The organism is Nocardioides ureilyticus (assembly GCF_051280745.1).
Lineage (GTDB): Bacteria > Actinomycetota > Actinomycetes > Propionibacteriales > Nocardioidaceae > Nocardioides.
Genome location: NZ_JBNCOG010000016.1, coordinates 1 through 56536, shown reverse-complemented (window position 1 = coordinate 56536; position 56536 = coordinate 1). Strand labels below are relative to the sequence as shown.

Annotated in this window: 53 protein-coding genes and 1 pseudogene (1 of these 54 cut by a window edge); 8 read left to right on the top strand and 46 right to left on the bottom strand. The window is 73.2% G+C overall.

What is annotated here, in order from left to right:
- The 3 genes from pyrH to rpsB all read right to left on the bottom strand — a co-directional run.
- On the bottom strand, nucleotides 1-572 hold the 5' portion of the coding sequence (gene pyrH, locus ACSMHG_RS10800; RefSeq protein WP_435744683.1) for a UMP kinase. The gene continues 142 nt to the left of window position 1, outside the view; the window shows 572 of its 714 coding nt (coding positions 1-572); its start codon is at nucleotides 570-572; the stop codon falls past the left edge of the window.
- Nucleotides 573-690: 118 nt separating this feature from the next.
- Nucleotides 691-1503, bottom strand: a complete 813-nt coding sequence (tsf, locus tag ACSMHG_RS10795; protein ID WP_435744680.1) for a translation elongation factor Ts — start codon at nucleotides 1501-1503, stop codon at nucleotides 691-693.
- A gap of 39 nt (nucleotides 1504-1542) precedes the next feature.
- Nucleotides 1543-2511, bottom strand: a complete 969-nt coding sequence (rpsB, locus tag ACSMHG_RS10790) for a 30S ribosomal protein S2 (RefSeq protein WP_435744677.1) — start codon at nucleotides 2509-2511, stop codon at nucleotides 1543-1545.
- Between the two features lie 413 nt (nucleotides 2512-2924).
- Here rpsB and ACSMHG_RS10785 point away from each other — a divergent pair, with 413 nt between their 5' ends.
- Nucleotides 2925-3488, top strand: a complete 564-nt coding sequence (locus tag ACSMHG_RS10785; protein ID WP_435744674.1) for a peptidoglycan DD-metalloendopeptidase family protein — start codon at nucleotides 2925-2927, stop codon at nucleotides 3486-3488.
- A gap of 5 nt (nucleotides 3489-3493) precedes the next feature.
- On the opposite strand, the gene ACSMHG_RS10780 is transcribed toward ACSMHG_RS10785, so the two are convergent.
- The 17 genes and pseudogenes from ACSMHG_RS10780 to rpsP form a co-directional block, all read right to left on the bottom strand.
- Nucleotides 3494-4450: a tyrosine recombinase XerC gene (locus ACSMHG_RS10780; RefSeq protein WP_435744671.1), complete on the bottom strand. Its 957-nt coding sequence runs from the start codon at nucleotides 4448-4450 to the stop codon at nucleotides 3494-3496.
- A 28-nt stretch (nucleotides 4451-4478) separates the two neighbouring features.
- Nucleotides 4479-5606 (bottom strand): DNA-processing protein DprA, encoded by a 1128-nt coding sequence (gene dprA, locus ACSMHG_RS10775; RefSeq protein ID WP_435744669.1) that lies wholly within the window; start codon nucleotides 5604-5606, stop codon nucleotides 4479-4481.
- Nucleotides 5603-7189, bottom strand: a complete 1587-nt coding sequence (locus ACSMHG_RS10770; RefSeq protein WP_435744667.1) for a YifB family Mg chelatase-like AAA ATPase — start codon at nucleotides 7187-7189, stop codon at nucleotides 5603-5605. The genes dprA and ACSMHG_RS10770 overlap by 4 nt, the downstream gene beginning before the upstream one ends.
- A complete protein-coding gene (locus tag ACSMHG_RS10765; RefSeq protein ID WP_435744665.1) occupies nucleotides 7189-7557 on the bottom strand; it encodes a YraN family protein in 369 nt (122 codons plus the stop codon). The genes ACSMHG_RS10770 and ACSMHG_RS10765 overlap by 1 nt, the downstream gene beginning before the upstream one ends.
- Nucleotides 7558-7670: 113 nt before the next feature.
- Entirely contained in the window at nucleotides 7671-9578 is a 1908-nt protein-coding gene (locus ACSMHG_RS10760) for a TadE/TadG family type IV pilus assembly protein (protein WP_435744663.1), read from the bottom strand.
- A complete protein-coding gene (locus ACSMHG_RS10755) occupies nucleotides 9575-10033 on the bottom strand; it encodes a TadE/TadG family type IV pilus assembly protein (RefSeq protein WP_435744661.1) in 459 nt (152 codons plus the stop codon). The genes ACSMHG_RS10760 and ACSMHG_RS10755 overlap by 4 nt, the downstream gene beginning before the upstream one ends.
- Nucleotides 10034-10177: 144 nt before the next feature.
- Complete coding sequence (locus ACSMHG_RS10750) at nucleotides 10178-11797, bottom strand: pilus assembly protein TadG-related protein (protein ID WP_435744659.1); 1620 nt, start codon at nucleotides 11795-11797, stop codon at nucleotides 10178-10180.
- Nucleotides 11794-12213 (bottom strand): TadE/TadG family type IV pilus assembly protein, encoded by a 420-nt coding sequence (locus tag ACSMHG_RS10745; protein WP_435744657.1) that lies wholly within the window; start codon nucleotides 12211-12213, stop codon nucleotides 11794-11796. Before ACSMHG_RS10745 ends, ACSMHG_RS10750 begins: the two co-directional genes overlap by 4 nt.
- A gap of 128 nt (nucleotides 12214-12341) precedes the next feature.
- Nucleotides 12342-12650 (bottom strand): DUF2469 domain-containing protein, encoded by a 309-nt coding sequence (locus tag ACSMHG_RS10740; RefSeq protein ID WP_435744655.1) that lies wholly within the window; start codon nucleotides 12648-12650, stop codon nucleotides 12342-12344.
- Entirely contained in the window at nucleotides 12647-13438 is a 792-nt protein-coding gene (locus ACSMHG_RS10735) for a ribonuclease HII (protein WP_435744653.1), read from the bottom strand. Before ACSMHG_RS10735 ends, ACSMHG_RS10740 begins: the two co-directional genes overlap by 4 nt.
- A gap of 13 nt (nucleotides 13439-13451) precedes the next feature.
- Complete coding sequence (gene lepB, locus ACSMHG_RS10730) at nucleotides 13452-14246, bottom strand: signal peptidase I (RefSeq protein ID WP_435744651.1); 795 nt, start codon at nucleotides 14244-14246, stop codon at nucleotides 13452-13454.
- Nucleotides 14247-14282: 36 nt separating this feature from the next.
- The gene (gene rplS / locus ACSMHG_RS10725; protein WP_435744649.1) at nucleotides 14283-14636 is read right to left on the bottom strand and encodes a 50S ribosomal protein L19; all 354 of its coding nucleotides are present in this window, start codon (nucleotides 14634-14636) and stop codon (nucleotides 14283-14285) included.
- Nucleotides 14637-14835: 199 nt separating this feature from the next.
- On the bottom strand, nucleotides 14836-15195 hold the full coding sequence (locus tag ACSMHG_RS10720; protein WP_494338340.1) for a GNAT family N-acetyltransferase: 360 nt from the start codon (nucleotides 15193-15195) through the stop codon (nucleotides 14836-14838).
- A 120-nt stretch (nucleotides 15196-15315) separates the two neighbouring features.
- Nucleotides 15316-15984 (bottom strand): annotated as a pseudogene (trmD, locus tag ACSMHG_RS10715) (tRNA (guanosine(37)-N1)-methyltransferase TrmD); the annotation flags it as partial.
- Nucleotides 15985-16000: 16 nt separating this feature from the next.
- A complete protein-coding gene (rimM, locus tag ACSMHG_RS10710; protein ID WP_435744647.1) occupies nucleotides 16001-16549 on the bottom strand; it encodes a ribosome maturation factor RimM in 549 nt (182 codons plus the stop codon).
- 83 nt (nucleotides 16550-16632) lie between these two features.
- Nucleotides 16633-16872, bottom strand: a complete 240-nt coding sequence (locus ACSMHG_RS10705; protein WP_435744644.1) for an RNA-binding protein — start codon at nucleotides 16870-16872, stop codon at nucleotides 16633-16635.
- 2 nt (nucleotides 16873-16874) lie between these two features.
- Complete coding sequence (gene rpsP, locus ACSMHG_RS10700; protein WP_435744642.1) at nucleotides 16875-17423, bottom strand: 30S ribosomal protein S16; 549 nt, start codon at nucleotides 17421-17423, stop codon at nucleotides 16875-16877.
- 307 nt (nucleotides 17424-17730) lie between these two features.
- Between rpsP and ACSMHG_RS10695 the strand changes: the two genes are divergently transcribed.
- A complete protein-coding gene (locus tag ACSMHG_RS10695) occupies nucleotides 17731-19251 on the top strand; it encodes an ABC transporter substrate-binding protein (RefSeq protein WP_435744640.1) in 1521 nt (506 codons plus the stop codon).
- Nucleotides 19252-19277: 26 nt separating this feature from the next.
- Here the strand turns inward: ACSMHG_RS10695 and ACSMHG_RS10690 are convergent, their stop codons facing one another.
- From ACSMHG_RS10690 to ACSMHG_RS10600, 19 genes are all read right to left on the bottom strand, one after another.
- Nucleotides 19278-20348 carry an amidohydrolase family protein gene (locus tag ACSMHG_RS10690; RefSeq protein ID WP_435744638.1) on the bottom strand — a complete coding sequence of 357 codons (1071 nt, stop codon included), beginning with the start codon at nucleotides 20346-20348 and terminating at the stop codon, nucleotides 19278-19280.
- A 20-nt stretch (nucleotides 20349-20368) separates the two neighbouring features.
- Nucleotides 20369-20740 carry an NYN domain-containing protein gene (locus ACSMHG_RS10685; RefSeq protein WP_435744635.1) on the bottom strand — a complete coding sequence of 124 codons (372 nt, stop codon included), beginning with the start codon at nucleotides 20738-20740 and terminating at the stop codon, nucleotides 20369-20371.
- A 64-nt stretch (nucleotides 20741-20804) separates the two neighbouring features.
- Nucleotides 20805-22394: a signal recognition particle protein gene (gene ffh / locus ACSMHG_RS10680; protein ID WP_435744633.1), complete on the bottom strand. Its 1590-nt coding sequence runs from the start codon at nucleotides 22392-22394 to the stop codon at nucleotides 20805-20807.
- A 65-nt stretch (nucleotides 22395-22459) separates the two neighbouring features.
- Nucleotides 22460-24706, bottom strand: a complete 2247-nt coding sequence (locus ACSMHG_RS10675; protein ID WP_435744631.1) for a [protein-PII] uridylyltransferase — start codon at nucleotides 24704-24706, stop codon at nucleotides 22460-22462.
- A gap of 28 nt (nucleotides 24707-24734) precedes the next feature.
- Complete coding sequence (locus ACSMHG_RS10670; protein ID WP_435744629.1) at nucleotides 24735-25073, bottom strand: P-II family nitrogen regulator; 339 nt, start codon at nucleotides 25071-25073, stop codon at nucleotides 24735-24737.
- Nucleotides 25070-26389 carry an ammonium transporter gene (locus tag ACSMHG_RS10665; protein ID WP_435744627.1) on the bottom strand — a complete coding sequence of 440 codons (1320 nt, stop codon included), beginning with the start codon at nucleotides 26387-26389 and terminating at the stop codon, nucleotides 25070-25072. Before ACSMHG_RS10665 ends, ACSMHG_RS10670 begins: the two co-directional genes overlap by 4 nt.
- 239 nt (nucleotides 26390-26628) lie before the next feature.
- Entirely contained in the window at nucleotides 26629-27756 is a 1128-nt protein-coding gene (ftsY, locus tag ACSMHG_RS10660) for a signal recognition particle-docking protein FtsY (protein WP_435744625.1), read from the bottom strand.
- A gap of 52 nt (nucleotides 27757-27808) precedes the next feature.
- A complete protein-coding gene (locus tag ACSMHG_RS10655) occupies nucleotides 27809-27997 on the bottom strand; it encodes a hypothetical protein (protein WP_435744623.1) in 189 nt (62 codons plus the stop codon).
- Between the two features lie 61 nt (nucleotides 27998-28058).
- On the bottom strand, nucleotides 28059-28523 hold the full coding sequence (locus ACSMHG_RS10650; protein WP_435744621.1) for an acyl-CoA thioesterase: 465 nt from the start codon (nucleotides 28521-28523) through the stop codon (nucleotides 28059-28061).
- Nucleotides 28520-32092: a chromosome segregation protein SMC gene (gene smc / locus ACSMHG_RS10645; RefSeq protein WP_435744619.1), complete on the bottom strand. Its 3573-nt coding sequence runs from the start codon at nucleotides 32090-32092 to the stop codon at nucleotides 28520-28522. Before smc ends, ACSMHG_RS10650 begins: the two co-directional genes overlap by 4 nt.
- 63 nt (nucleotides 32093-32155) lie before the next feature.
- Nucleotides 32156-32359 (bottom strand): hypothetical protein, encoded by a 204-nt coding sequence (locus ACSMHG_RS10640; protein WP_435744617.1) that lies wholly within the window; start codon nucleotides 32357-32359, stop codon nucleotides 32156-32158.
- A 114-nt stretch (nucleotides 32360-32473) separates the two neighbouring features.
- On the bottom strand, nucleotides 32474-33373 hold the full coding sequence (gene mutM / locus ACSMHG_RS10635) for a bifunctional DNA-formamidopyrimidine glycosylase/DNA-(apurinic or apyrimidinic site) lyase (RefSeq protein WP_435744614.1): 900 nt from the start codon (nucleotides 33371-33373) through the stop codon (nucleotides 32474-32476).
- Between the two features lie 21 nt (nucleotides 33374-33394).
- Complete coding sequence (rnc, locus tag ACSMHG_RS10630; protein WP_435744612.1) at nucleotides 33395-34264, bottom strand: ribonuclease III; 870 nt, start codon at nucleotides 34262-34264, stop codon at nucleotides 33395-33397.
- Nucleotides 34185-34370 carry a 50S ribosomal protein L32 gene (gene rpmF, locus ACSMHG_RS10625; RefSeq protein ID WP_166189999.1) on the bottom strand — a complete coding sequence of 62 codons (186 nt, stop codon included), beginning with the start codon at nucleotides 34368-34370 and terminating at the stop codon, nucleotides 34185-34187. Before rpmF ends, rnc begins: the two co-directional genes overlap by 80 nt.
- A gap of 45 nt (nucleotides 34371-34415) precedes the next feature.
- A complete protein-coding gene (locus ACSMHG_RS10620; RefSeq protein WP_435744609.1) occupies nucleotides 34416-34958 on the bottom strand; it encodes a YceD family protein in 543 nt (180 codons plus the stop codon).
- A 120-nt stretch (nucleotides 34959-35078) separates the two neighbouring features.
- Entirely contained in the window at nucleotides 35079-35573 is a 495-nt protein-coding gene (gene coaD / locus ACSMHG_RS10615) for a pantetheine-phosphate adenylyltransferase (protein WP_435744606.1), read from the bottom strand.
- Between the two features lie 14 nt (nucleotides 35574-35587).
- Nucleotides 35588-36172, bottom strand: a complete 585-nt coding sequence (rsmD, locus tag ACSMHG_RS10610; RefSeq protein WP_435744603.1) for a 16S rRNA (guanine(966)-N(2))-methyltransferase RsmD — start codon at nucleotides 36170-36172, stop codon at nucleotides 35588-35590.
- Complete coding sequence (locus ACSMHG_RS10605) at nucleotides 36169-38415, bottom strand: ATP-dependent DNA helicase RecG (protein WP_435744600.1); 2247 nt, start codon at nucleotides 38413-38415, stop codon at nucleotides 36169-36171. Before ACSMHG_RS10605 ends, rsmD begins: the two co-directional genes overlap by 4 nt.
- Complete coding sequence (locus tag ACSMHG_RS10600; RefSeq protein WP_435744598.1) at nucleotides 38412-40085, bottom strand: DAK2 domain-containing protein; 1674 nt, start codon at nucleotides 40083-40085, stop codon at nucleotides 38412-38414. Before ACSMHG_RS10600 ends, ACSMHG_RS10605 begins: the two co-directional genes overlap by 4 nt.
- 158 nt (nucleotides 40086-40243) lie before the next feature.
- Here ACSMHG_RS10600 and rpmB point away from each other — a divergent pair, with 158 nt between their 5' ends.
- Nucleotides 40244-40429 (top strand): 50S ribosomal protein L28, encoded by a 186-nt coding sequence (rpmB, locus tag ACSMHG_RS10595; protein WP_028645381.1) that lies wholly within the window; start codon nucleotides 40244-40246, stop codon nucleotides 40427-40429.
- A 181-nt stretch (nucleotides 40430-40610) separates the two neighbouring features.
- Nucleotides 40611-46352 carry a lamin tail domain-containing protein gene (locus ACSMHG_RS10590; protein WP_435744595.1) on the top strand — a complete coding sequence of 1914 codons (5742 nt, stop codon included), beginning with the start codon at nucleotides 40611-40613 and terminating at the stop codon, nucleotides 46350-46352.
- Nucleotides 46353-46370: 18 nt separating this feature from the next.
- Here ACSMHG_RS10590 and ACSMHG_RS10585 read toward each other — a convergent pair whose 3' ends face one another.
- Nucleotides 46371-47330: a thiamine-phosphate kinase gene (locus ACSMHG_RS10585; RefSeq protein ID WP_435744592.1), complete on the bottom strand. Its 960-nt coding sequence runs from the start codon at nucleotides 47328-47330 to the stop codon at nucleotides 46371-46373.
- Between the two features lie 128 nt (nucleotides 47331-47458).
- Between ACSMHG_RS10585 and ACSMHG_RS10580 the strand changes: the two genes are divergently transcribed.
- Complete coding sequence (locus tag ACSMHG_RS10580; RefSeq protein WP_378593056.1) at nucleotides 47459-47695, top strand: Lrp/AsnC family transcriptional regulator; 237 nt, start codon at nucleotides 47459-47461, stop codon at nucleotides 47693-47695.
- A gap of 9 nt (nucleotides 47696-47704) precedes the next feature.
- On the opposite strand, the gene ACSMHG_RS10575 is transcribed toward ACSMHG_RS10580, so the two are convergent.
- Nucleotides 47705-48826: a D-alanine--D-alanine ligase family protein gene (locus ACSMHG_RS10575; protein WP_435744589.1), complete on the bottom strand. Its 1122-nt coding sequence runs from the start codon at nucleotides 48824-48826 to the stop codon at nucleotides 47705-47707.
- A gap of 30 nt (nucleotides 48827-48856) precedes the next feature.
- Here ACSMHG_RS10575 and ACSMHG_RS10570 point away from each other — a divergent pair, with 30 nt between their 5' ends.
- Nucleotides 48857-49966, top strand: a complete 1110-nt coding sequence (locus ACSMHG_RS10570) for a trans-sulfuration enzyme family protein (protein WP_435744586.1) — start codon at nucleotides 48857-48859, stop codon at nucleotides 49964-49966.
- Between the two features lie 177 nt (nucleotides 49967-50143).
- On the opposite strand, the gene ACSMHG_RS10565 is transcribed toward ACSMHG_RS10570, so the two are convergent.
- Both ACSMHG_RS10565 and ACSMHG_RS10560 read right to left on the bottom strand, forming a co-directional pair.
- The gene (locus ACSMHG_RS10565; protein ID WP_435744583.1) at nucleotides 50144-51160 is read right to left on the bottom strand and encodes an NAD(P)H-dependent glycerol-3-phosphate dehydrogenase; all 1017 of its coding nucleotides are present in this window, start codon (nucleotides 51158-51160) and stop codon (nucleotides 50144-50146) included.
- Nucleotides 51157-51960, bottom strand: coding sequence for a lysophospholipid acyltransferase family protein (locus ACSMHG_RS10560; protein ID WP_435744580.1), 804 nt, complete (start codon nucleotides 51958-51960; stop codon nucleotides 51157-51159). The genes ACSMHG_RS10565 and ACSMHG_RS10560 overlap by 4 nt, the downstream gene beginning before the upstream one ends.
- A gap of 50 nt (nucleotides 51961-52010) precedes the next feature.
- Between ACSMHG_RS10560 and cofC the strand changes: the two genes are divergently transcribed.
- Nucleotides 52011-52667 carry a 2-phospho-L-lactate guanylyltransferase gene (gene cofC / locus ACSMHG_RS10555; RefSeq protein WP_435744578.1) on the top strand — a complete coding sequence of 219 codons (657 nt, stop codon included), beginning with the start codon at nucleotides 52011-52013 and terminating at the stop codon, nucleotides 52665-52667.
- Between the two features lie 2 nt (nucleotides 52668-52669).
- Here cofC and ACSMHG_RS10550 read toward each other — a convergent pair whose 3' ends face one another.
- The 3 genes from ACSMHG_RS10550 to leuC all read right to left on the bottom strand — a co-directional run bounded on the left by ACSMHG_RS10550 (nucleotide 52670) and on the right by leuC (nucleotide 55604).
- The gene (locus ACSMHG_RS10550) at nucleotides 52670-53410 is read right to left on the bottom strand and encodes an HU family DNA-binding protein (RefSeq protein ID WP_435744576.1); all 741 of its coding nucleotides are present in this window, start codon (nucleotides 53408-53410) and stop codon (nucleotides 52670-52672) included.
- Between the two features lie 114 nt (nucleotides 53411-53524).
- A complete protein-coding gene (gene leuD / locus ACSMHG_RS10545) occupies nucleotides 53525-54130 on the bottom strand; it encodes a 3-isopropylmalate dehydratase small subunit (RefSeq protein ID WP_435744574.1) in 606 nt (201 codons plus the stop codon).
- A gap of 55 nt (nucleotides 54131-54185) precedes the next feature.
- Nucleotides 54186-55604 carry a 3-isopropylmalate dehydratase large subunit gene (gene leuC, locus ACSMHG_RS10540; protein ID WP_435744572.1) on the bottom strand — a complete coding sequence of 473 codons (1419 nt, stop codon included), beginning with the start codon at nucleotides 55602-55604 and terminating at the stop codon, nucleotides 54186-54188.
- A 96-nt stretch (nucleotides 55605-55700) separates the two neighbouring features.
- On the opposite strand from leuC, the gene ACSMHG_RS10535 reads away from it, so the two are divergent.
- Complete coding sequence (locus tag ACSMHG_RS10535) at nucleotides 55701-56423, top strand: IclR family transcriptional regulator (RefSeq protein ID WP_435744570.1); 723 nt, start codon at nucleotides 55701-55703, stop codon at nucleotides 56421-56423.
- The last annotated feature ends 113 nt before the right edge of the window (nucleotides 56424-56536 follow it).

Here is a 56536-nt window from a genome sequence, read left to right as displayed (position 1 = left end):
CCGCGGCTGATCGCCTCGTCGTAGGTGAGGTCGTCGTACTTGACCGCGTCGGGGTCGACCTTCGGGTCGGCGCTGTAGACGCCGTCGACGCCGCTCTTGGCGACGAGCACGGCGTCGCACTTGCTCTCCAGCGCCCGCTGCACGGCGACGGTGTCGGTGGAGAAGAACGGCATGCCCATGCCCGCGCCGAAGATGACGACGCGACCCTTCTCCATGTGCCGGATCGCGCGGCGCGGGATGTACGGCTCGGCCACCTGCCCCATGGTGATGGCCGTCTGGACGCGGGTCTCCACGTCCTCCTTCTCCAAGAAGTCCTGCAGCGCCAGGCAGTTCATGACGATGCCCAGCATGCCCATGTAGTCCGCGCGGACGCGGTCCATGCCGCGCTGCTGCAGCTCGGCACCGCGGAAGAAGTTGCCGCCACCGGTGACCACGGCGATCTGGACGCCGGCACGGGACACGGCCGCGACCTCGTTCGCGATCTTCTGCACGACGTCGGGGTCGACCCCGACCTTCCCGCCACCGAAGACTTCGCCCGACAGCTTGAGCAGGACGCGCTTGTACGCCGTCACTCCGCTCCCCTTTCGTTCATGGGCCCAGCCCCGGTGGGTACGACGAAGGCCGGTCCGATGGGCAGTGCGTGCTCCATCGAACCGGCCTCCTCGAGATGTCTGGCGAGACCCTAGTGCCTCAGGCGCCGACCTCGAAACGGGCGAAGCGCTTGAGGGTGGTGCCCTGCTCGTCGAGGACCGCCTTGACCGACTTCTTGCTCTCGGTCACCGACGGCTGCTCGAGCAGCACGACCTCCTTGAAGAAGCCGTTGAGGCGACCCTCGGTGATCTTGGCGATCGCCTGCTCGGGCTTGCCCTCCTCGCGCGACTTCTGCTCGGCGATGCTGCGCTCGTGCTCGACGACGTCCGCGGGGACCTCGTCGCGGGTGAGGAACTGCGGGCGCATCGCCGCGACCTGCATCGCGGCGCCCCGGGCGGCCTCCTCGTTGCCGTCGTACTCGACGAGCACGCCGACGGCCGGCGGGAGGTCGGCGGCACGCTTGTGCATGTAGACGACGACCGGGCCGTCGAAGTACGCCACCCGGCCGAGCTCGATCTTCTCACCGATGGAGATCGCCAGGTCACCGACGACCTCGCCGACGGTCTTGTCGCCGAGCTGCACGCCCTTGAGCGTCTCGGCGTCGCCGGCCTTGGCCTCGGCGGCCGCGTCGGCGATCTTCTGGGCGGTGGCGACGAACTCGTCGCCCTTCGCCACGAAGTCGGTCTCGCAGCGCAGCTCGACCAGGGCGCCACCGGAGGTGGCGACCAGGCCGGCCGTGGCCTCGCGCTCGGCGCCGCGGGCCTCGGCCTTGGCCGCGCCCTTGACCCGGAGGATCTCGACGGCCTTGTCGAAGTCGCCGTCGGCCTCGGTGAGGGCCTTCTTGCAGTCCATCATGCCGGCGCCGGTGAGCTCACGGAGCTTCTTGACGTCGGCGGCGGAGATGTTCGCCATGTTCGTGTCCCGTCTGTTCGTAACCGAAAGGGGCAGCCGTCAGGCCTGGGCCTGGTCGGCCGGCTCGGCGGCCTGGTCGGCCGGCTCGTCGGTCGCCGCAGCGGCCGGCTCGTCGGTCGCCGCAGCGGCGGCCTCGTCGGCGACAGCGCCCTCGGAGGAGGCACCGGTCGCCTCGGAGGCGGGGGCCTCACCGGCAGCGGCGTCGCCGCCGGTCGCCTGGACGGCGGCCTGCTCGGCGTCACCGCCGAGGAGCTCGCGCTCCCACTCGGCCAGCGGCTCGGCCGCGGTGCCGGTGCCCTCCGCCGTCGCCTTGCCGCCGGAGCGGGCGATGAGGCCCTCGGCGACGGCGTCGGCGACCACGCGGGTCAGCAGGCCGACGGCGCGGATCGCGTCGTCGTTGCCCGGGATCGGGAAGTCGACGACGTCGGGGTCGCAGTTGGAGTCCAGGATGCCGATGATCGGGATGCGCAGCTTGCGCGCCTCCTCGACGGCGAGGTGCTCCTTGTTGGTGTCGACGATCCAGACGGCGGCCGGGGGCCGGCTCATCTCGCGGATGCCGCCGAGCGACTTGTTGAGCTTGTCGCGCTCGCGGCGCATCTGCAGCAGCTCCTTCTTGGTGCGGCTGCTGCCCGCCACGTCGTCGAAGTCGATCTCGTCGAGCTCCTTGAGGCGGTTGATCCGCTGGTGCACGGTCTGGAAGTTGGTGAGCATGCCGCCCAGCCAGCGCTGGTTGACGTAGGGCATCCCGACGCGCATCGCCTGCTCGGCGATCGCCTCCTGCGCCTGCTTCTTGGTGCCGACGAACATGATCGTCCCGCCCTTGGCCACCGTCTCCTTGACGAAGGCGTAGGAGCGGTCGATGTAGGCCAGCGACTGCTGCAGGTCGATGATGTAGATGCCGTTGCGCTCGGTCATGATGAAGCGCTTCATCTTCGGGTTCCAGCGACGGGTCTGGTGCCCGAAGTGCACGCCGCTCTCGAGGAGCTGGCGCATGGTCACGACTGCCATGATGGTGTTCTCCTGTGTGTGGACCGCACCGCCGTACGTCCACCCTTGCGAGCGAGGGCGCACCGGCGAGCGATCCGGTCGTTTTCAGTTGCCGCGAGCCGACGGGTGCCGGTCGCCCTGACGCCTGCGCGCGACCCGACCCGGCTCTCACCGGGACCGAGGGTCGTCGCCCGCGGGTGGTCGGCCCTCCCAAGGATGGGACCCGGGGTGGACCGTCCGCGGTCTGCAGACGTGCGAAGTCAGTACGCGTGGTGACGTGCGGACTGCACCCGCAAGCCTACGCTGCGCTCGCCGCGGGCCGCCAATCGCCGGCCCTCACCAACTGTTGTGCACCGCCGCCCAACCGGCACCCTCGTCCACAGCCCCGTCCCGCACCGGTCGCGCCACTGCCCGAGCTCCGCGACCGTCGACGCATGAGCCCCGCCGTGCTGACCCTGCTCGTCGCGCTCCTCCCCGGCCCCACCGGGACCGGACCGGCGAGCGCCGACCCGGTCGGCGAGTGGCCCTTGCGCCCGGAGCCGACGGTCGTCGAGCACTTCGACCCGCCGCCGACGCCCTACGCCGCCGGGCACCGGGGCGTCGACCTGCTCGGCCGCCCGGGCCAGGGGGTCCACACCGCCCTCGCGGGCCGGGTGACGTACGCCGGCATGCTGGCCGGCCGCGGGGTGGTCGTGGTCGACCACGGCACGACCCGGACGACGTACCAACCGGTGGCCGCGTCCGTCGCCGTCGGCGACCTGGTGAGGGCCGGCTCCGCGCTCGGCCGGCTGGAGCTCGCGGGCTCCCACTGCTTCCCGCGCGCGTGCCTGCACTGGGGGTGGATCGACGGTGAGACCTACCTCGACCCCCTCGACCTCGTCGGCGCCGGACCCGTCCGGCTGCTTCCCCTGTGGCGCGCGGCGCCGGCGGCCGGTCGGGCAGCACGGCCGGTTCCGCACCCGTACGCGCGGCTCGCCGCTCCCGGGCTGCTCCCGTAGCCGGCTCAGGCGCGCGGGTGGGCCTGCTGGTAGGCCCGCCGCAGGCGGTCGGTGGTCACGTGGGTGTAGCGCTGGGTCGTCGCCAGGGAGGCGTGGCCGAGGAGCTCCTGGACCGAGCGCAGGTCGGCGCCGCCCTCGAGCAGGTGCGTGGCCGCACTGTGGCGCAGCCCGTGGGGGCCGATGTCCGGGGCGCCCGGGACCTCGGCGATCCGCCGGTGGACGAGGGTCCGCACCGCCCGCTGGTCGATCCGCTTCCCGCGGACGCCGAGGAAGAGGGCCGGCCCGGAGCCGTCGACCGCCAACCCGGGTCGCCCCCGCCGGACCCAGTCGTCGAGCGCCCGTGCGGCCGGCCTGCCGAACGGCACCGAGCGCTCCTTGCGTCCCTTGCCGAAGACCCGGACCAGGTCCCGGTCGCGGTCGACGTCGTCGACGTCCAGACCGACGAGCTCCCCGACCCGGATGCCGGTCGCGTAGAGCAGCTCGAGCATCGCGACGTCCCGCAGGCCCACCGGGCTCCCGTCGTCGGCGAGCGTGGCAGCCGCCCGGACGAGGTCGGCGGCCTCGTCGGCGCGGAGCACGGACGGGAGCGTCTGGTGCGGCTTCGGGGACCCGAGGGAGGCTCCGGCGTCGATCGGCGCCCGGCCGGTGCGCTGCAGCCAGGCCGTGAAGACGCGCGCGGCCGTGGCCCGCCGGGCGATGGTCGTGCGCGACCGTCCCAGGGTCTGCTGCTGGGCCAGCCAGCTGCGCAGGGCGCGCAGGTCGAGGGTGGCGACCTGCTCGTGGCCGAGGCGCCGGGCGTGCTCGAGGAGGCCGGCGACGTCGGTGGTGTAGGCCCGGACGGTGTGCGGCGCGAGGTCGCGCTCGGAGACCAGGTGGCGCTCGTAGTCGGCCAGGACCCGGACGAGCGGCTCCGGGAGGTCGTCGTGCTGCGCCCGGTCGCTCGCTCCGTCCTCCCCATCCACGGCACCACCCTACGAACCGCGGCCGGCCTCACCGGAGAGCCAGCGCGGCGAGCCGCCAGCCGGTGTCCCCCTGCTCGACGAGCCCGAGGTCACGCAGCCGGTCCAGGCTCGACCGGACGTCGAGCAGGGCCAGGCCCGCCGTCCGCGCGATCGAGTCGGCACGTGCTCCCGTGGCCACCGGCACCGCATCGAGGACCTGCTGGTGCCGGAGCGTGAGCCGGTCCCGCGCCCGCTCGGGACCCTGCGGCCGCGGCAGCAGGTGCTCGCCCACCTCGCCCACGAGCTCGAGCACCTCCTCCCCCGAGGTGACCAGGGTGGCGGCGCCCGTGCGGACGAGCTGGTGCACGCCCTGGGACGGCGCGCTCGTCACCGGGCCGGGCACACCCATCACGGCGCGGTTGAGCCGCGCCGCCCAGTTCGCGGTGTTGAGGGCGCCGCTGCGCACCGCCGCCTCCACCACGACCGTGCCGCGGGTGAGGGCCGCGATCACCCGGTTGCGGGCGAGGAAGCGCAGCCGGGTGGGTGCCGACCCGGGCGCCAGCTCGGAGACGACCGCCCCCTCCGCGGCCAGGTGCTGGAGCAGGTTCCGGTGCGCCGCCGGGTAGGCGCGGTCGACGCCGCACGCGAGGACCGCGACGGTCGGCCCGTCCGCGGCCAGGGCCCCTCGGTGCGCGGCCTGGTCGATCCCGAAGGCCGCACCGGAGACGACGGGCGCGGACGCCGCCGCGAGAGTCGCCGACAGCGTCGCGGCCACCTCGGCGCCGTACGTCGTCGCGGACCGCGACCCGACCACGGCCACGGAGGCCCCCAGCGCGTCCAGCGGCAGCGGGCCCCGGACCCACAGGCCCAGCGGTGGTCCGCCCCTCCCCTGGACCTGGCCGGCCCTACCGAGGTCGTCGACCTGCTCGGGCCACTCGTCGTCGCCGGGGATGACGAAGCGGATGCCGAGCCGCTCGGCCACCTCGAGGTCGCGGACCGGGTCGGTCTCGTCGAGCCGGAGGGCGAGGTCGCTGCGGAGGCCGGCGAGGTCGAGCTCGGCCAGCAGCCGCTCGTGCAGGAGGGTCGCCCCGAGCTCGGCCACGAGGCCACCGATGCGCGGGTCGCCGGGCTCGCCGAGCCGTCCGAGGGCGACGCGGGCCAGGCGCTCGTCGCTCATCCGGCACGCTGCCCGAGGTCGGTGAGGAGCAGCGGCTCCCCGGTCCGGAGCCGCAGCGCAGTCTGCAGCTCGCTCTCCCCGGGTCCGGCCCCGCCTGCCAGGTCGGCCACCGTCCAGGCCAGCCGGTGGACCCGGACCGCACCACGACGGGTGAGCACCCCCTTGCCGATCGCCTCGTCGAGGAGCTGCTGCGCCGGGGTCGTCAGCGGCCACAGCTCGCGGAGGGCGGGCCCGGGCACGTGTCCGTTCAGCCGCCAGCCGCATCCGTCGTACCGCTCCTGCTGACGACGACGCACGGCCTCCACCCGGCTGCGGATGTCGGCCGACGACTCCGGCGGGCCGAACGCCGCGGCACCGGGGCCCCTGACCGGCGCCACCTCCCGGGTGATGTCGATGCGGTCGCTGAGCGGGCCGGTGATCCGGCTGCGGTAGTCGCGGCGCACGCGCTCGCCGCAGGTGCACCGGTTGTCCCGGGCGGTCGGGGCGTAGTCACCGCACGGGCAGGGGTTGCACGCCACGACGACGATGGCGCGGGCCGGGAAGGTCGCCGACTCCTCGCCGCGCGCGATCGTCACGTCGCCGCTCTCGAGGGGCTGGCGCAGCGCCTCGATCACGTCGGTCCGGAAGAGGGGGAACTCGTCGAGGAAGAGCACCCCGTGGTGGGCGCGGCTGATCTCCCCGGGCCGGACCCGGCCGGTGCCACCCCCGATCAGGCTGGCCTTGCTGGCGTCGTGGTGCGGCGCGGCGAACGGCGGTCGGGTCAGCATGCCTCGCGCCGGGTCGAGGACCCCGGCCAGGGAGTGCAGCGCGGTCAGCTCGAGCGACTGCTCGTGGTCGAGGTCGGGGAGGAGCCCCGGAAGACGCTCGGCCAGGGTGGTCTTCCCCGCGCCCTTGGGGCCGGTGAGCATCAGGTGGTGGCCGCCCGCGGCCGCGACCTCGAGGGCGTACCGGGCGTCCGGCAGGCCCAGCACGTCGACCATGTCGGTGTCGTCGAGCCGGTCGTCGCCGCGCCAGGTCAGCAGCTGGCTGCCGGACTGCTCCGCCACCGGCGGAGCGTCGGGCACCTCCTCGCCGGCGAGCTGAGCCGCGACCTGGGCGAGCGAACGCATGCCGTAGACGGCGACCCCGGGGACCATGCAGGCCTCGGCGGCCTGCGGCTCGGGGACGTAGACCTCGGTGATCCCCCGACGGGCGGCGGCCAGCACCATCGGCAGGACGCCGGGGACCGACCGCAGCCCCCCGGCGAGGGTGAGCTCACCGAGGAAGAGGCAGCCCACCAGGCTGGAGCACGGCACCGTGCCGTTGGCCGCCATCACCGCGACCGCCATCGCCAGGTCGAAGTGGGTGCCTCGCTTGGCGAGGTCCGCGGGGCTGAGCAGGATCGTCACCCGCTTCGTCGACGGCCAGTCGAGCTCGCTGTTCATGATCGCCATCCGGCAGCGGTCGCGCGCCTCGTTGAGCGACACGTCCGGACGTCCGACGACCGTGGTGCCGACCAGCCCGGGCGAGACGTCGGCCTGCACCTCGATCAGGTGGCCGACCGCGCCCTGCACCGAGACGGTGTGGGCGGTTGCGAACGGCATCAGCCGATCCCCCGGACGTGCTCGATCTCGGCGGCGCCCCGGCGTGGCAGCTGGACGCACACCATGTCGATCCGCGCCTCCAGGTGGGGGACACCGTGCTCCTCGAGCCACCGGACCGCCAGCCGGCGCAGCCTCCGGACCTTCAGGTCGGTCACCGCCTCGTGCGGGGTCCCGCCGATCCGACCGGTGCGGGTCTTCACCTCGCACACCACGACCGTCCGCCCGTCCCTCAGGACCAGGTCGATCTCGCCCTGCGCGCAGCGCCAGTTCCGGTCGAGGACCGCCATGCCTCCGGCGACCAGGTGCCGAGCCGCGAGCGTCTCGCCGTACTGCCCCACTGCGTGGTTGCGTGCTGCCGTCGTCGTCATCTGTCGACCTCCTGAGCAGGAGGGTGCCGTCGCGGACCGGGCCCCGCCGACCGCTGCGCTCGCCACTGTGGACGGGCGCCGCCCGCGCCGCCCTGTGGACGACAGCCGGGCCGTCAGCGCACGAGCCGAGCCACCTTCATCCCCACCACGGGGTCGTAGCGCACGGTCGGTGCCGTCGCGTCGATCGGGAGCGCGTCCTTGTGGAAGACGAAGACCTGGATGCCGGCGACCTGCTGCCCGCCGCCGTTGAGCACGACGCCGTTGGAGGACGACGCGTCCGTCAGGTCGCGGGTGCTCGTGGAGCTCTCGTCGGTGATGAAGGCGGGGACGAACTCGCGGATGGGCTGGAACCCCTTCTGCACCCGGTCGGCGGCCTGGACCACCGGGAGCCACACGAACCGCGGTGAGCTCACGACCGACGGGTCGAGCATCGCGGGCGTCACGCCGGAGGGCTGGCTGATGTCGTCGAGGGAGGCACCGTTGCGCAGGAAGCAGGAGAGCACGTCGTTGTTCACGCTGGCGCCGCCGTGCCAGACGTCGACGCGGCCCGGGCAGGTGGTCCCGCCACGCGCCGCGGCGATGCGACCGGGAAGAGCACCCACACCGGTCAGGAAGCCCGGTCCGAGCGGCGAGACCCGGTTGCCTGGGAGCCCGGCGATGCAGTTGCGGCCGTCCTCGGGCACGTCGTCGAGCCGGGCGTCCGCGAGTGCCTGACCGCCGACGACGCACTCCTTGCTCGGCGCCACCCCCACCGGGAACCGGTAGGGCTCGAGCAGGTGGTCGAGGCCCGCTGCGATGTTGAGCGCCAGGGCCTCACCCGTGCCCTCGCCGGTCTTGCGGGGGCTGTCGAGCTGGCCGAAGTTCCCACGCTGCTGCCCCACGCATCCCACCGCAGCGGGGTCGTCCACCACGACCTCCGAGTCCATGCCGCTCCCGGGCACCGGCACGGGCTCCGCCTCCGGCTCGGTGACCACGGCGGGCTCCTCGGGGGCCGTGCCGGTGACGGTGAACGTCTCGTACCCGACCGAGATCTGCGGTGCCTTGCTGTCGTTCTTCTGCTGCACGATGCCGTACACCCGCCAGGTCCCGGGCTTGGAGGTGACCTCGTCACCGATCTCGAACGGCGGGACGATCAACGGGTCGGTCTTCCCGACGTCCATGGCCGCGTAGTCGTGCCACGACCCGTCCGGGGCGACGAACCGGATGGACGCCCGGTCGATGTTGCTCGGGATCATCGTGAGCCGGAGGTTCCCGACCTCCAGCGTCTGCCCCACTCCGGCCGTCGACGGCGCGACCGGCCCGACGATCTCGTGGGATCCCTGGACGACGTCGGCCGGCAACGTCGTGGTCGACGTCTCGGACGCGGTCGGCTCCGCCGTCGTGGACGTGTCGGTGGACGTGTCCGTGGTGGTGTCCGTGGTGGTGTCCGTGGTGGTGTCCGTGGTGGTGGTGTCCATCGCGTCGAACTTGCCCGGCCCGCCGCCCGGCGCGACGTCCAGCATCGCGGGGCCGAGGGCGCAGCCGCTCGGCAGCCAGAACGGGAGCACGCTCTCACCGCGCGGTATCGCCGAGAAGGCCTGCACCGAGGCGCTGCGCTGGACGTCGGTGCCGGAGAAGCCCATCACCCCGGCGAGCCCGAAGTCGACGCGCGCTGTGGGCGCCACGACGGTGAGCTGCGCGCAGTCGGTGAAGCACGCTAGGCCGTCCGCGTCCTGGAAGGTCACCTCCCCGTCGGCGGTGACGCCGTTCAGGAGTGCGGTGGGCTCCACCGTCGTCTGCCCGGACGCGGCGTTGCTGGTGAGGTACGCCGCGACCTGGGCGGCGATGAGCCCCTTGGTGGCGTCCGTGGCCGGGAGCAGGTGGCCGACGCTCAGGGCGGTGATGTCGACCTGCTTCTGCACCGAACGCTCGCGCGCCCAGGCGTTGCCCAGGTCGACCGCCATGGCGGCGACGGAGAAGAGCACGACCGCGAGGAAGCCGACCATCAGCGCCACCGAGCCGCCCTCGTCGCGGCGCCTCACACGCACGCCTGCGGGATGACCGGGACGAACTCGACGCGTGCCTCGGCGCTGGTGGAGACGAGCCCGCCGTCCACGAAGGGGAGGAACGGCAGCTGCAGGTCGGCAGCGGGGAACTCGACGCGCACCTGGACGGTGTCGCCGACGTTGATGGTTCCGAGCGGAGCGGCGTCGACGTAGGAGCGGGTGATCAGGGCGGCGCCACCGGCGCCGTTCAGCGACTGGACGGCCGCGCGGACCCGCGAGTCGAACTCCGCGCAGGTCGCCGGCGTGCCGACGGCGGACATCCGTGCGGCGTCCCGCGCGATGTCACTTCCGCCCTGCATGGTCCAGAAGTACAGGCCGTACTGGATGGTCCCGAAGACCAGCAGCAGCAAGAACGGCAGCACGAGCGCGAACTCGAGCGCAGCCGCTCCCCCCTCATCACCGCGGCGCTTCTTGTGCCGACGGCAGAACAAAGTCCCGCTCCTCCCTGCGACCCCCGAATGGTCCGAGGTCTCGAGCGTAGACAGGTCCGGCACCGCTGCGGGGGCTGATGGCCCGAGGTGACTAGAAGGTCTGTCCGCTCGGCGTATGCCACGTCCGGGCGCAGGGCGAGCCACTCAGCCGACGAGCCGGGGCTCTCCGCAGGACGGGGTGGGCTTGGCGTAGATCTTGGCTCCCGCCAGGTCCGAGCCGAGCGCTCGCAGCACCGGCGTGAGCAGAGCGGCGTCCAGGCCCTGGATGAGCGGGTTCACCACCACCGAGAGCAGGGGCGAGATGAGGCCGTCGGTGAGGATCCCGAGCGGGATGCCGAGCAGCGTCAAGCCCGAGGTGTCCACCTTGAGCCAGGGCAGGCCGCTGTTGCCGGTGCCCACGGTGCCGGGCACCTCGTAGCCGTTCGTCGCGATGTCGATGTCGACGGTCTGGGTGTTGGCAGGCGGGGCCGTACCGGTGATCTTGACCGGTACGTTGGCGATCGGGATCGAGAACAGGCCCAGGTCGAGCGACACGGAGACCTTCAGGGTCAGGTCCACGCTCACGATGCTCGTCGTGGCGTCGATCGTCACCTTCTTCGGGTCACAGCTCACGTCGCTGAGCAGGCCGGAGGTGCTGGCGACGTGGATGGAACCGCTCAGGCCCACCTTCGCGACGCCCGGGACGTTCACCTGGGCCTTCTGCAGGTCCAACCGCACCTGGGCGTCGTGGGCCTCTGCCTCACCACGCCGGCCGCAGCCGATCTGCGGGGCCTCGATGACGGTGAGCTTCGCCGCGACGCCGGCCAGGGGCCCGAGGTTCACGTTGAGGCCGGGGATCGCCACGGCGTGGTCACCGTTCGCGACCAACGCGCCCGCCGTGACGAGGTCGAGCACGTTGAGGGTGGCGTCGAGGCCGGCGTGCGCGCCCCCGGCTCCCAGGTCGATCAGCTCGCCCAGGCGGACCTGCCCGACGTCCAGCCCGGCAGCGATCTGCTCGAGGAGGAGGACCTGCGCGGTCGACCCCGAGTCCTTCGTGATCGCCTTCGCGAGAGCGAGGTAGAAGTCACCGATGCTGACCAGCTCGCCGCCGTCGATGAGCTCCTGCATGGTGCCGGCTCCGAGGTCGACGCCGAGGAAGGTGAGGAGCGAGACCTCGGCGTTGGCGAGGCCCTGGTGGTCGGCCACCGTCAACGAGAGGTCGCTGCCGAGCGCACCGAGCAGCGGCCCGAGGATCGGCGAGGCCCCTGCTTCCAGGGAAGCGGCGTAGGAACCGACCGAGAAGCACGCACCCTCCTCGGCCATCGCGATCGCCGACCGACATGCGCTTCCCCCGCCGGGCGCGAACGCGAAGTCGACGCTTCCGACGACCACGACCAGGACCGCGTTGGCGGGCTCCCCGGCTGAGGCCGGGTCGCGGAAGTAGGAGTTGTACGGCGAGCCCGAGCAGCCGAGGGACTGGTCGGCGATGTACGTCGCCGACGGGCCGATGTAGCCCTCGTGGACCTCCACGCCGGGCTGGTCGTCCAGCATCCCGCGGGTGCGCCAGGCTGCCGTCCTCCCGATCGCGTCGCTCACCGGTTCGCCGTTCCCGAGGAGCCGCACCATGTCCATCGCCGTGGTGTCCGCCACCGCCTGGGCATCGCGGCGCACGACGCGCTGCTTGCCCAGGTCGACGGCGAAGGCAGCCATGACCAGCAGCACCGTGAGCACGACCGCGGTGAGTACTGCCACCGCGCCGCGCTCGTTCCTCGTCCGGCGGCTCATGGGCTGGTCGGTTGGGTGATGCGGGCGACGGAGGTGTAGCTGAGCGTGTCAGGCAGCGCGAAGTCGTAGAACAGCTTCGGCTTGCTCCCGTCGGCCGCGTAGTTCCACGTCACCGTGACCTCGAGGCAGTCGCTGCAGGCAGCACCGATCGTCGCGGCGCACGAGAGGTAGTCGGAGTCGCCGGCCGGACAGGCCGCGTCCAGCACGTCCTCGACCGCCGTGAAGGCGATTTGCTCGTGGTCGGCGTTGGCGGGTGCCGTGGCAGCCGCCCGCGCCCCCTCAGCCGCCGCCTGGCTGATGCTCTGCCGGAAGCTCAGGAGGTAGCCGTAGCTGATGATGCCGAACAGCAGCATGATGAGGATGGGCGCGACGAAGGCGAACTCGACGGCGGCCGCACCGCGATCGGCACGTCGCACCGCCCTCTTGCTCCCGGTCACCCGAAGCTCCCTCGCCTTGTCCACGGCAGGCCCCAGGACCGCCTTGACACCCGGCCACGACCCTAGGACCGATGGCCGCGGCTGTGGGGCGGAATAGCCCGTTCGGACTACGGTTTCGGCGGATCGATGTCCGAAGGTTGGAGCTCCTCGACGTTCACGTCCTTGAACGTCAGCACCTTGACGTTCTTGGCGAACCGGGCAGGGCGGTACATGTCCCAGACCCACGCATCGGACATGGAGACCTCGAAGAAGACGTCGCCGTTCTCGGTGCGGGCCTTCACGTCCACCTGGTTGCACAGGTAGAAGCGCCGGTCGGTCTCGACGACGTACTTGAAGATGCCGACGACGTCGCGGTACTCGCGGTAGAGCGTCAGCTCCATCTCGGCCTCGTACTTCTCGAGGTCCTCGGCACTCATCGCGCCTCCCGGTCGCTGCCGCTGCATCCCATCGACCTGACAGTAGTGGTCTCGACAAGCTCGACCACCGAGGGATCGACCGACTCGACCACCGAGGGATCGACCGGCTCGACCACCGAGGGATCGGTCGACTCCTCGAGGCCGGCGGCGCGCCGGACGTTGACGAACCGCATCCGGTGCACCGGGGAGGGACCGTGCGCCAGCAGGGCCGCGGTGTGGGTCTCGGTGATGTAGCCCTTGTGCGTGGCGAAGTCGTACGCCGGCCAGTCGGCGTCCAGCTGCCGCATGATCCGGTCCCGGGTCACCTTGGCCAGCACGGAGGCGGCCGCGATGCAGGCTGCGACCCGGTCCCCCTTCCACACCGCCAGCCCCGGCACACCGAGCCCGTCGACGGGGAACCCGTCGGTCAGCACGTACGCCGGGGGCACGTCGAGCAGCGCGACGGCCCGGCGCAGCGCCTGCACGTTCGCGACGTGCATGCCCAGCCGGTCGCACTCGTCGTGGGGCACGACCACCACCGACCACGCCACGGCCCGGCGGACCACCTGCTCGTAGCACCGCTCGCGGGCCTTCTCGGTCAGCAGCTTGCTGTCGGCGAGGCCGGGGACGACGCCCGCCCTGCCGGACGGGAGGATGCAGGCGCCGGCGACGAGGGGCCCGGCGCACGCCCCGCGGCCCGCCTCGTCGACGCCGGCGATCGGGTCGATGCCGTGACGGCGCAGCGCCCGCTCGTAGCCGTAGAGCCCGGCGTCGCGGCGGACGGCGGAGCCTCGGGGCAGGACGCTCACGGTCGCGCGGGGGTCAGGAGGGGTCGGGCACGTCCGCGAAGGCGTCGGGACGTCCCACCCACTCGAAACGGTCGGCCGGCCACAGCAGCAGGAAGACCTTGCCCACGACCGAGTCCACCGGGACGTAGGGGTTCTCGGTGCAGTCGGTCGCCTCGGGCAGGCAGAGCTTCTGGCTGGAGTCGGCCGAGTGCCCCCGGTTGTCGCCCATCACGAAGAGGTGGCCCTCCGGCACCGGCCCGGCGGACCAGCTGCAGTTGCCGGTCATCGGCCCGCGACAGTCGATGCCCTTCTCGGACTTGACGTAGGCGTCCTCGTTGAGCGGCTTGCCGTTCACCGAGATCCGGCCCCGGTCGTCGCAGCAGGTGATCGTGTCGCCCTCGACACCGACGACGCGCTTCACGAGGTGCCCGCCGGAGGGGTAGAGCCCGATCTTGGCCATCACGGAGGTGACCGCGTTCGTCGGGTCGCCCTGCTCGCCCGGTCCCAGCCAGCCGCCCGGGTCCTCGAAGACGACGACGTCCCCGCGCTCCGGCTCGCCGCCGAACCAGTAGGACATCTTCTGGACGAGGATCCGGTCGTTCTCGACCAGGCCGGGCTCCATGGACTCCGACGGGATGTAGAACGCCTGGACGAAGAAGGCCTTGATGACCACCGCGAGCACCAGCGCGATCCCCAGCAGCAGGATCGTCTCCTGCCAGACCGGCAGGTGCCGGCGCTTCTTCTCCTCCGGAGACGACGAAGACCGCGACCCCTCCGACGTGCCGGCGCTTGCGTCGGCGGGATGGAGGTCGCGGTCTTCGGAGGTCACGCGCAGAGTCTAGGGAGGTGGTCCGCTCGGGGCGGATCAGGCCTCGCGACGCTCCTTGATCTTGGCGGCCTTGCCGCGGAGGTTGCGCAGGTAGTAGAGCTTCGCCCGGCGCACGTCACCGCGGGTCACGACCTCGATCTGCTCGAAGATCGGGGAGTTCAGCGGGAAGGTGCGCTCCACACCGACGCCGAAGGAGACCTTGCGGACGGTGAACGTGCGGCCGATGCCCGAGCCCTGCACGCGGATGACGACGCCCTGGAAGACCTGCACACGGGAGCGGTTGCCCTCGACGACCTTCACGTGGACCTTGATGGTGTCACCGGCGCGGAAGTCGGGGACGTCGGAACGCTTGGCGGCATCGCCGAGCTCGGCGACCAGCTTGTTGCTCATGGGTGCTCCTCGCGAGTGCCACAGGTCAGCCGCGGTGTCGGAAGGTTTCGAAGGTGCGGGCCCAGCACGGGTGGCCGGCGGCGCAGGACTCCCCCTGTGGCAGGAGCCCGGCACAGACCCCCCGCGTGTTCCTCGGGGCGGTCCTTCGGCCGACTGGGCCGGTGGACGAGTCTGCCACAGGCCCGCGACGGCCCGGAAATCAGCCGCCGGAGCGGCGCTTGGTCATCCGGACCACGCCCGGCTCCACCTCGCCGGCGTGGCGGTAGCCAGCCTTCTTGTACATCCGCTGGTTGCGCAGGCTGCCCGCCCCGGTCACCAGCTGGTACGACGCCGCGCCCGGCGGCGCCGCGGCCTCCACCGCCGCGAGCAGCGCCCGGCCGAGCCCGCGGCCGGCCACGTCGGGTGCCACCATCAGCCGGCCGACGTGCCAGACGTCGCCGTCGAGCGAGCCGCGCACCGCGCCGACCAGCCGACCGGCCGCCCGGGCGACGAGCACGTGGTCCCGCTCCACCCAGGCGCGCACCTCGTCGTACGTCTCGTGCAGGGCGGGGATCCGCACGTCGGGGTTGTCGTGCTGCTCCGCCACCCAGCACGCGCGCTGCAGCACCAGCACCTCGGCCGCGTCGGCGGGCCGCGCCGGCCGCAGCTCGACGCCGTCGAGCACCTGCGAGGGCGGCCACAGGTCGGGCCGACGCTCGGCCGTCCGCCGCACCGCCTCCCCGTGCCGCCACGCCGCGATCGCCCCGTGGTCGCCCGACAGCAGCACCGGCGGCACCTCGTGGCCCCGCCACGACGCCGGCTTGGTGTAGACGGGGTACTCCAGGAGGCCGTCCTCGTGGGACTCCTCCACCAGCGACGCGGCGTTGCCCATGAAGCCGGGCAGCAGCCGCACCACGGCCTCGGTGATCGCCAGGGCGGCCACCTCTCCCCCGTTGAGCACGTAGTCGCCGATCGACACCTCGTGGACCTCGGCGACCGTGCGCGCGTGGTCGAGCACCCGCTGGTCGATGCCCTCGTACCGGCCGCACGCGAAGACCAGCCGATCCCGGGTCGCCAGCTCCCGGGCCAGGGCCTGGCTGAACGGCACACCCGAGGGCGTGGGCACCACCAGGGTCGCGCCGGCCACGGACAGCTCGTCGAACGCCTCGCCGAACGGCTCGGGCTTCAAGACCATGCCGGCCCCACCGCCGTACGGCGTGTCGTCGACCGTGCGGTGCCGGTCGTGGGTCCAGCGGCGCAGGTCGTGGACGTGGACCTCGAGCAGCCCGGAGGCGACGGCCCGGCCGGGCAGCGACAGCTGCAGGGGCGTCAGGTAGTCGGGGAAGATCGTCAGGTAGTCCAGCCGCACCGGGCCATCTCCTCGCTCAGGCGTCCTCGGGGAGCGGCGTCACGAGCCCCGGGCGGTCGGCGACGACCACCCGTCGGGCCGCGAGGTCGACCTCGGGCACGAGCGCCTTGACGAACGGCACGAGCGCCTCCCGGCCCGACGGCGTGCGGATGGTGAGCAGGTCCTGGGCACCCCCGTGCACGAGCGCCGAGACGGTGCCGAGCTCCGTGCCGTCGAGGTCGTACGCCGACAGCCCGACCAGCTGGTGGTCGTAGAACTCGTCGGGGTCCTCGGGCGTCTCGTCGGCGGGCACGGTGGCGTGCAGGACGAGGCCGCGGGCGGCCTCGGCGGCGGTGCGGTCCGCGATCTCCTCGAAGGCCACCAGGAGCCTCGTCTGGTGCCAGCGGGCGCCCTCGACGGTCAGCTCGCGCAGCGGGTACGCCGAGCCGCGCGGCGCCTCCACCCGCAGCCGGGCCCCCACGGCGTACCGCCGCTCGGGCTCGTCGGTGCGCACGTCGACCGTCACCTCGCCCCGGATGCCGTGCGGCTTGCCGATCCGGCCGACCACCAGCTCGATCGTGTCCACTGCTGCTCCCTCTCGACGGGTCCAGGAAGGGCGAACGGGTGCCACCCCGGAGGGCGGCACCCGTTCATGGTCTCGACCAGCGATCAGCGTCGGTCGACGTCCACGAAGTCGACCCGCGCCCCGTCACGACCCGCGAGGGCCGAGACGACGGTGCGGAACGCCGAGGCGGTGCGGCCGCCGCGCCCGATCACCTTCCCGAGGTCGTCGGGGTGCACCCGGACCTCGAGGATCGACCCGCGGCGCAGCTGCTTGTCGCGCACGGTCACGTCGTCGGGGTGGTCGACCACCCCACGGACGAGGTGCTCGAGCGCGTCGGCGAGCACGATCAGGCCTGCTTGTCCGCGTCAGGACGGTCCGGGTCGGCGTCCGACTTGGTCTCGGCGGTCTCGACCGCCTCAGCCTCCTCGGTGGCGCCCTCGGGCGTCTCGACGGCCGGGACGGGGGCCGGCTCGGCCGGCGCCTCGGCGGCCGGCTCCGCGGTCTCCGCCTTCTTCGAGGCCTTCTTCGTCACGGCGTCGCTGGAGTCGCCGCTGTGGGCCTCCTTGAGCGCCTCGTTGAAGATCTCGAGCTTGTCGCGCTTCGGCTCGGCGTGGCGCAGCGTGCCCTCGGCACCCGGCTCACCCTTGAACTTCTGCCAGTCGCCGGTGACCTTGAGGATCGCCGCCACGGCCTCGGAGGGCTGCGCGCCGACGCCCAGCCAGTACTGCGCCCGCTCGGAGACGACGTCGATGTACGACGGGTCCTCCTTGGGGTGGTACTTGCCGATCTCCTCGATCACCCTGCCGTCGCGCTTCTTGCGGGAGTCGACGACGACGATGCGGTACTGCGGCACCCGGACCTTGCCCAGGCGCTTCAAACGGATCTTGACGGCCACAGCTGTGGTGTCTCCTCAGATGTCGTGTGTGGTGAGGCGCACCGTCACCAGGTGGGGACCGGGCCGGGCTCCTCGATGGGCCATGTCGCGTCCGGGTGAGAGGGTCCGGGCGCGCAGGACTCAGCGGGGAAGTCTGCCAGACCCCGCGGACCCGGAGAAATCGGCCCCGCGGCCGCCGCGCCCGATCGGGCGACGGAGGACCACGTCATCGACGCCCAACTTACCTTCAGCAATGCCGATAAGTAGTGACACGGCTCACAGGCGTTGTTACGGTGCCGGACGTACGCACCCGCGAGAGGAGCCGTCCGTGGTCAGCAGCCGGAGCGTCCGTTCCCGCCTCGAGCGACCCCACCGCCTCCGCCGGGCCGCCGCTCTCGCCGTGCTGGCGGCGTGCCCCGCGGTCCTCGCCGGGTGCGGGTCCCAGGTCGACCCGGCCACGGTCGCGCAGGTCAGCGCGCTCGGCGCGGAGCCGGGCCTCGAGGGCACGGTCGGCGGCGCCCCGGCCACGGGCGCCGACGGGACCACGACCACCACCGGGGGCGCGGTGGCCGGCACCGGCAGCAGCGGCGCCGGCGGACCGGCCGGGTCGACGGTGCCGGGCAGCGACCCGGGAGCGGGGACGCCCGGTGGCTCTCCCTCGGCCGGCGGCGGATCGGCGGGGAGCCCACCGGCCGCCGACCCGGCGAAGCAGGGGGACTGTCGCGGGTTCGAGAACCAGGTCGGCGTCACCGACAAGACGATCACCGTCGCGAACGTCTCCGACATCTCCGGACCCGTCCCCGGGGTGTTCCAGGCCGCGCACGACGGGTCCCAAGCCTTCGCCGCGTACTTCAACGCCACCTCGGACCTCTGTGGCCGCTCGCTGGAGGTGCTCACGCTCGACAGCCGCGCCGACTCCGGTGCGAACCAGGTCGCCTACGCCCGCGCCTGCGACGAGGCGTTCGCGTCGGTCGGCTCGATGTCGGTCTTCGACGACGGCGGTGCGGCGACCTCGGAGGGATGCGGTCTGCCGGACCTCCACGCCCTCTCGGTCTCGCAGGACGTCTACGAGTGCTCCACCTGCTTCGGCACCGCGGCGGTCACCCCGACCCTGCAGCCCGCGGCGATGCCGCAGTACCTGCGCAAGACCCACGGCGGCGCAGCCGACGCGGTCGGTGTCCTCTACATCAACGTGGGCACCGTCCCCCTGGCCGCGCAGCGTCTGGCCGAGGCCTGGGGGAAGGCCGGCCTCGGGGTCGACTACGTCAAGCCGATCGACGTGGCGGAGTTCAACTACGCGCCGTACGTCCAACAGCTGAAGGACCAGGGCATCGAGCTGGTGACCTACGTCGGGCCCTACCAGCACACCATCCGGCTGCAGGAGGCCATGCGGCAGCAGGGCTACGAGCCGAAGGCCTTCATCCAGGACCAGACGATCTACGACCAGACCTACGTCGAGGAGGCCGGCGAGGTCGGCGAGGGCACCACCGTCTACACCACCACGGCGTTGCTCGACGACATGGACAACCCCGAGGTCGCCCTCTACCGCGGCTGGCTGGAGCAGGTGCGACCCGGTGCCATCCCCACGATCTACGGCGCGTACGCGTGGTCGGCCACGCGGCTCTTCGTCGAGCAGGCGAGCCGCCTGGGCGGACGACTCACGCGCGCGTCGATGGTCGATGCGCTGGGAGGGGTGAGGAACTGGACCGGGAAGGGGCTCCACTCCCCCCAGCAGGTCGGCTCGAAGCGGAGCGGCGACTGCGTGCGGGTCATCGAGCTCCGCGGCGGCCGGTGGAAGCAGGTCTCGGCCGGGGACTACGTCTGCGGCCCGCTGATCCAGGTGCGGTGACGCAGGTGTGTTGAAGCGCCGGCCGCTCAGGCCACGACCCGCCCGCGCAGCACCACCCGGACCGGCTCCCACAGGGCAGCGAGGTCGGTCCGGGGGTCCCGGTCGTAGACGACGAGGTCGGCGGTGGCGCCCTCCTCGAGCGCGGACCAGCCGAGCCAGGCGCGGCCGCCCCACGAGGCGGCCGCGAGCACGTCCTCGGCCGGGAGCCCCATCTCGGCCATCGCGAGCACCTCGCCGGCGAGGTACCCGTGGCGCTGCGCACCCCCGCCGTCGCTGCCGACGTACATCCGCACCCCCGCCTCGTACGCGCTCATCAGCACCTCCCGCCGGCGGGCGTAGAGATCCTCCATCGTGGCGGCGTACCGGGGGAACTTGTCCCTTCCCTGCTCGGCGAAGGTCGGGAACTTGCCGGTCTGCATGACGGTGGGCACCAGCGCGGTCCCGGCCGCGGCCATCTGCTCGACCTGGTCGACGGTCAGGCCGGTGCCGTGCTCGATGCAGTCGATCCCTGCGTCCAGCAGCCCCTGGAGCACGTCCCGACCGAAGCAGTGTGCGGTCACCTTCGCGCCCTCCTGGTGCGCGGCCGCGATGGCGGCGGCGAAGGCCTCGGCCGGGAACGACGGGGCGAGGTCGCCCTGCTCACGCGAGATCCAGTCACCGACCAGCTTGACCCAGCCGTCGCCGGCGCGTGCCTCCTGCACGACCTGGGCTGTGAGGTCCTCGGGCTCCACCTCGTGGGCGTAGTGGCGGATGTAGCGCCGGGTGCGCGCGATGTGCCGGCCCGCGCGCACCAGCCGGGGCAGGTCCTCACGCTCGTGCACCCACCGGGTGTCGGCCGGTGAGCCGCAGTCGCGCAGCAGCAGGGCGCCGGCGTCCCGGTCGGCGACCGCCTGCCGCTCGACCTCCTCGTCGTCGACAGCGCCCCCGTCCTCGAGACCCAGGTGGTTGTGGGCGTCGACGAGGCCGGGCACGACCCATCCGCGGGCGACCGTCTCGGCGCCCGGCTGGGCCTCGTAGGTGACGAGACCGTCGACCACGTAGAGGTCTCGCGGTTCGCCGTCGGGGAGGACCGGTCCGGAGATCTTCAGCGCAGGCATGACCCGACGCTAGCGGTGCCTCATCCGAGCCGGTCGAGCAGCCACGACGGGCTCAGCGCCAGGGCGCCGACGCCCGCGACGTTGGCAGCCAGCGCCCGGTCGGCCGTCACGACGGTGACCTGGCGTCCCTTCGCAGCGGCGCGCCGAGCCTCGTCGAGGATCGTGGCGTCGCCGTCCTTGGGCGCGTGGACCGTCCGCACGTGCGCGTCGCGCCCGGCCGGCACTCCGCCCTTGGCCGCGCCCTCCAGCACCAGGACGACCTCGTCCCCCGGTACGTCGGCGACCAGCAACTGCTCGTGGAGCCGCCGCGCCGCGCCGGCGCGGTCCCTCCACCACCCGTCGGGCCGGCTGCCCACGACGTTGGCGCCGTCGACGACGAGGGTGCTGGTCACGTCAGGACTGTGCTCACTTGAGGACCGTGCTCACTTGAGGACCGTGCTCACTTGAGGGCCGTGCTCACTTGAGGAACTTGGAGAAGTCCTTCGGCAGGTCCAGGGCTGCGGCGGCCGCCTCGTAGTCGACGTCCTCGCCGGCCGGGCTGCCGAACGGGTTCGCCGGGGCCGCGGCTGCCTTCTCCTTCTCGGCGGCCGCCTGCTGCGCGGCCTTCGCCGGGTTGCCGGACCGCTTCGCGCCCTTGCCCTTCTTCGGCTGCGGTTTGGTCTTGCCGCGCTTGGGACCGCCCATGCCCGGCATCCCCGGCATCCCCGGCATGCCCGGGATGCCACCGCCGCGGGCCATCTGCATCATCATCTTCCGCGCCTCGAAGAACCGGTCGACGAGGTTGTTGACGTCGGAGACCTGGCGTCCCGAGCCCTTCGCGATCCGGGCCCGCCGGGATCCGTCGATGATCTTGGGGTTGGCCCGCTCCGCGGGCGTCATCGACTGGATGATCGCCTGGATCCGGTCGATCTCGCGCTCGTCGAAGTTCTCCAGCTGCTCGCGGAACTGTCCCATCCCGGGGAGCATCCCCATGATCTTCGACATCGAGCCGAGCTTGCGCACCTGCTGCATCTGCTCGAGGAAGTCGTCGAGGGTGAACTCGCCGCCCTGGCCGCTCAGCTTGGCGGCCGCCTTCATCGCCTGCTCCTGGTCGAAGGCCTTCTCGGCCTGCTCGATCAGCGTCATCACGTCGCCCATGTCGAGGATGCGCGAGGCCATGCGATCGGGGTGGAACAGGTCGAAGTCGGTCATCTTCTCGCCGTTGGAGGCGAACATCACCGGCTTCCCGGTGATGGAGGCGATCGACAGCGCCGCACCACCGCGAGCGTCACCGTCGAGCTTGGTGAGCACGACGCCGTCGTAGCCCACGCCGTCGAGGAAGGCCTGCGCGGTGCTGACGGCGTCCTGACCGATCATCGCGTCGACCACGAAGAGCACCTCGTCGGGGCGGACCGCGTCGCGGATGTCGCTCGCCTGCTGCATCAGCTCGGCGTCGACGCCGAGGCGACCCGCGGTGTCGACGATGACGACGTCGTGCAGCTTGCGCTTGGCCTCCTCCAGCGAGGCCCGGGCGACGCCGACCGGGTCCCCACCGTGCTCGACCCCTTGGGCGTTCCCCGGCTCCGGCGCGAAGACGGGGACCCCGACCCGCTCCCCGTTGACCTGGAGCTGCTTGACGGCGTTGGGCCGCTGGAGGTCGCAGGCGACCAGCATCGGCGTCTTGCCCTGCTCCTTGAGCCAGAGCGCCAGCTTCGCCGCGAGGGTGGTCTTGCCAGCGCCCTGGAGGCCGGCGAGCATGATCACGGTGGGACCGGTCTTGGCGTACCGCAGCCGCCGGGTCTCGCCGCCGAGGATCGCGACAAGCTCCTCGTTGACGATCTTGACGATCTGCTGCGCGGGGTTCAGCGCCTGGCTGACCTCCTCGCTGCGGGCCCGCTCCTTGACGGCGCCGACGAACTCCTTGACGACCGGGAGCGCCACGTCCGCCTCGAGCAGCGCGATGCGGATCTCTCGCGCGGTGGCGTCGATGTCGGCCTCGGAGAGCCGGCCCTTGCCCCGGAGGTTCTTGAAGGTGTCGGCGAGCCGGTCGGAGAGGGTGGCGAACACTTGTGTCCTCTGGAGCAGTCGGGGAAAGATCAGGAGCGGAACGGCGGCACGTCCCTCGATCGATCCTAACCGGGCGTCCCCTCCGGCCCCACGCCGCCGGACAGCGCCGCCCGTACGGCGTGCGCCGCCGTCGCCGCGCGGGCGTCCGGCAGTGCACCGGCGCCGACCTCCTGGACGTAGAAGACGTCGACCGCCTGCGGGCCCAGGGTCTCGACGTGGGCGGAGCGGACCGCGACGCCCAGCCGGGCCAGGGTCGCGCACACCAGGTGGACCACCCCCGGACGGTCGGCCGCGCGCACCTCGAGCACCGTCGAGGCGTCGGAGGCCTCGGGACGCACGGCGACCGACGGCGGCAGCCCGCCGTCGAGGGCGGTCGGGCGGAGACGGCCGGCGGGGTCGACGGCGCCGCTGCGGACGGCGTCGTACCGCGCGCGGAGCACGGCGGCGTCGAGGCCGTCCGCCCCCACGTCCCAGACGCTCACCCCGAGCTCGTCCTCCGACCAGGCACGCGCCGACCGCACCGGCGCCCGTCGCAGGGCAAGGACGGCCGCGACGTCGGCCAGGAGGCCGACCCGGTCCGGGGCCACGACCGTCACGCGGGACCCGTCGGGCACCTCCTCGACGCGGAAGGAGATCGCGGCGGTGCCGTCGCGCACCTCGGGCGCCAGCTCCACCTGCCGACCGGACGGGGCGGGCACGACCCCGTCGGGGTCGAGGGCCTCGGCGGTACGGGTCACGAGCGCGGCGACCAACCCGGCCCGCCACGTGGACCAGGCCTGCGGGGCCGTCGCGCGGGCGTCCGCCTCGGTGAGCGCCCGGAGGAGCCCCAGCCCCTCCCGGGTGCCGACGCGGGAGGCGACCAGTGCCGCCGTCGCCGGGTCCTCCGGGTCCCGGGTGGTGGCCGTCCCCGAGAGGAGGAGGTGCCACCGGACCAGGCGGGCAACCAGGTCGACACCGTCGGCGTCGAAGCCCATCCGGGCCGCCATCGTGCGCGCGATCGGCTCCCCCGCCACGCTGTGCTCGGTCAGGCCGCCCTTGCCGATGTCGTGCAGGAGGGCCGCCACCATCAGCACGTCGGGGCGCCCGACGTCGCGGATCAGGCTCGAGGCCTCGATGCAGGTCTCCACCACGTGCCGGTCGACGGTGAACCGGTGGATCGGCGAGGCGTGCGGCAGCGAGCGGATCCGGTCCCACTCCGGGAGGACCCGGGCCAACGCCCCGGTCTCCTCGAGCGTCTCCCACACCGGGAGCAGACCTCGACCCGACGCGAGCAGCCGGACGAGCAGGTGGCGCGCCTCTCCCGGCCACGGCTCCGGCAGCGCGGCGCACTCCCGGGCCAGCCTCGCCGCCGTGGGAGGTGCGAGCACCACGTCGCGCTCGGCCGCCTCCGCGGCGGCCCGCAGGAGCAGCGCTGGGTCCGCGGCGGGCGCGGCGCGGCGGTCGAGCACCACCTCACCGGCGGCGAGCGCCACTCCTCGGGCGAGCGGGGTCAGTGCCGGACGCCGCGGCCGTACGCCGGTCGGTCGCGCGAGGTGGTCGTCGACCCGGCGCCAGGTCAGCCGGGACAGGTGCGCGATCCGGCGGCCGAGGCCCCGGACGTGCGCCTGGACCGCCCGCGCGTCGGCGAGGCCGAGGCGTACGGCGAGGGTGTCCCACATCTCGGGCGTCACCCGGTCGTTCGGCCGGCCGGCGAGCTCGTGCACGACGTCGCGCACGTCCAGCAGGGCCTTGCGGGACCGCTCCAGCTCGACGTGCGGCACGTCGACCAGCCAGGTGGCGACCAGGGCCCGCAGGACCGTCGCGTCGCGCAGGCCGCCCTGGGCCTCCTTGAGGTCCGGGACGGAGGCGTGGGCCAGCTCCCCCATCAGCTCGTGGCGGGCGCGCACCAGGGTCCGGACGGCCGGGAGGCGCTCCCGCGCGCCACGGCGCCACTCGGCCAGGACGGCGGTGCGCAGCCGGAGCGTCAGGTTCGGGTCGCCGGCCAGGTGCCGGACGTCGAGGAGGCCGAGCGCCACGCGGGCGTCGCCCTCCGCCGCGGTCACCATCTCCGACAGCGCCCGCACCGAGTGGTCGACCCGGGCACCGGAGTCCCAGAGCGGGTACCAGACCAGCTCCGCGACGGGGCCCAGGTCCACGCCCTCGTCGTGGACGAGCACCACGTCGAGGTCGCTGTGCGGGGCGAGCTCGGAGCGGCCGTAGCCACCGACGGCGACCAGCGCAGCACCACAGGAAGGGCCAGCGGCCGCGGCGTACGCCTCTGCACAGAGGGCGTCCGCCGCGGCCGCTCGTTCGGCGCGGGAGGCGGCGGTCACCGCTCCCCGAGCCCCGATCCCGTGACCGTCACAGTGCCTCGTGGTCCCGGTCGCCGGTGCGCACCCGGACCACCGCCTCCACCGGGCTGGTCCACACCTTGCCGTCGCCGATCCGGCCGGTCTGCGCCGTCTTGACGATGATGCCCACCACGTCGTCGGCGTCGGCGTCGTCCACGACGATCTCGATGCGGATCTTCGGGACCAGGGCGATGTCGTACTCCGCGCCCCGGTAGACCTCCGTGTGGCCCTTCTGCCGGCCGTAGCCGCTGACCTCGCTGACCGTCATGCCGGTCACGCCGAAGGTCTCGAGCGCCTCGCGGACGTCCTCCCACTTGTGCGGCTTGATCACCGCGGTGACGAGCTTCATGCCGATGCTCCTTCCGTGCGCGTGGAGGGGGCGGGTCGGGTGGCGGCGGACAGCGCGCTCCCGTTGCCGCTGGAGAGGCTGGTGTGCAGGTCGTACGCCGACTCTCCGTGCTGGTCGAAGTCGATGCCCTCGACCTCGGCCTCGTCGCTGATCCGCCAGCCCATCGTGTACTTGATGAGCAGGGCGATGATCAGCGTGGCGACGCCGGACCAGGCGACGGCCACCAGGACGCCGAGGACCTGGTCGACCAGGGAGCCGACACCGCCGCCGTAGAACAGCCCGTCGACGGCGCCGCCGGCGATGTTGTCTCCCTCACCAGCGGTGACGGAGAACAGGCCGATCATCACGGTGCCGACGATGCCGCCGACCAGGTGGACACCGACGACGTCGAGCGAGTCGTCGAACTTCAGCTTGTACTTCAGGCCGACCGCCCAGGCGCAGAGCGCACCGGAGACGACGCCGATGACCAGGGCACCGAGGATGTCGACGGCGCCCGCGGCCGGGGTGATCGCCACCAGTCCGGCCACGATGCCCGACGCGGCGCCGAGCGAGGTCGCCTTGCCGTGCAGCAGCTTCTCCACGAGCAACCAGCCGAGGATCGCCGCCATGGTGGCCAGCGTCGTGTTGGTGAAGGTGAGTCCGGTCTCGGCGAGGAACTGGTCGCTGGCCTCCAGGTCGTCGCTGAACACCAGCGAGCCGACGTTGAAGCCGTACCAGCCGACCCACAGCAGGGCCGCGCCGAGCATGGTCAGCGTCAGGTTGTGGGGGCGCATCGACTCGCGTCCGAAGCCCAGCCGCTTGCCGACGACCAGCGCCAGCACGAGACCGGCGACACCGGCGTTGATGTGCACCGCGGTGCCACCGGCGTAGTCCTGCGCCCCGATCTGCGTGCAGATCAGCGCGGAGTCGGTGCACCCGAAGACCATGTGGGCCAGGGGGAAGTACGACAGGGTCGCCCACAGGGGCACGAAGACCAGCCAGGCGGAGAACTTCACCCGGTCGGCGATGGCACCGCTGATCAGCGCTGTGGTGATCACCGCGAAGGTCAGCTGGAACATCATGAACGTGTAGCCGTCGTAGCCCACCCCGTCCAGCGCGAAGTTCGCGAACGGCGAGTTGAAGAAGGTGTCGATGCCACCCTCGCCGCTGAACACCATGGAGTAGCCGTACAGCACCCAGAGGATGCCCACGATGGCCATCGCCGCGTACGACATCATCATCATGTTGAGCACTGACTTGGACCGGGTCATGCCGCCGTAGAACAGGGCCAGCGCGGGCGTGGTCATCATCAGCACCAGCAACGTGGCCACGAGCATGAACGCGTTATAGCCGTCCACAAAACCTCCAGAGATCCGTCCGGGGGAACGGTGCCCGTCGACTTCGACAGCTCTGTCGAGAGCAGGCGCCGCCCCAATTGCGAACGACCCTGACGTCCGTAGATTTCGGGATGCCACGGGACGCGTTACGGCGAGGAAACGCGTCCTGCTCGCGTGTTACGGCTCGATGAACAAGCACCTGCCGGGCGTGTGCGCGCCCGCCCGACCGGGAACGCGGATCAGCCGAGGAGCGCGTCGACGAAGGCCTCGGCGTCGAACGGCGCGAGGTCGTCGGCTCCCTCGCCCAGCCCGACGAGCTTGACGGGGACCCCGAGCTCGCGCTGGACGGCGACCACGATCCCGCCCTTCGCCGAGCCGTCGAGCTTGGTGAGCACGATGCCGGTGACGTCGACGACCTCGCTGAAGACGCGGGCCTGGATCATGCCGTTCTGGCCGGTCGTGGCGTCCAGCACGAGGAGGACCTCGGTCACCGGGGCCTGCTTCTCGATCACCCGCTTGACCTTGCCGAGCTCGTCCATGAGCCCGGCTTTGTTCTGCAGGCGGCCGGCGGTGTCGACGATGACGGTGTCGGCCCCCCGCGTGGCGCCCTCCTTGACCGCCTCGAAGGCGACGCTCGCCGGGTCGGTGCCCTCCGGGCCCCGCACCACCTCGACGCCGACCCGCTCGCCCCAGGTGGCGAGCTGCTCGACGGCCGCGGCACGGAAGGTGTCGGCCGCCCCCAGGACAACGGACCGGTCGTCGGCGACGAGGATGCGCGCGATCTTGCCCACGGTCGTGGTCTTGCCGGCACCGTTGACGCCGACCACCAGCACCACGCCAGGCGCCCCGTCCTCGCCGCTGACCTGCAGCCGGCGGTCCATCGACGGGTCGACCAGGGTCAGCAGCTCCTCACGGAGGATGGCCCGGGCGTCGGCACCCGAGGTCCCCTCGACCCGCATCCGCGTCCGCAGCCGGTCGACCAGCTCCTGGGTCGGCGCGACACCGACGTCCGCGGTGAGGAGGGTGTCCTCGATGGCCTCCCAGGTGTCCTCGTCGAGCCGGTCGCGGCTCAGCAGGGCGAGCAGGCCACGGCCGAGGGCGCCCTGGGACCCGGCGAGGCGCTGCCGCAGCCGGACGAGCCGGGACTCGGTGCCCTCCGGCCGCTCCAGCGTCGCCGGCGGCGAGCTCAGCTCGACCGCCGGCTCCTCGCCCTCCGCCTCGGCGGGCGGGTGGACCAGGACGTCGGTGTGGGTGTCGGGCAGCGCGTCCGGCGTGCGGCGGCGGCCGATGACCAGGCCGGCGACCAGGGCCACCAGGCCGAGCCCGACGAGGGCGACGACGAGGATCAGGAGGGCAGTGGCTTCCATGCCCGTCATCCAATCAGAGGGGCGTCACCGAGCGGCTCACGGCGGGTCGCGGTCAGCGCCGACCAGCCGGCACGTCGTCCTCGCTGCGGATCGTCGGCGTCCGCTGCGCCGCGCGGGTCATCGCGTCCCCCAGCCACGGCAGCTGGGGCACCTGCTGACCCCGGTGGGGGTAGGCGACGAAGGTCACCACGAGACCGGCGACCGCGAGGATCAGGAGCATCGACACCACGATCATCAGCACACGTCCACGTTACCCGTGGGGCTGGTGTTGAACCACGATCGCCGCATCGACCGCCGGGAGCTCAGCGCAGGAGCGGCGTGACGGCGGCGCGGATCGCGTCCGGCATGGGCGTCACCGGACGCGCCGGGTCGGTGTCGTCGACGTACACGTGGACGAACCGGCCCTCGGCCGCCGCCTGCGCACCCTCGCCGTCGGGGTCGCCCTGGAAGAGGCCGATCCGGTAGACGACCGAGGAGGTGCCGACCTTCTCGCACACCAGCCCGGCCTCGACGGGCGCGGGGAAGCCGATCTCCCGGAAGTACCGGCAGCCGGTCTCGGCGACGATGCCGATCTGCGGCAACGCGCGGATGTCGAGCCCGGTCGCCTCGTAGAGGTGCGCGTTGACCGCGGTGTCGAACATCTCGTAGTAGGTCGCGTTGTTCAGGTGGCCGTAGGCGTCGTCGTCGCGCCACCGCGTCGTGATCGTGCGCCACGCGACGTAGTCGGCGCGGGTCGGTCGCGCCCGGGCGGCGGGGCCCCCGCTCATGCCGGCTCCACCTCGCGCAGCCGCTGGCTGATGACGGCCGAGACGCCGTCTCCTCGCATGGTCACGCCGTACAACGCGTCACCGACCTCCATCGTGCGCTTCTGGTGGGTGATGACGAGCAGCTGGGAGTTCTCCCGCAGCTCCTCGTAGATCTCGAGCAGCCGGCCCAGGTTGGTGTCGTCGAGCGCCGCCTCGACCTCGTCGAGGATGTAGAAGGGCGAGGGTCGCGCCTTGAACAGCGCCACGAGGAAGGCCACCGCCACGAGGGAGCGCTCGCCTCCCGAGAGCAGCGAGAGGCGCTTGACCTTCTTGCCCGGCGGGCGGGCCTCCACCTCGATGCCGGTGGTGAGCATGTCGGCCGGGTCGGTGAGCACGAGCCGCCCCTCGCCACCGGGGAAGAGCCGGGCGAAGGTGGCGTCGAAGGCGCGCTCCACGTCGGCGTAGGCCTCGGTGAAGACCTGCTCGACCCGGCTGTCGACCTCCCGCACGATGTCGAGCAGGTCCTTGCGCGTCTTGCGCAGGTCCTCGAGCTGCTCGGTCAGGAACTTGTGCCGTTCCTCCATCGCCGAGAACTCCTCGAGCGCCAGCGGGTTCACCCGCCCCAGCATCGTGAGCGCCCGCTCGGCCGCGCGCAGCCGCTTCTGCTGCTCCTCCCGGACGAAGGGCACCGGCTCCGGCGCCGGGTCGTCCTCGGCGGCGTCGGGCGCCGGGGCCACCGGCACCGGCTGGTCGGGCCCGTACTCGGCCACCAGTGCCTCGGCCGCGAGCCCGAGCTCCTCCAGCGCCCGCTCCTCGAGCTGCTCGATCCGCATCCGCTGCTGCGCCCGGGCCATCTCGTCGCGGTGCACCGAGCTGACCAGCTCGTCGTGCTCGCGAGCCAGGTCACGGAGCCGGACCCGGACCTCCCGCAGCTCGTTCTCCCGCCCCGCGCGCGCCTGCTCGACGGCGGCGCGGGCGTCGGCGGCGCGCTGCACGGAGACCTCGAGCCGGGCGAGGACCTCCCCGACGGCCGTCCCGACGGCCTCCGCCGCCCGTGCCTCGCGCATCAGGCGCTCACGGCGCTCGGCGGCCTTGGCCCGCGCCTCCCGCTCCGCACGCGCGGCCCGCACCAGGCCGTCGGCGCGGCCGTGCATCGCCCGGGCGCGCTCCTCGGAGGTGCGGAGGGCCAGCCGGGCATCGGTCTCCGCCTGACGCGCCTCCCGCGCGAGGACCAGCAGGCGCTCGCGCTCCCCGGTGTCGGGCTCCTCCTCGGGCGCCTCCTCGGCGTTCGCCAGCCGGGCCTCCAGCTCCGCGAGCCCCGAGACCGCCTGCTCACGTGCCTGCTCGGCCTTGGTGATCGCCTCCGCGAGGCGGTCCGCCTCACCGCGGGCGGCCCGGGCCAGCGAGCCGTGCTGACCCAGCTCCTCGGCCACGGCGGCCAGGGTGGCGTCGGACTCGTGGAGCTTGGCCATGGCGACGTCCACGCGCTTCTGCGCCTCGTGGCGCTCGGCCTCGAGCCGGGAGATCTCGAAGGAGCAACGCTCCGCGGAGGCCGTCACCTCCGCCAGCTGTGCCGCCGCCTCGTCGACCGCGGCCTGCACCTCGATCAGGCTGGGCCTGCTCGAGGACCCGCCGGCGGCGTAGTGCACCCCCAGCACGTCGCCGTCGCGGGTCACGGCCGTGACGTCGGCGAACCGGCGCACCAGGTCCCGAGCAGTGTCGAGGTCGTCGACGACGGCCACCTTGTGCAGCAGCCGCACCAGCGCCGGTCGCAGCTCCTCGGGGCACTCCACCACGTCCACCGCGTACGCCGCGTGGCCGGGCAGACCGGGCCACTCCGCGCTCCCGGCTCCACCACCGGCGGCGTCCGCCGCCCCGAGCAGCAGCCCGGCCCGCCCGAGGTCCTCGCCCTTGAGGTGGGCGATCGCCGTCACGGCGGCGTCCGGGTCGCTCACCGCGACCGCGTCGGCGGCCTGGCCGAGGGCTGCGGCCACGGCGGCCTCGTAGCCGGTGCGCACCGAGAGCAGCGCGGCCACCGAACCGAGCATCCCCGCGACGGCGTCCGACGCGGCCAGCAGCGCGGCCGCGCCGTCCTTGCGGTCCAGGCCCAGCTCGAGCGCATCCTTCCGGGCCGCGAGGGCGGACCGGTCACGATCCGCCTGCTGCGCGGCCTCGCGCACCTTGAGCAGCCGCTCCTCCACGTCGTCCAAGGCCGAGGTCGCGGCCTCGTGCTCCGCGTCGAGGCCCTCCTCGCCGGCGTCGAGCCCGGCGACCTTCGTCTCCAGGGCGGTGAAGTCGCGCTGTGCCCGCTCCGCGCGGGCGAGCGCCTCCTCGCGTGCGGCGCTGAGCCGGCCGACCTCCTCGTCGGCCGCACCCGCCCGTGACCGCAGCGCGTTGACCTGGCCGTGCAGACGGGCCAGGCCCTCGCGGCGGTCGGCGGCGGCGCGCTGCAGGCCCGCCCCGCGGCGCTCCTCCTCCGCAGCGGCGTCCTCGGCAGCGCGTCGCGCAGCGACGGCCTCGTCCAGGACGGCCCGGCGCTCGTCGACCTCGGCCGCCGCGCGCTGCTCGTTCTCGCGCATCCGCTCGGCCTCCGCCTCGAGCTCCTCGGGGTCGCGGCCACCCCGGTGCTCGGTCTCGACGGTGCCCGCGGCGTTGCGCCGCCGTTCGGCCGCCAGCGACTGGGTGCCCCGCAGCCGCTCGCGCAGCCCGGAGAGCGCGAACCAGGTCTCCTGCGCCGCGGCGAGGGCGGGCAGGTCCTCGCGGAGCGCTGCCTCCAGCGCCGCCTCGGCCTCCCGGGTCCCCGCGATCGCCGCCTCGACCTGCTCGCGGCGCTGCACCAGCAGCGTCTCGTCGGCCAGCTCCTGCTCCAGCGCGGTGCGCGCGGTGACCAGGTCGTCGGCGAGGAGGCGGGCGCGGGCGTCGCGCACGTCGGCCTGCACGGTCTGCGCCTTGCGCGCCACCTCGGCCTGCCGGCCGAGCGGCTTGAGCTGGCGCCGGATCTCGGTGAGCAGGTCGTTGAGCCGGGTCAGGTTGCCCTCGGTGGAGTCGAGCTTGCGCAGCGCCTTCTCCTTGCGCTTGCGGTGCTTGAGGACCCCGGCGGCCTCCTCGATGAAGCCTCGCCTGTCCTCCGGCGTCGCGTGCAGGATCTGGTCGAGCTGACCCTGACCGACGATGACGTGCATCTCACGGCCGATGCCGGAGTCCGACAGCAGCTCCTGCACGTCGAGCAGTCGGCAGGTGCTGCCGTTGATGGCGTACTCGGAGCCGCCGGAGCGGAACATCGTGCGGCTGATCGTCACCTCGGCGTACTCGATCGGCAGCGCGCCGTCGGAGTTGTCGATGGTGAGGACCACCTCGGCACGGCCGAGCGGCGGCCGCCCCGACGTGCCGGCGAAGATGACGTCGTCCATCTTGCCGCCGCGCAGCGACTTGGCGCTCGCCTCGCCCATGACCCAGGCGAGGGCGTCGACGACGTTGGACTTGCCGGATCCGTTCGGGCCGACGATGCAGGTGATGCCCGGCTCGAGCTGGAGCGTCGTCGAGGACGCGAAGGACTTGAACCCCTTCAGGGTCAGGCTCTTCAGGTACAACTCGAGGCTCCCTCACAGCGGCGGTGGCTCAGACTACCTGCCGGGGAGCCCCACAGCCGGGGGTCAGGCGGGCTGCATCTCCTGCAGGGCCGACTCGCGGTCCAGGATGTCGGCCGCCTGGGCGGCGACGAGCCGGTCGTTCTCCTCGCTCAGGCGCAGGACCAGCGCCTCGAGCTCGCGGACCCGCGCGCGCAGGCGGGCGTTGTCGGCCGCCAGTCGGGGGTCACGCAGGTCGCTGTCCAGGTAGCCGATCAGCGCCTTGGCCATGACGGTTCCTTCGAGGGTGGAGGGTCGGGGACACCACGGTGGGTGAGGGCTCCCGCCACACGGCGGAGCCGTCTTCAAGAGTCGCACCAGACCGACCTGCGGTCAATCCGGCGCTCACTCGGGCACCGGCACCACGGGCGGCGCACCGACCGGGCGAGCGCGCCGACGCCGCGGCGGGGGCTGGCAGGCCGGGCAGAAGTAGGAGGAGCGGTTCATGAACGGCACCCGCCGGATCGGCGTCCCGCACCGGTCGCACGGCTCCTCCTCGCGGCCGTAGGCGTGCAGCGACCGGTCGAAGTAGCCCGACTCGCCGTTGACGTTGACGTAGAGCGCGTCGAACGACGTGCCGCCCTCGGCGAGCGCGTCCCTCATCACGTCGCGGGCATGGCCGAGCAGCGCGCGGACCTGCGCCGCGCTGAGCCGGTCCCCCGGCCGCTCACCGTGGATCCGCGCGCGCCACAGGGCCTCGTCGGCGTAGATGTTCCCGACCCCCGACACCAGGTTCTGGTCCAGCAGCAGCCGCTTGACGCCCGAGGAGCGGCGGCGCACCCGCCGCACGACGTCGTCCTCGTCGAAGGCCGGGTCGAGCGGGTCGCGGGCGATGTGCGCGATCTCCGGCGGCAGGTCCGCGCCACCGGCGGAGACGGAGAGGCCGCCGAACATCCGCTGGTCCACGAAGCGCAGCTCCTTGTCCTCGTCCGCGCCCTCCAGGACCAGTCGGACGCGCAGGTGACGCTCGGCCGGGGCGTCGGAGGGCTGCACGAGCAGCTGGCCGCTCATGCCCAGGTGGGCCATGAGGGCGTCACCGTCGGCGAACGGCAGCCAGAGGTACTTGCCCCGGCGGCGGGCCCCGACGATCCGGCGCCCGACCAGCGCCTGCGCGAAGCCCTCCGGCCCACGGGGGTCGCGGCGCACCGGCCGCGGGTGGAGCACCTCCACGCGCGTGATGGTCGCGCCGAGCACGTGGCGCTCGAGGCCGGCGCGGACGACCTCGACCTCGGGGAGCTCGGGCACGGGACTGGTCCGTCGCGCCGGTCAGCTCGAGCGGCGAGCGGCGTCCACCGCGGCGTCCGTGGCCGCGTGCGCGGCGGAGGCCTCGGCGCTGCCGGTGGGGTCGGCGACCCCGACCGCGTCACCGATCTCGCCGTACGCCGTCTCCGCGGCGGCCTGCTCGGCCTCCTTCTTCGACCGGCCGACCCCGTTGCCGTAGAGCGTGTCGCCGACCCGGACCTGGGCGGTGAAGGTCTTCTGGTGGTCGGGCCCCTCGTCCTCGATGACGTACTCGGGCACGCCGAGACCGTGCTCGGCGGCGAGCTCCTGGAGCGAGGTCTTCCAGTCCAGCCCGGCACCCATCGCCGACGCCGCCTCGATGAGGGGGTCGAAGAGCCGGTGGACGACCTCCGCCGAGGTGGCGAAGCCGCCGGCGGAGAGGTGGACGGCGCCGATGACGGCCTCGACGGTGTCGGAGAGGATGGAGGCCTTGTTCCGGCCGCCCGTCGACTCCTCGCCACGCCCCAGCTTCACGTGGTCGCCGAGGCCGATGCCCCTGCCCACCTCGGCCAGCGCGCGGGCGTTGACGACCGCGGCGCGGAGCTTGGCCAGCCGACCCTCGGAGAGGTCGGGGTGGGTGAGGTACAGCGTCTCGGTCACGACGACGCCGAGCACCGAGTCGCCCAGGAACTCCAGGCGCTCGTTGGTCGGCAGGCCGCCGTTCTCGTACGCGTAGGAACGGTGCGTGAGCGCGCGTTCGAGCAGCTCGGGGTCCAGCTCCGGGTCCCCGAGCGCCGCACGCAGCTCCCTGTAGTTGGTCAGCGGACCGGTCGGCTCAGATGACCTGACGACGGTCGGCGCGGGCGCCGTACTGACCGCACTCGCCGCACGCCCGGTGCGGGAGGTGCTTGGCACCACAGGCGGGGTTCGCGCAGGTCACCAGGGTCGGCGCGACGGCCTTCCAGGCCGACCGGCGGTGCCGGGTGTTGCTGCGCGACATCTTCCGCTTCGGGACTGCCACTGTCTTCTCCTCGTTCTGGACCGGTGGTGCCGGCCGTTCCTGACTTCAGTCCTGCTGGGTGGTGTCGGGGTCCTGCCCCGCGTCTTGCAGGGCCGCCAGCCCGGCCCACCGCGGGTCGACCGGCGCCTCGTGCGTGTGGTCGGGGTCCTCGGCCAGTCGCGCACCGCACTCGGTGCACAGGCCAGGACAGTCGTCCTCGCACAAGGGCTGGAACGGCAGTGCGAGCACCACCGCGTCCCGCAGCAGCGGCTCGAGGTCGAGCAGGTCGTCCTCGAGCATGCTGACGTCGTCGTCCTCCTCGGAGCCCCGGTGCGCAGGGTCGTCGTAGACGTACAGCTCCTGGAAGGTGACCTCGGTGTCGTCCTCGATCGCCTCCAGGCACCGTGCGCACTCGCCCTCGAGCCCGGCTCTCGCCGTGCCCGTGACCAGGACACCCTCCATGACCGCCTCGAGGCGCAGGTCCAGCTCGACCGGCGCACCCTCGGGGACACGGAGGACTTCGATGCCCAGATCCGCCGGCGCCGGCACCGTCCGTGTCACCTGTCGCTGGGACCCCGGGCGGCGGCCGAGCTCGCGGGTGTCGAGCACGAGCGGCGCTCTCGGGTCCAGGCTGGTCAGGAGATCACTTCCGGGTCCGGAGACGAACAGATCAGCGAGGATCGTAACCGGCGGCACGACCCCCCGCCAAAACGCAGGTCATCCGGACATTCAGCCACCGGTCGCGCGCCGCTCGGCCAGGCGGGCGGTGAGCCGCTCGAGCACGAAGGGCGGCACGAGCCCGGAGACGTCACCGCCGAACGTCGCGACCTCCTTGACGAGGCTGCTGGCGAGGAACGACCACGCGGGGCTGGTCGGCACGAAGACCGTCTCGACGTCGGTCAGCGAGGAGTTCATCTGGGCCATCTGCAGCTCGTAGTCGAAGTCGCTGACCGCGCGCAGCCCCTTGACGATGGCGTGCACGCCGTTCTCCACGCAGTAGGTGGTGAGCAGGCCGGTGAAGCCGTCGACGCGCACGTTGCTCCACTCCGCGCACGCCTCCTCGAGCATGGCGATCCGCTCCTCGGCCTCGAAGAGCCGGTTCTTCGACTTGTTGACACCGACGGCGACGACGACCTCGTCGAACAGGCTGGCCGCCCGCTGGACGATGTCGAGGTGCCCGTTGGTCACCGGGTCGAAGGATCCCGGGCAGACGGCTCGGCGCACGGGGTCGCCTCCCTCTAGTCCTCGGTGGGCGGGCTGGGCTGGGCGGCGCGACCGTACCAGAGGGTCGTCTCGCCGTACCGACGCTCACGCGTCCGCTCGATCCCCTCCGGCCAGGTCGGCTCCGGGCTCCGCGCCGAGCGCTCGACGACCACGAGCGCGTCGGGCACCAGCCAACCGTGGGCGACGAGGGCGTCGAGGTCGCCCGCCAGCGCCACCTCCTCCAACGGGTAGGGCGGGTCGCTGAACACCACGTCGTACGGCGCTGCCGGAGGTGTCCGCAGGGCGGCCGCGACCGGCGCGGCGACGACGTTGGCGCGCGGGAAGCCGAGGGTGCGCGCGTTGCTCGAGATGAGCGCGGCCGTGCGCCGGTCGTGCTCGACGAGCGTCACCACACCCGCCCCGCGCGACCACGCCTCGAGCCCGACGGCTCCCGAGCCGGCGTACAGGTCGAGGAAGCGCAGGCCGTGCAGGGAGCCGCACCAGGACTCCACCGCGGAGAACAGCGCCTCGCGCACCCGGTCGCTCGTCGGCCGGGTGCTCGAGCCGCGCGGCGTCGCGATCCGGCGCCCACCCGCGGAGCCACCGATGATCCGGGTCATGACTTGTCCACGTACTCGGCCAGCACCGACTGCTCCATGGCGACGACCTCCTGGGCCAGCAGCGGCGCCGTGGCCAGCTCCGGGTCGCGGTCGAGGAGGTCCTCCGCCGCCTTGCGGGCGGCCACGATGGTCGCCTCGTCGCGGAGGACGCGGAGGCTCTGCAGGCTCGAGCGGAACCCGGACTGGCTCTTGCCGAGGACGTCGCCCTCCCGCCGCTGCTCCAGGTCCACCCGGCTGAGCTCGAAGCCGTCGGTGGTGGCGGCGACCGCGTCGAGCCGGTCGCGCGCCGGGCTGCCGGCCTCTGCCCGGGAGACCAGCAGGCACAGGCCGGGGAGGCCACCGCGGCCGACCCGCCCCCGGAGCTGGTGGAGCTGGGAGACGCCGAACCGCTCGGCGTCGAGCAGGACCATCGTGGTCGCGTTCGCCACGTCCACACCGACCTCGATCACCGTGGTCGAGACCAGGACGTCCACCTCGCCGGCCGCGAAGGCGCGCATCGTGCGCTCCTTCTCCTCGGCCGGCATCCGGCCGTGGAGCGGCGCGACCCGCAGCCCCGTGAGCGGCCCGTCGGCGAGGTCCGCGACCACCTCCTCCACCGCCGCCAGCGGTGGGCCCGTGCGCCCCGCGGAGGCGCCCTCGTCGGCGCCGCCCGGGTCGCCGGCGCCCTGCTCGGGCTCGTCCCCGGCGATCCGGGGGCAGACGACGTAGGCCTGGTGGCCCTTCTCGACCTCCTCCCGCACCCGTTGCCAGACCCGCGGCATCCACCCGGGGCGGTCGGCGAGCGGGACGACGTTGGTCTGGATGGGCGCCCGCCCGGCCGGCAGCTCCGAGAGCGTCGACGTCTCGAGGTCGCCGAAGACGGTCATCGCGACGGTGCGCGGGATGGGCGTCGCCGTCATCACGAGCACGTGCGGGGGTGTGGCGGCCTTGTCGGTGAGCGCGGCCCGCTGCTCGACCCCGAAGCGGTGCTGCTCGTCCACGACGACCAGCCCGAGGTCGAAGAAGGAGACGTGCTCCTCGAGCAGGGCGTGGGTGCCGATGACGATGCCCGCCTCACCCGACGCGATGCGCAGCAGCGGCTCGGTGCGCTGCCCCTTGGTCATCGACCCCGTGAGCAGCTCCACGGCGGTCGCCTCGGGTGCGCCGCCGAGCATCCCGCCGGCCGCGAGGTCTCCCAGCATCGCCGTGATCGAGCGGTGGTGCTGCTGGGCGAGGACCTCGGTCGGCGCCAGCAGCGCCGCCTGGCCACCGGAGTCGACGACGTGCAGCATCGCGCGCAGGGCCACGAGGGTCTTCCCCGAGCCCACCTCGCCCTGGAGCAGGCGGTTCATCGGGTGCGACTGGGCGAGGTCCTGCTCGATCTCGGTGCCGACCGCCCGCTGGCCGGCGGTGAGCTCGAACGGCAGCCGGGCATCGAAGGCCGCGAGCAGGCCGCCGGCGCCGCCGGTGCGCGGACGCGCGCCGCGCTCCTGGAGCGAGCGGCGGCGACGGCCGAGCACGAGCTGGGTGACGAGGGCCTCCTCGAACCGGTAGCGCTTCTGGGCCGCCCCGACCTGCTGCCAGTCGTCGGGCGCGTGGATCCAGTCCAGGGCCAGGCGCGCCGGGACCAGGCCGTGCTCCTCGCGCACCGGCGCGGGGAGGAGCTCCGGCATCTCGTCGAGCACGCTGCGGGTGAACGTGATCGCCCGCTGCAGGTCCCACGACTCCACGCCCTTGGTCTGCGGGTAGATCGGGTAGAGCGCACCGAGCGCGTCCAGCTCCGCCTCCGGGTCGCGGCCCTCGCCGTCGTCCGCGCCCGGTCCCTCCCCGAACAACACCATCTGCGGGTTGGTCAGCTGCCACTCCCCCTGGAACGTGCTGACCTGCCCGACGAAGAGGCCGCGGCGCCCGGCCGGCAGCCGGCGCTCGTTCCACCCGGCCACGCGGGCGTTCTTGGCGAAGAACGTCATCCGCAGCCGAGGGCCGTCGGTGGCGACGACGACGTCGAGGCGGTACGCCGTCCGTCGGGTCCGGCGGTCCTGGTAGGTGCGGACCTTCGACGACGCGACCTGCCCGACCACCGTGAGCACCTGGCCCTGCTCCAGCTCGTCGACCCGGGTGAGCTCCTTGGTCTCGACGTAGCGCCGGGGGAAGTGGCGCAGCAGGTCACCGACCGTGTGGATGCCGAGCCCGGCCTCGATCTTCTCGCGCTTCCCCTTGCGGTCGCCGAGCACGGCGGCGACCGGGGTCTCGAGCGTGATCACTCCACGCCGACCAGCAACGGGTAGCGCTCCTGGCCGCCGTGGTAGACCACCACGTCGACCGCCGGGTGGTGCCGCTCCAGCCAGGCCGCGCAGTGCGCGGCGAGCGCACCGTCGGCGTCCTCGGCGCCCGCCACGAGGGTCACCATCTCTCCGCCGCCGCCGAGCAGCCGGTCGAGCACGGCGGTGGCGACCCCCGGGAGGTCCTCGCCGACGACGACGAAGTCGCCGGCGACCACGCCGAGCACGTCACCCGGCTCGCAGGGACCGGCCATCGTCATGGCCTGCCGGGCGGCGACGGTCACCGCGCCCTGGCGCGCGTGGCGCGCCGTCGCCGTCATCTCCAGCACGTCCTGGTCGAAGGCACGGCCGGGCTCGTGGACGGCGAGCGCCGCCAGGCCGGACACCTGCGCGGGCGTCGGGATGACCGCCACGCGAAGGGTGCCGTCGGGGTCGTCGGACTCGGCGGTCGTCGCCGCGACCTGGGCGACCCGGATCGAGTCGCGGTCGTTCGGCAGGACGACGACCTCGCACGCCCCGCAGGAGACGATCGCCTCGAGCACCTCTCCGATGCTCGGGCGGCGTCCCGGGCCGCCCTCGACCACCACCGCGCCGGCCTCGCCGAAGAGGCGGGAGAGACCGGGCCCCGCCGCCACCGCGACCACCTTGCGCCCCGTACGGGCCGCCGGCCGGCGTCGTGGCTCGGCACGCTGGTCGGCGAAGTGGGTGACCCGGACCCGGTGCGGCCGGCCGGCCTCGATGCCGGCCTCGATCGCCGCGCCCACGTCGTCCACGTGGACGTGGACGTTCCACAGCCCCTCGCCGCCGACGACGACCAGGGAGTCACCCAGCCCGCCGAGCGCCGCGCGGAGGGCGGGAATCCGGTCGTCGCCCGCCTCGAGCAGGTACATCACCTCGTAGGAGGGGCCGTCCGGTGTCAGGTCATGGCTCGTCGCCACCACGGGCTGCGGGATGTGGTGGCTGCCCAGCGGCTCCGTCACCGGGACCGGCCGGCGCCCGGTGAGCACGGTCTCCGCGGCGTCGAGCACGACGCTGAGCCCGCGACCGCCGGCGTCCACCACGCCGGCGTCCCTCAGCACCGCGAGCTGCTCGGGCGTGCGCGCGAGCGCCTCCCGTGCGGCGTGCGCCGCGGCGGCGAAGACGTCGCGGGCGCGGCTGCCCTCCTGCGCTGCCCGCACCTGGGCCGCCTCGGCGGCGGCGCGGCCGACGGTGAGCATGGTGCCCTCGACCGGCTTGCCGACGGCGGCGTACGCCGCGTCGCTGGCCTGCCGCAACGCCTCGGCCATCACCACGGCGTTCCGCTCCTCGGGGGATCCCGCCGCGATCCTCCGTGCGATGGCGCCCAGCATCTCGCTGAAGATGACGCCCGAGTTGCCCCGCGCCCCGAGGAGCGCCCCGCGCGCCAACGCGCCGAGGGCGGCGGCCGGGTCTCCGTGCGCCCCGTCCTCGGTCGACCCCCGCACGGCGTCGCGCACGGCCTCGCGCGCGGCGGAGACGGTGAGCCACATGTTCGTCCCCGTGTCGCCGTCGGGCACCGGGTAGACGTTGAGCGCGTCCACCTCTTCCCGCGCCTCGGCGAGGGCGTCGACCGCGATGTCGAGGAACCGCAGCACGACCGCGAGCGAGATCGCTCCGCCGCGAGGCACTTCCATCGACGTCGACTCCGTCCGACCGGGGGTGGTGGGGGATGATGAGGGGACAGGGTATTGCCTACGACCTCGATTTCGGGGTGGGGCCGTGGATCGGATATTCTCGTCCGGTTGCCCGCTCGCCGGGCCTCTCACACGTCTTCGATCAACAGGAGTTCACGGTGGCTGCCGTCTGCGACATCTGCGCCAAGAAGCCTGGCTTCGGCAACAACCGGCCGTGGTCGCGCAAGATCACGAAGCGCCGCTTCGACCCCAACATCCAGCGCGTCCGCGCGACCGTCAACGGCACGCCGAAGCGGCTCAACGTCTGCACCGGCTGCCTGAAGGCGGGCAAGGTCTCGCGCTGACCGAGCCCGTGTGAAGGATCCACGACGGCCGTCGCCCTCCGGGGCGGCGGCCGTCGTCGTCCTCGGGGGCGGCTGACCACCGGTCGCACACCGGTCACGTCCCGTCCACCAGCGATTCGCCCGTCTTCCACGTCGCGCTGCCAGGTTTCGGCGCGATCCCCCAGACGAAGGCGAATCCCCCATGCTCCCTCCCCTGCCGGACCGCGCCCTCAGCCGTCCGTTGACCACCCTCCTCACCGGCGTCCTCGCCGCCACGCTGACCGCGGGCGGGCTCGCCGCGACCGGTGTGCCCGCAGCCGCGGCCGACGAGCCGGCGCCGCCACCGCTGTTCGTCTCCGAGATCGCCCCCGACACCGGGGAGCACGAGGTCGACGGGCACCTGAGCCGGCAGGACAACTTCGAGTACCTCGAGCTCACCAACACCACCGACGCACCGATCGACCTCCTCGCCGACGGCTTCACGCTGACCTACCAGCAGGCGACGCTGCGCATCGCCGACACCTCGGCCGGGTCCGCGGTCGTGCCCGCTCACGGCTCGACGGTGCTCTGGCTCCGCTACCAGGCGGGGACCGCGGACGGGTGGAGCAGCGGCAGCCCCAACGCCCTCCTCTTCACCGACGCGGACTTCCGCGCCCACCACGGCGCTCCGGCGGACCTGCCCGTCGTCCACGTGACCGGCCAGGCCGGCATGGCGAACGGCGGCGCGACCCCGCGCACGCTGTCGATCAGCCTGGACGGCGAGCCCGTCAGCCGTGCCACCTACGTGCCCGGCACCGACCAGACCATGGGCACCACCGCCCAGTACGCCGTGCCGGCCCCGGGATCGGTCGACGCGAGCCTGTACGAGGCGCAGGCCGCTCCTTCGCCCGGCGAGGTCGCCCCCGCGCAGCTGACCCCTGGCGCGACCGCGCCCGCACCGGAGCCGACCACCCCGACCGAGACCCCGACGCCGACCGGGACGCCGACCGGGACCCCGACCGAGACGCCGACCGGGACGCCGACCGGGACCCCGACCGAGACGCCGACCGAGACGCCGACCGAGACCCCGACCGAGACGCCCACGGCCGAGCCGGCACCGGACGCTCCGACTGCCCCTCCGGCACTGCTCATCACGGAGGTCAACGTCAACTCCGCGAACATGCCCATCTCCGACGGCAGCTCCAAGGACGCCTGGGAGTTCGTCGAGCTGCACAACCCGACCGACGCACCGGTCGACCTCACCGAGGCCGGCGTGTCCGTCGTCTACCTGAGCGGTTCCAATCCCAAGCAGCTGACCTACGAGCCCGGCACCACCGTCCCGGCGCACGGCACGCTCGTGCTCTGGGCCCGGCACAGCGGCTACCGCGACGCCTCGGCGGACGGGGGCACCGACGCCCGCCTCACCGACGAGCAGTTCCGGGCTCACTACGCCGCCCTCGGCGTCACCGGCGACTACCAGCTGGCGCACCTCACCGGCCAGGACGGCCTGAACAACGGCGGCACCTCGATGTACCTCACGGTCGGCGGCGACGAGGTCTCGCGGATCACCTGGACCAGCACGGACGTGGCGACCGACAAGACGGTCACCTACGGCCTTCCCGCCGCGGGCGACACCCAGCAGCCGGTGCACGGCACCCAGCAGGCGCCCACGCCCGGCACCGTCGCGCCCGAGCAGCTGGCACGCCCCGACGCCGAGCCCTCCCCGACCGACACGCCCACCGAGACGCCCACCGAGACGCCCACCGACACTCCCACCGGGCCGTCCGTCCCGGACCAGGGCGCCCCGCCGGCGACCGACCCTGCGCTCGACGCGCCGATCCTGCAGGTCACCGAGGTCGCGCCCGACACCACCAACGTCGGTGGCGCCGACGGCTACGAGTTCGTCGAGGTCTACAACGCCTCCGACGCGCCGGTGGACTTCAGCGACTTCACCCTCAACTACCTCTACATCGACGCCGGCGAGGTGACCACCAACAGCGCCCTGTGGCCGGCCACCCCGGCGGACCCGGTGATCGCGCCGGGCCGCACGCTGGTGCTCTGGGTCAAGAACGGCCGCAACAACGCCCTGACGGCCGAGGACTTCAACGCGCACTTCGGCTCCCGGCTCACCGCCGGGGTCGACCTCGTCGAGGTGCACACCCCCGGCATGGCCAACGGCGGCCTGCGCGGCCTCCAGGTGATGACCAACACCGGCTACGACGTGAGCCGGGCCTACTACCACGACAACGCCGAGACGATCGCCGACCAGCCCCTCCAGTACCGGTGGGAGTCCGGCACCCGGCAGACCAAGCTGGGCCCGGGGCGAGCCACCCCCGGCTACACCGATCCGGCACAGGTGCCGGCCGGGCTCGTCGCCACGCCCGCGGACACGACGCCGCCGCGCATCGTCGACCTCACCGAGGGCACCGAGACCCCCGACACCGACGACCTCACCCTCGACTTCCAGGTGACCGACGACGCCCTGGTCCGGACCGTCACCTTGACCCTCGAGACCGACGTCGACGGTCCCGCCAGCCGGCACCTGCAGTTCGGTGCACCCGACCGGTACGCCTACACCGTGCCGGCGGTCGACCTGTACGGGAAGCGCTGGGTGGAGTACACCGTCACGGCCAGCGACGGCGCCCGGACGAGCACGCTCGGACCGGTGCGGGTCGACCTCGGCGAGCAGGAGGAGCAACCCGTCCGGCTCAACGTGACCGAGGGTGAGTTCGTCGGTGGACCCACCCGGTTGGCCGCGACGTCGGCCGGCGACCCCGCCGCGCTCGCTCTCACCATCGACGGCCGTCCGGCGCCGGCACCGGTGCCGGCGCTCGAGGCGCCGCCGGTGTTCGCCTTCGAGGCGACCAGCACCGACGCGTTCTTCCGCAACGGCGTCCGGATCGGCGAGGACGTCCTCACCGTCTTCGACGAGGGGTTCTACGAGCGGGTCGAGACCGTCACCGCGCCCATCCCGGTCGAGCGGGTGGTGAAGGGCGAGACGCTGACGGTCGGCATCTACGCCGGCACCAAGGCGTGGCCCGAGCCCGACCCGAACGAGAACAACGACAACTTCTCGGCGCTCAACCTGCGGCTGGCCCTGCCGGACGGGCGCGTGCTGCGGCCGGTGGTGTGCGCCGGCGGGGGCGAGTCCGAGCCCGAGGGCACCCGGCCCTGCCCGGACCCCACGACGAGGATCGGCTTCGACGACGCCGGCCAGGTCTACTTCACCGCGACCTTCGCGGTGCCCGACGACGCCTTCGACTCGATCGCCACGGTGTGGGACACCACGACGGTCGCCGACGGACCGCACCAGGTCACCGCGACCGCCGGTACGGCGACCGTGACCCGCACCGTGAACGTCGACAACACCGCACCGGTGCTCGATCCCTCGGTCGACGACGGCGGCCACTACCGCGGGGACTTCACGCTCGACGCCGAGGCCCACGACACGGGCGCCGGCATCGGCGACCAGGGCGTCACCGCATCGCTGGACGGCAGCCCCGTCACGCTGCCGCACGACACCAGCTCGCTCAGCCTGCCCCCGGGTGAGCACGAGCTCGTCCTCACCGCCCGCGACCGGGTGGGCAACGCGGCGACCCGGACGGTCACCTTCACCACCGCGGACGAGCAGCCGGTCACGACGCTGCTGAGCCCCGAGGACGGGGCGACCGTGACGCCGGGTGGCGTCCGCCTCAGCGCGACCGCCGGGTCGCCCGAGGGCGACCTGCTGACCATGCGCTTCCGCGAGGGGCGGGCCTACGTCCCCACCGACGCCGAGGTCGCGGCGTACTCCGGGAGCACGCGGGTCGCGCGAGGTGCCGACCGCAGCGACAAGGTGGTGCTCTCCGCCGAGGAGCTCGAGCAGGTCGTCGGCGCCGACGGCATCCAGCACGAGGTCTCCTCGGATACCGCCTTCCCCTACCAGCTGTTCACGGTGGCCGTGCCCGCGGATGCCGGCGCGGACGCGACCGCCCGGCTCACCTGGACCGGCTCGGCCAACGCCGGCGCCAAGGTGCTGATGTACGTCCGCGACGCCTCCACCGGCGCCTGGGAGGAGGTTGCGCGCACGGTGACCGACGACGAGGGGCCGTTCACCTTCGAGGAGCTGGTGCCGACGGCCGGACACACCTCCGAGGGCGTCATGAGCGTGCTCGTCCAGCACTCGGAGGGCTTCGCCGGCGCCGACCGGTCGACCCGGACGAGCGACCCCGCGCCCTACTCGGCCGAGGGGGTCACCCCGCGCTCGGAGTACGACTTCACCTTCGCCTGGGAGTCCGACACGCAGTACTACAACGAGACCGACGACTACTACCCGCACCAGCTCAACATCCACCGGTTCCTGCTGGACCAGCGCGACGAGCTCAACCTGCAGTACCTGCTGCACACCGGCGACATCGTCAACGTCGCCACCGAGGAGCGGCAGTGGCTCAACGCGGACCCGGCGTACCGGATGCTCGACGAGGCGGGGCTCCCCTACGGCGTGCTCGCCGGCAACCACGACGTCGGTGGCCACGACAACGACTACCGCGCCTACTCGCGCTGGTTCGGCGAGCACCGCTACCGCGACAACCCCTGGTACGGCGGGTCGCACCAGGACAACCGGGGCCACTACGACCTGGTCACTGCGGGCGGGGTCGACTTCCTGATGCTGTACATGGGATGGGCCCCTGGTGACGAGCAGATCGCCTGGATGAACCGGGTGATCCGTGCGCACCCCGAGCGGAAGGTGTGGATCAACCTCCACGAGTTCATGCTCACGACCGGAGGTCTCGGCCCGGTGCCGCAGCGGATCATGGACGAGGTGGTGGCGACCAACCCGAACGTCTTCGCCGTCTCCTCCGGGCACTACCACGACGCCTACACGCGTCTGGACCGCTTCGACGACGACGGTGACGGCGTGCCGGAGCGGACCGTGCACTCGATGCTCTTCGACTACCAGGGCCTGCCCGAGGGCGGGCTGGGCTACCTCCGGCTGCTGCACTTCGACAACGCCGGCGGCCGGATCATCGTGCGGACCTACTCGCCGTCCCTGGACGACTTCGACTCCGAGGACCCCTCCCTCGAGCCGGAGCACCAGGAGTTCGAGATCTCCTACGCCGACGCCGGCATCGCGCCGACGACGAAGACGTTGCGGACCGACTCCTTCCGCGCCGACGTCCTGACCACCCGTGACATCGCCGTGCTCCCGGAGGTCCCGTCGGGGTCGACCAGGACCGTCCGCTGGAACCCCGGCCCGGGCACCCACGGCTGGTACGTCCAGACGACGAACCCCTACGGCGGTACGGACATCTCCGAGGTGCGCACGCTCACGGCCCTGGGCGCCGGGAATCCCGGTGGCCCCGGCAAGCCGGACGAGCCCGGCAAGCCCGACGAGCCCGGCAAGCCCGACGAGCCCGGCGAGCCGGACCCGGGCACGCCGGACACGCCGGACACGCCGGCTCCCGGCACCCCGTCGGTCCGGGGCGCCGCACGGGTGGGCTCCACGGTGAGCGTCGACCCCGGCACCTGGCCGGCCGGGACGACGCTGACCTACCAGTGGAACGCCGGCCGACGGCCGCTGCCGCGGGCGACCGCGCGGACCTACCGGGTGCCGGCCCGGCTCGCGGGCCGCCACCTGTCGGTCACCGTCACCGGCACGCTCGGCTCCTCCCCCTCGGCCAGCGCGACCTCGGCGCCGGTGCGGGTGGCCCGCGGCCGCCTCACCGGCGAGGAGCCGGTCCTGCGAGGTGTCGCGGAGGTCGGCCGGCGGCTGCGGGTCCGGATCGGCGACTGGGAGCCGACCGGGGTCCGCCACCGGGTGCGGTGGTACGTCGGCGACCAGGTGGTGCGCGCCGGCCGCTCCAGGACCTTCCGCCTGCGCCCGGTGCACGCCGGGGAACGCGTGACGGTCCGCGTGACCGGCACCCGGCGTGGCTACGCCCCGCTCACCCTCGCCGCCGACCGCAGGCCGCGGGTCACTCGCTGACGGGGCGCCCGGCCGGCCTCAGAAGTGGGTCCAGCCGGCCGGGCCCTCGTACGGCGCACCGTCGACCGTCACGCCCTCACCGGAAGCCACCTCCCCCACCACCGTCCACCCTCCAGGCACGGCATCGGCCGGGAAGGTTGCGAGCAGCGCGTGGTCGTCGCCACCGCTGAGCACGAAGCCCAGCGGGTCCGCCCCCAGCGCCGCGCCGACCGCGTGCAGCGGCTCGGGGACCTCGAAGGAGTCGCTCCGGACGTCGATCGCCACCCCCGAGGCGGAGGCAAGGTGCGCCGTCTCCGCCAGCAGGCCGTCGGAGACGTCGATCATCGCGGTCGCGCCGGCCTCCGCGGCGGCCGGACCGGCGTCGTACGGCGGTGCCGGCCGGCGGTAGGCCTCGACGAGGACCCGGGGCGAGCGGAAGCCACGACCGAGCACGGCCAGGCCCCCGGCGGCCCAGCCCTGGCGGCCGTGCAGCGCCAGCACGTCGCCCGGCGCGGCGCCGGACCGGAGGACCGGGGAGACCGTGCAGGCGCCGAGGACCGTGACCGCGACGACGACCTGGTCGGCGCGGGTCAGGTCACCGCCCACCACGCTCGCGCCGACGAGCGCGCACTCGTCGGCGAACCCGCGGGCGAAGTCGAGCGCCCACTGCGCCTCGACGTCGGCCGGCGCCGCCAGGCCCACGGTGAGCGAGGTGGCCCGCCCACCCATGGCGTTGATGTCGGAGAGGTTCTGGGCGGCCGCGCGGTGACCGACGTCCTCGGCCGAGGCCCAGTCCCGTCGGAAGTGCCGGCCCTCGACCATCAGGTCGGTGGAGACCACCACGTGGCCGGTCCGGACCCGCAGCACCGCGGCGTCGTCACCCGGCCCGACGAGCACGTGCTCGCCCTGGGGGAAGAGCCGGGTCAGCTCGGCGATCAGGCCGAACTCACCCACGTCGGCCAGGGTGGCACCGGGCGGGAAGGGGGGACTGACAGCCATGCCCCCATCCCACCAGACCCGGCACCGCTCACCGGAGCCGACGGGCTGCCGTCGGCCGGTCATCGCGCGGTAGGTTGACCGCCGAACCCCCGTCCGAGCAGCGCAGCCACAGCAGGGAGAGCACCACGATGGTCGTCCAGGCGTACATCCTGATCCAGACCGACGTCGGCAAGGCGGCCGAGGTGGCGCGCGAGATCGCCCAGGTCAAGGGCGTCACCCTCGCCGAGGACGTGACGGGCCCCTACGACGTGATCGTCCGGGCCGAGGCGCGCAACGTCGACGAGCTCGGCAAGCTGGTGGTCTCGAAGGTGCAGAACCTCGAGGGCATCACCCGCACCCTCACCTGCCCGGTCGTGCACATCTGAGGCTCCGGCTCAGCGCAGGCCCGTCCCCCGGGCCAGGGCGAGCCGGAGCAGCCGGTCGACGAGCGCGGGGTAGTCCAGGCCGCTCGCTGCCCACATCCGCGGGAACATCGACAGGGGCGTGAAGCCCGGCATGGTGTTGAGCTCGTTGACGACCACCGAGCCGTCCGGGAGCACGAAGAAGTCCACCCGCGCCAGGCCCTCGCAGCCGACGGCCTCGAACGCCCGGGCCGACAGCTCGCGCAGCTGCCTCTCGACGTCGTCGGGCAGGACCGCCGGGACGTCGAGCTCGGTGGCCTCCTCGGGGAGGTACTTGGCGTCGAAGTCGTAGAACTCGTGGTCCCCGGTGATCCGGATCTCGGCGGGCACGCTGGTCTCGGTGGACCCGTCGAGGGCCTGCAGCACGCCGCACTCGATCTCGCGGGCGCCGGTCGCGCAGACCTCGACCAGCACCTTCGGGTCGTGCACCAGCGCGTCCTCCACCGCCTTGTCGAGCCCGGAGGCGTCGTGCACCTTGGAGATCCCGATGCTGGAACCCCCTCGGGCCGGCTTGACGAAGAGCGGGTAGCCCAGCGACGCGGCGCGCTCCCGGCAGGCGGCGGCGTCCGCCGACCACTCCCGTGCGGTCACCGTCACGCTCGGCATCACCGGGAGCCCGGCGGCCGCGAGCACCACCTTCATGTACGCCTTGTCCATCGCCACCGCGGACGCGAGCACACCCGCCCCGACGTAGCGCACGCCCGCCATCTCCAGCTGGCCCTGGATGGTGCCGTCCTCGCCCCACGGGCCGTGGAGCAGCGGGAAGACCACGTCCACCTCGCCGAGCGCGCGGGGCGGCGCCGCCGGCTCGGTGACCACCAGCTCGGCGCTCGTCGCGTCGGGGGCGAGCGCCACGCTCGCCCGCCCGCCGTCGACGCTGGGGAGCCTGTCGGCACCCGAACCGGCACGGATCCGGAGCCGCTCGGGATCGCCGGACTCCAGCACCCACCGGCCGTCCCGAGCGATGCCGACCGGGACGACGTCGTACTGCTCCCGGTCGATGGCCTGCAGGACGCTGCCGGCGGTCACGCAGGAGATCGCGTGCTCGCTGGAGCGTCCGCCGAAGACGACGGCGACGCGGGGCTTGCGGCTCACCGGACCAACCTACCTATCTAGGCTGGCCCCATGACCGAGGGCTCGCCCGACCACCTGTCCGACCACTCGACCGACCACCTGGCCGACCTGCGCCCCGCGACCCGCGCCGTGCACCTCGGCCGCCCGGCCCACGAGCCCGACCAGCCGCTGAACGAACCGATCAGCCCGGCCTCGACCTTCGTCGCCGGTGGCGACCGGGAGTACGGCCGCTACGGCAACCCGACCTGGGCGGCGTTCGAGGCCGCCCTCGGCGGTCTGGAGGGCGGGCGGGCGCTGACCTTCTCCTCCGGGCTCGCCGCCGTGGCGACCGTGCTCGACCTCGTGGGCAAGGACGCGAAGGTGGTCGCGCCGCGTAACTGCTACAACGGCACGGTCATGCAGCTGGCCGACCTCGAGGCCCGCGGTCGGCTGCGCACCGAGCTCGTCGACGTGACCGACACCGCCGCCGTGGTCGAGGCCTGCAAGGGCGCCGCGCTCGTGTGGCTGGAGTCCCCGACCAACCCCGCGCTCGAGGTCGCCGACCTGCCGACGATCATCGCCGCCGCGCACGACGCCGGGGCGTACGCGGTCGTCGACAACACCTTCGCCACGCCCCTGCTCCAGCGGCCGCTCGAGCACGGGGCCGACCTGGTGGTGCACTCGGTGACCAAGTACCTCGCCGGGCACAGCGACGTGCTCATGGGCGCCGTGGTCACCCGGGACGACGAGCTCTTCTCCGTCCTCAAGGGGCGCCGCGACCTGGTGGGCGCGGTGCCCGGCACCTTCGAGGCCTACCTCGCCCTCCGCGGGCTCCGCACGTTGCACCTGCGCGTCGAGCGGGCCCAGGCGAACGCCGCGGAGCTCGCCCGCCGCCTGGCCGAGCACCCGGCGGTCGGCGAGGTCCGCTACCCCGGGTTCGGCGGGATCGTCGCCATCGTGCTCGCCCAGGGCGCCCTGGCCGCGGACCTGCTGACCCGCAAGACGAGGCTCTGGGTGCACGCCACCTCGCTGGGCGGCGTCGAGTCGACCTTCGAGCGCCGGCGCCGCTGGAAGTCCGAGCCCGCCACGATCCCCGACGCGCTGGTCCGGCTCTCGGTCGGCGTGGAGGACGTCGACGACCTCTGGGACGACCTCCGGCGGGCGCTCGACGACCTGACCTGACCGCTCCGGTGGTCGAGCAGCGAGCACCAGCGAGCGTCGTCGAGACCCCGTGACCCAGGTCGCCGCCCCGCGCCCCTCACCGGTCTCGACACGCTCGCGCGACCTCGTTCCTCGGTCGCGTCGCTCGCTCGACCCGACTGACCCCACGCGGCGACCTCGTCCCTCGGTCGCCGCTGGTCAGTCGGTCTCGGCCTTGGTCTCGCGGCTGATGAACGACTCCATCATCTGCGGCGCCGTCATCCTGCCCGCGACGACCGCGTCCACGTGCTCCGCGATCGGGGCGTCGACGCCGGTGCGCTCGGCGAGGGCCAGCAGCGACGAGCACGACTTCGCACCCTCGGCCACCTGGCTGGTCGAGGCGTAGATCTCCTCGACCGTCATCCCCTGCCCCAGCCGCTCACCGAACGTCCGGTTGCGCGAGAGGGGCGAGGAGCAGGTGGCGACCAGGTCGCCGAGACCGGCGAGGCCCATGAGCGTCAGGGGGTTGGCCCCCAGGCGCATCGCCAGCCGCGCGGTCTCCGCGAGGCCGCGGGTGATGAGCGAGGCGGTGGTGTTGTCACCGAAGCCGAGGCCGACCGCCATGCCCACCGAGAGGGCGACGACGTTCTTGTAGGCGCCGCCGAGCTCGCACCCGAGGACGTCCCCGCTGGTGTAGGGGCGGAACGCCGCGGTGTGGCAGCGCTGCTGCAACATCCGGGCGACGTCCTCGTCCTCGCACGCCACCACCGAGGCGGCGGGCTCGCGTCGGGCGATCTCCTTGGCGAGGTTCGGGCCGCTGACCACGGCGATCCGCTCCGGGCCGGCCCCCGTCACCTGACCGATCACCTCGCTCATCCGGTCCAGCGTGCCGAGCTCGACGCCCTTCATCAGCGACACGAACGTCGCACCCGGCTCGACGTACGGCGCCCAGCCGGTCAGGTTCTCGCGCAGCGACTGGCTCGGCGTCGCGAGCACGACGACGTCGGCGCCGTGGAGCGCCTTCTCGGCGTCGTCGGTCGCCGACACCGACGGCGGCAGCTCGATGTCCGGCAGGTAGTCGGTGTTCTCCCGGCGCTCGTTGATGGCCTCGGCGACCTCGGGGCGCCGGGCCCACAGGACCACGTCGTTGCCGGCGTCGGCGAGCACCATGGAGAACGCCGTCCCCCACGACCCGGCGCTGAAGACGGCCACCTTGCCGTGGGACTGCTGGTTCATGCGGAGTCCTTCCCGAGCCGGCGGCGCCGTTCGCGCCGCTCGCGAGCCACCCGACGAGCGTTCGGGTTGCCGGTCTGCTTGATACCCGCCCGACGGGGGTCGAACCGCTCGACGGGCGGTTCCTCGCCCCGCACCTCCGCGACCAGTGCGGTGATCGACGCCATGATCCGGTCGGTCGCCTCCTGGACCACCTCCGGACTGCGTGGCCGGGTCAGCAGGTCCGCGAGGTCGACCGGCTCGCCGACCTTCATGGTGATGGTCTTGCGAGGACGCAGGTCCGGCTTCTTGGCGTACGGCGGGAGGAGGTGTTGCGCGCCCCACTGGCCCACGGGGATCACCGGGCAACCGGTCTCGAGCGCGATCCGGGCCGCGCCGGACTTGCCCGTCATCGGCCACAGGTCGGGGTCACGGGTGAGCGTGCCTTCCGGGTAGACCACCACGCACTCCCCCGCACGGACGGCCGCGACGGCCGCGTCGTACGCGCCCGCTGCCCCGGCGCTGAGGCGCTCGACGGGGATCTGGCCGGCGGCCCGCATGAAGAACCCCAGCACGGGGTTCCGGAACAGGCCCGACTTCGCCAGGTACCGCGGGATCCGGCCGTGGTCGTAGACCAGGTGGGCGGCGGTCAACGGGTCGACGTGGGAGAGGTGGTTGAGCACGATGAGGCAGCCACCGGTCACGGGGATCCGTTCACCGTCGATCCAGTTCCGACGCGTGGTGGCGAGCAGGCTGGGCTTGACGATCGCGACGGCGAGGCTCCACGCCCATCCCCGTCCCTGCTGCAGCCTCCGCACGGTCACGAGCCGCAGGCTACTCGCCCGCACCGGCTCTGCCTGCGAGGATGGTGACGATGTCCCCCGAGCCCACCCTCCCGCGACCGGCGTGCCGGTTCGTCGCCGTGGTCCCGGTCAAGCCGCCGGCGCGGGGCAAGTCGCGGCTCGGGGACCTGGGTGACGGGCAGCGGCGCCGCCTCGCAGCCGCCTTCGCACTCGACACCGTCGCGGCGTGCCTCGCCGCCCGGTCGGTCGAGGCGGTGCTGGTCGCGACCGACGACGCCCGCTTCTCCGCCGAGCTGCGGGCGCAGGGCTGCGCGGCGGTGCCGGACGGCGACACCAACGACCTGAACTCCGCCTTGTGCCAGGCGGCCGCGGAGGCGCGTCGCCGGTGGCCGGAGCTGCAACCGGTCGCGCTCTGTGCCGACCTGCCCGCTCTCCGGCCCGAGGACCTCGACGCCGCACTGGCCTCCCTGGTCCCCGGGGGACCCTCGTTCGTCGTGGACGCCGAGGGGGTGGGAACCACGCTGTACACCGCCCCGTACGACCAGTTCGACCCGCAGTTCGGGAGCGGCTCGGCACACGCGCACCTCGTCGGCGGCGCACTGGAGCTCCGGGGCGCGCTGCCGTCCCTGCGCCACGACGTCGACGACCTCGCGGGCCTGCGGGCAGCGGCGGAGCTGGGACTCGGTCAGCACACCGCCCCGCTCGTCGCCGAGCTGGCCCTGGCCTGAGGTCAGGAGTCCGCCGCCTTCTTGGCGGGCGCCTTCTTCGCGGCCGCCTTCTTGGCAGGCGCCTTCGTGGCGGTCGCCTTCGTGGCGGTCGCCTTCTTCGCGGTCGCCTTCTTCGCGGTCGTCTTCTTCGCGGTCGCCTTCTTCGCCGGCGTCGTGCTCGCCGTGGTCTTCTTCGCCGGCGCCGTCTTCTTGGAGGCCGTCTTCTTGGCGGTCGCCTTCTTCGCGGGCGCCTTCTTCGCGGGCGCCCTTGTGGCAGTGGTCTTCTTCGCGGGCGCCTTCTTCGCGGTCGTCCGCGGTGCCGCGGACTTGGTCGCCGGCGACTTCTTGGCCGCCGCCGCGTCCGTCGTGGTCGTGGCCGCCCTTCCGGGCATCGCCTTGCGGGCGGCCGAGGCAGCCGCCATGGCCGGCGCGGTCGCCGTGCGGACGGCGGAGCCCGACGCTGCCGCGGTGAGCCCGGGCAGCTTCTTGGCACCGGAGACGACGTTCTTCAGCTCGGCGCCGGCCGTGAACTTCGGGACGGCGGTCTTCTTGGTCTTCATCCGCTCCCCCGTGCCCGGGTTGCGGACCCAGCGGGCGTCGCGGACGCGCTTCTCGAAGGACCCGAAGCCGGTGATCGCGACCTTCTCGCCCCGTGCCACCTCGCGGGTGATCGTGTCGAGCACGGACTCCAGCGCGTGCGCGGCGGCCTTGCGGTTGCCGTCGAAGCGTGCGGCGAGCGCGTCGATGAGCTGCGACTTGTTCATGGCTCTCTCCTGCCGTCGACCCTCGGGCGCCCGGCTGGACGCCCGACCATCGACACGCACGCTAGGGACTCGAGAGCCCCGTCACAACGACACGCCCGAGCCGGCCCGCAGGCGTCAGGCGCGCTGGGTGACCGGCTTCCAGCTCGGCCGGCCGGCCTCGTACGACGCGATGTCCGCGTCGTGGCCGAGGGTGATGCCGATGTCGTCGAGGCCTTCGAGCAGGCGCCAGCGGGTGTAGTCGTCGATGTCGAAGGAGTCCTCGATCGCGTCGACGCCCTCGCCGGCGCGGACCGTGCGGGTCTCGAGGTCGACGGTCACGGTGGCGCCCGGGTGCTCCTCGAGGTGGTCCCACAGCCGCTGGACGACCTTCTCGTCGACCTGCGCGGCGAGCAGGCCCGCCTTGCCGGAGTTGCCGCGGAAGATGTCGGCGAACCGCGAGGAGATGACCGCCTTGAAGCCGTAGTTCTGCAGGGCCCACACGGCGTGCTCGCGCGAGGAGCCGGTGCCGAAGTCGGGGCCGGCGACGAGCACCGAGCCGGCGGCGTAGACCGGGTTGTTGAGCACGAACGCCGGGTCGTTGCGCCAGGCGGCGAAGAGGCCGTCCTCGAACCCGGTGCGGGTCACGCGCTTGAGGTAGACCGCCGGGATGATCTGGTCGGTGTCGACGTTGCTGCGGCGCAGGGGCACGCCGACGCCGGTGTGGGTGGTGAACTTGTCCATGAGGGTGTGCTCCTTGGCGAACGGGCGGTTTCGAGACGGTCGCTGCGCGACCTCCTCAACCACCCGCCGGGATCGGGTCCAGGTCGGCGGGCGAGGAGAGGGTGCCGCGCACCGCGGTCGCGGCAGCAACCGGCACCGAGACCAGGTGGGTGCGGCCGCCCTTGCCCTGCCGCCCCTCGAAGTTGCGGTTCGAGGTCGAGGCGCTGCGCTCCCCCGGCTGCAGGATGTCGGGGTTCATGCCCAGGCACATCGAGCACCCGGCGCCGCGCCACTCGGCGCCCGCCTCCTTGAAGATCACGTCGAGGCCCTCCTCCTCGGCCTGGAGCCGGACCCGGACCGAGCCGGGCACGACCAGCAGGCGGGTGTCGGAGGCGACCTTGTGGCCCTTGATGACCTCCGCGGCCAGGCGGAGGTCCTCGATCCGGCCGTTGGTGCAGGAGCCGACGAAGACGGTGTCGACCTTGACCTCGCGCATGGGGGTGCCGGCCTCGAGGCCCATGTACTCCAGCGCCTTCTGCGCGGCGACCTGGTCACCGAGTTCCTCGAAGTCCTCGGGAGCGGGCACGGCGGCACCCAGCGGGACGCCCTGGCCGGGATTGGTCCCCCAGGTCACGAAGGGCGTCATGGTGCTGGCGTCGAGGACGATCTCGGCGTCGAAGACCGCGTCGTCGTCGGTGCGCAGGCTGGTCCAGTGCTCGACCGCCGCGTCCCACGCGGCCCCGGTCGGCGCCTCGGGGCGACCCTGGATGTAGTCGAAGGTGGTCTGGTCGGGTGCGATCATCCCGGCCTTGGCGCCCCACTCGATGCTCATGTTGCACACCGTCATCCGGCCCTCCATCGAGAGCTCCTCGATGGCCTGGCCGCGGTACTCGACGATGTAGCCCTGACCGCCGCCGGTACCGGTGTGGGCGATGAGGTTCAGGACCAGGTCCTTGGCGGTGACGCCCTCGGGCAGGCTGCCAGTGACGGTGACGGCCATGGTCTTGGGCTTGGCCTGCATCAGCGTCTGGGTGGCGAGGACGTGCTCGACCTCGGACGTGCCGATGCCGAAGGCGATCGCCCCGAACGCGCCGTGGGTGCTGGTGTGGCTGTCGCCGCACACGATCGTCATGCCGGGCTGGGTCAGCCCCAGCTGCGGGCCGACGACGTGGACGATGCCCTGGTCGATGTCGCCGAGCGGGTGCAGGCGGACGCCGAACTCGGCGGCGTTCTTCCGCAGCGTCTCGACCTGCGTGCGCGAGACGGGGTCGGCGATCGGCTTGTCCCAGTCGACCGTCGGGACGTTGTGGTCCTCGGTCGCCAGCGTCAGGTCCGGGCGGCGCACCGCGCGGCCGGCGAGCCGGAGGCCGTCGAAGGCCTGCGGCGAGGTGACCTCGTGGAGGAGGTGGAGGTCGATGTAGAGGAGGTCCGGCTCCCCCGGCGTCGAACGGACGACGTGCTCGTCCCAGACCTTCTCGGACAGCGTCCGACCCATGGCGGTTCTCCCTCGCGGCTGCTCGTGACCTACTTCTCGGTGCGGGGACCACTGTAGACGCTTGCATCCCATGATGCGAGACGGCAGTATTGCCATATGGACACCACCAGTGGCGTCGGCGTGCTCGACAAGGCAGCACTCGTGCTCACCGCTCTCGAGTCGGGACCCGCGACGCTGGCCGGCCTGGTCGCCGGCACCGGCCTGGCCCGCCCGACGGCGCACCGCCTGGCGGTGGCGCTCGAGCACCACCGACTGGTCGCCCGGGACATGCAGGGCCGCTTCGTCCTCGGCCCGCGGCTGGCGGAGCTCTCCGCCGCCGCCGGCGAGGACCGCCTGCTGGCCACGGCCGGGCCGGTCCTGGCCCGCCTGCGCGACATCACCGGCGAGTCGGCGCAGCTGTGGCGCCGGCAGGGCGAGCACCGCGTCTGCGTCGCCGCGGCCGAGCGACCCTCCGGCCTCCGCGACACGATCCCGGTCGGCTCACAGCTGACCATGCGGGCCGGGTCCGCAGCCCAGGTGCTGCTCGCGTGGGAGGACCCGGACCGGATGCACCGCGGCCTGCAGAACTCGGCGTTCTCGGCGGCAGCGCTCTCGGGCATCCGGCGCCGCGGCTGGGCGCAGTCGGTCGGCGAGCGCGAGCAGGGCGTCGCGTCGGTCTCCGCGCCGGTGCGCTCGCCCGGCGGGAAGGTGATCGCGGCGGTCTCCGTCTCGGGCCCGCTCGAGCGGCTCTCGCGGCAGCCCGGTCGGATGCACGCGCCGGCGGTGCTGGCCGCCGCCGAGCGGCTCTCGGAGTCGCTGCGCCGCGCCGCCGCGGAGTGACCCGACCCGTCGCGGGGGGGGGGGGGGGGGGGGGGGGGGGGGCGCGCCGGGGCCCGCGGGCGGCTCCGTGCCCCAGCGCTGCGAGCCCGCCCCAGCCGGGGGGGGGGGGGGCC

What these genes read in the sequence shown, in the direction of transcription:
- tsf (WP_435744680.1), bottom strand. Translation starts at nt 1,503, where the DNA reads ATGGCGAACATCTCCGCCGCCGACGTCAAGAAGCTCCGTGAGCTCACC.
- rpsB (WP_435744677.1), bottom strand. Translation starts at nt 2,511, where the DNA reads ATGGCAGTCGTGACCATGCGCCAGCTCCTCGAGAGCGGCGTGCACTTC.
- ACSMHG_RS10785 (WP_435744674.1), top strand. Translation starts at nt 2,925, where the DNA reads ATGAGCCCCGCCGTGCTGACCCTGCTCGTCGCGCTCCTCCCCGGCCCC.
- dprA (WP_435744669.1), bottom strand. Translation starts at nt 5,606, where the DNA reads ATGAGCGACGAGCGCCTGGCCCGCGTCGCCCTCGGACGGCTCGGCGAG.
- ACSMHG_RS10770 (WP_435744667.1), bottom strand. Translation starts at nt 7,189, where the DNA reads ATGCCGTTCGCAACCGCCCACACCGTCTCGGTGCAGGGCGCGGTCGGC.
- ACSMHG_RS10765 (WP_435744665.1), bottom strand. Translation starts at nt 7,557, where the DNA reads ATGACGACGACGGCAGCACGCAACCACGCAGTGGGGCAGTACGGCGAG.
- ACSMHG_RS10750 (WP_435744659.1), bottom strand. Translation starts at nt 11,797, where the DNA reads ATGAGCCGCCGGACGAGGAACGAGCGCGGCGCGGTGGCAGTACTCACC.
- ACSMHG_RS10740 (WP_435744655.1), bottom strand. Translation starts at nt 12,650, where the DNA reads ATGAGTGCCGAGGACCTCGAGAAGTACGAGGCCGAGATGGAGCTGACG.
- rplS (WP_435744649.1), bottom strand. Translation starts at nt 14,636, where the DNA reads ATGAGCAACAAGCTGGTCGCCGAGCTCGGCGATGCCGCCAAGCGTTCC.
- ACSMHG_RS10690 (WP_435744638.1), bottom strand. Translation starts at nt 20,348, where the DNA reads ATGCCTGCGCTGAAGATCTCCGGACCGGTCCTCCCCGACGGCGAACCG.
- ACSMHG_RS10670 (WP_435744629.1), bottom strand. Translation starts at nt 25,073, where the DNA reads ATGAAGCTCGTCACCGCGGTGATCAAGCCGCACAAGTGGGAGGACGTC.
- ACSMHG_RS10665 (WP_435744627.1), bottom strand. Translation starts at nt 26,389, where the DNA reads ATGCTCGTGGCCACGTTGCTGGTGCTGATGATGACCACGCCCGCGCTG.
- ftsY (WP_435744625.1), bottom strand. Translation starts at nt 27,756, where the DNA reads ATGGAAGCCACTGCCCTCCTGATCCTCGTCGTCGCCCTCGTCGGGCTC.
- ACSMHG_RS10650 (WP_435744621.1), bottom strand. Translation starts at nt 28,523, where the DNA reads ATGAGCGGGGGCCCCGCCGCCCGGGCGCGACCGACCCGCGCCGACTAC.
- ACSMHG_RS10640 (WP_435744617.1), bottom strand. Translation starts at nt 32,359, where the DNA reads ATGGCCAAGGCGCTGATCGGCTACCTGGACAGCGACCTGCGTGACCCC.
- rsmD (WP_435744603.1), bottom strand. Translation starts at nt 36,172, where the DNA reads ATGACCCGGATCATCGGTGGCTCCGCGGGTGGGCGCCGGATCGCGACG.
- ACSMHG_RS10600 (WP_435744598.1), bottom strand. Translation starts at nt 40,085, where the DNA reads ATGGAAGTGCCTCGCGGCGGAGCGATCTCGCTCGCGGTCGTGCTGCGG.
- ACSMHG_RS10590 (WP_435744595.1), top strand. Translation starts at nt 40,611, where the DNA reads ATGCTCCCTCCCCTGCCGGACCGCGCCCTCAGCCGTCCGTTGACCACC.
- ACSMHG_RS10585 (WP_435744592.1), bottom strand. Translation starts at nt 47,330, where the DNA reads ATGGCTGTCAGTCCCCCCTTCCCGCCCGGTGCCACCCTGGCCGACGTG.
- ACSMHG_RS10580 (WP_378593056.1), top strand. Translation starts at nt 47,459, where the DNA reads ATGGTCGTCCAGGCGTACATCCTGATCCAGACCGACGTCGGCAAGGCG.
- ACSMHG_RS10570 (WP_435744586.1), top strand. Translation starts at nt 48,857, where the DNA reads ATGACCGAGGGCTCGCCCGACCACCTGTCCGACCACTCGACCGACCAC.
- ACSMHG_RS10565 (WP_435744583.1), bottom strand. Translation starts at nt 51,160, where the DNA reads ATGAACCAGCAGTCCCACGGCAAGGTGGCCGTCTTCAGCGCCGGGTCG.
- cofC (WP_435744578.1), top strand. Translation starts at nt 52,011, where the DNA reads ATGTCCCCCGAGCCCACCCTCCCGCGACCGGCGTGCCGGTTCGTCGCC.
- ACSMHG_RS10550 (WP_435744576.1), bottom strand. Translation starts at nt 53,410, where the DNA reads ATGAACAAGTCGCAGCTCATCGACGCGCTCGCCGCACGCTTCGACGGC.
- leuD (WP_435744574.1), bottom strand. Translation starts at nt 54,130, where the DNA reads ATGGACAAGTTCACCACCCACACCGGCGTCGGCGTGCCCCTGCGCCGC.
- leuC (WP_435744572.1), bottom strand. Translation starts at nt 55,604, where the DNA reads ATGGGTCGGACGCTGTCCGAGAAGGTCTGGGACGAGCACGTCGTCCGT.
- ACSMHG_RS10535 (WP_435744570.1), top strand. Translation starts at nt 55,701, where the DNA reads ATGGACACCACCAGTGGCGTCGGCGTGCTCGACAAGGCAGCACTCGTG.